Origin of the sequence: Methylobacterium sp. WL8, assembly GCF_008040045.1 — a bacterium.
GTDB lineage: Bacteria > Pseudomonadota > Alphaproteobacteria > Rhizobiales > Beijerinckiaceae > Methylobacterium > Methylobacterium cerastii.
The window spans coordinates 55,988-112,133 of record NZ_VRVF01000006.1; the positions used below are offsets into that span (position 1 = coordinate 55,988).

The 56,146-nt window shown below is 70.5% G+C and carries 49 protein-coding genes and 1 other RNA gene (1 of these 50 only partly in view); 27 read left to right on the forward strand and 23 right to left on the reverse strand.

Annotated elements, in window-relative coordinates; translation table 11 throughout:
• Positions 1 to 693: the 3' portion of a 3-deoxy-7-phosphoheptulonate synthase class II gene (locus tag FV234_RS03955; protein ID WP_147828165.1), read on the forward strand. The gene continues 690 nt to the left of window position 1, outside the view; the window shows 693 of its 1,383 coding nt (coding positions 691-1,383); its start codon lies off the left edge, out of view; the stop codon is at positions 691 to 693.
• A 43-nt stretch (positions 694 to 736) separates the two neighbouring features.
• On the opposite strand, the gene FV234_RS03960 is transcribed toward FV234_RS03955, so the two are convergent.
• On the reverse strand, positions 737 to 3,613 hold the full coding sequence (locus FV234_RS03960; protein ID WP_147828166.1) for an EAL domain-containing protein: 2,877 nt from the start codon (positions 3,611 to 3,613) through the stop codon (positions 737 to 739).
• Positions 3,614 to 3,850: 237 nt separating this feature from the next.
• On the opposite strand from FV234_RS03960, the gene FV234_RS03965 reads away from it, so the two are divergent.
• The gene (locus FV234_RS03965; protein ID WP_147761529.1) at positions 3,851 to 4,207 is read left to right on the forward strand and encodes a plastocyanin; all 357 of its coding nucleotides are present in this window, start codon (positions 3,851 to 3,853) and stop codon (positions 4,205 to 4,207) included.
• A gap of 6 nt (positions 4,208 to 4,213) precedes the next feature.
• Here FV234_RS03965 and FV234_RS03970 read toward each other — a convergent pair whose 3' ends face one another.
• The gene (locus FV234_RS03970; protein ID WP_147828167.1) at positions 4,214 to 5,488 is read right to left on the reverse strand and encodes an efflux RND transporter periplasmic adaptor subunit; all 1,275 of its coding nucleotides are present in this window, start codon (positions 5,486 to 5,488) and stop codon (positions 4,214 to 4,216) included.
• Positions 5,489 to 5,598: 110 nt separating this feature from the next.
• Positions 5,599 to 6,849 (reverse strand): gephyrin-like molybdotransferase Glp, encoded by a 1,251-nt coding sequence (glp, locus tag FV234_RS03975; RefSeq protein ID WP_147828168.1) that lies wholly within the window; start codon positions 6,847 to 6,849, stop codon positions 5,599 to 5,601.
• A gap of 490 nt (positions 6,850 to 7,339) precedes the next feature.
• On the opposite strand from glp, the gene FV234_RS03980 reads away from it, so the two are divergent.
• Positions 7,340 to 8,647: a hypothetical protein gene (locus FV234_RS03980; RefSeq protein WP_246686110.1), complete on the forward strand. Its 1,308-nt coding sequence runs from the start codon at positions 7,340 to 7,342 to the stop codon at positions 8,645 to 8,647.
• Positions 8,648 to 8,668: 21 nt separating this feature from the next.
• Here FV234_RS03980 and FV234_RS03985 read toward each other — a convergent pair whose 3' ends face one another.
• The 3 genes from FV234_RS03985 to FV234_RS03995 all read right to left on the reverse strand — a co-directional run bounded on the left by FV234_RS03985 (position 8,669) and on the right by FV234_RS03995 (position 12,334).
• The gene (locus tag FV234_RS03985; protein ID WP_147828169.1) at positions 8,669 to 9,799 is read right to left on the reverse strand and encodes a GNAT family N-acetyltransferase; all 1,131 of its coding nucleotides are present in this window, start codon (positions 9,797 to 9,799) and stop codon (positions 8,669 to 8,671) included.
• Positions 9,796 to 10,791 (reverse strand): sterol desaturase family protein, encoded by a 996-nt coding sequence (locus FV234_RS03990; RefSeq protein WP_147828170.1) that lies wholly within the window; start codon positions 10,789 to 10,791, stop codon positions 9,796 to 9,798. Before FV234_RS03990 ends, FV234_RS03985 begins: the two co-directional genes overlap by 4 nt.
• Positions 10,792 to 11,155: 364 nt before the next feature.
• Positions 11,156 to 12,334: a glycosyltransferase gene (locus FV234_RS03995; protein WP_238271374.1), complete on the reverse strand. Its 1,179-nt coding sequence runs from the start codon at positions 12,332 to 12,334 to the stop codon at positions 11,156 to 11,158.
• 208 nt (positions 12,335 to 12,542) lie between these two features.
• Here FV234_RS03995 and FV234_RS04000 point away from each other — a divergent pair, with 208 nt between their 5' ends.
• Together FV234_RS04000 and FV234_RS04005 are read left to right on the forward strand one after the other, a co-directional pair.
• Complete coding sequence (locus tag FV234_RS04000; protein ID WP_147828172.1) at positions 12,543 to 13,766, forward strand: DUF1972 domain-containing protein; 1,224 nt, start codon at positions 12,543 to 12,545, stop codon at positions 13,764 to 13,766.
• Between the two features lie 2 nt (positions 13,767 to 13,768).
• A complete protein-coding gene (locus FV234_RS04005; protein ID WP_147828173.1) occupies positions 13,769 to 15,022 on the forward strand; it encodes a cellulase family glycosylhydrolase in 1,254 nt (417 codons plus the stop codon).
• Here FV234_RS04005 and FV234_RS04010 read toward each other — a convergent pair.
• Entirely contained in the window at positions 14,976 to 16,244 is a 1,269-nt protein-coding gene (locus tag FV234_RS04010; RefSeq protein ID WP_147828174.1) for a VpsF family polysaccharide biosynthesis protein, read from the reverse strand. The two genes, FV234_RS04005 and FV234_RS04010, sit on opposite strands and share 47 nt — an antisense overlap.
• 76 nt (positions 16,245 to 16,320) lie before the next feature.
• Entirely contained in the window at positions 16,321 to 18,423 is a 2,103-nt protein-coding gene (locus FV234_RS04015; protein WP_147828175.1) for an exopolysaccharide transport family protein, read from the reverse strand.
• A 309-nt stretch (positions 18,424 to 18,732) separates the two neighbouring features.
• Between FV234_RS04015 and FV234_RS04020 the strand changes: the two genes are divergently transcribed.
• From FV234_RS04020 to FV234_RS04045, 6 genes are all read left to right on the forward strand, one after another.
• Entirely contained in the window at positions 18,733 to 20,244 is a 1,512-nt protein-coding gene (locus tag FV234_RS04020; RefSeq protein WP_147828176.1) for a formyl transferase, read from the forward strand.
• Positions 20,245 to 20,307: 63 nt separating this feature from the next.
• A non-coding RNA gene (ssrS, locus tag FV234_RS04025) (6S RNA) lies at positions 20,308 to 20,464 on the forward strand.
• Entirely contained in the window at positions 20,454 to 21,041 is a 588-nt protein-coding gene (locus FV234_RS04030; protein WP_147828177.1) for a 5-formyltetrahydrofolate cyclo-ligase, read from the forward strand. Before ssrS ends, FV234_RS04030 begins: the two co-directional genes overlap by 11 nt.
• A 2-nt stretch (positions 21,042 to 21,043) precedes the next feature.
• Positions 21,044 to 21,862, forward strand: coding sequence for a TIGR00282 family metallophosphoesterase (locus tag FV234_RS04035; protein WP_147828178.1), 819 nt, complete (start codon positions 21,044 to 21,046; stop codon positions 21,860 to 21,862).
• A gap of 251 nt (positions 21,863 to 22,113) precedes the next feature.
• On the forward strand, positions 22,114 to 23,022 hold the full coding sequence (locus FV234_RS04040) for a MotA/TolQ/ExbB proton channel family protein (RefSeq protein ID WP_238271395.1): 909 nt from the start codon (positions 22,114 to 22,116) through the stop codon (positions 23,020 to 23,022).
• On the forward strand, positions 23,022 to 24,035 hold the full coding sequence (locus FV234_RS04045; RefSeq protein ID WP_147828180.1) for a peptidoglycan -binding protein: 1,014 nt from the start codon (positions 23,022 to 23,024) through the stop codon (positions 24,033 to 24,035). The genes FV234_RS04040 and FV234_RS04045 overlap by 1 nt, the downstream gene beginning before the upstream one ends.
• 7 nt (positions 24,036 to 24,042) lie before the next feature.
• Here the strand turns inward: FV234_RS04045 and FV234_RS04050 are convergent, their stop codons facing one another.
• Positions 24,043 to 25,065 carry a D-cysteine desulfhydrase family protein gene (locus FV234_RS04050; RefSeq protein ID WP_147828181.1) on the reverse strand — a complete coding sequence of 341 codons (1,023 nt, stop codon included), beginning with the start codon at positions 25,063 to 25,065 and terminating at the stop codon, positions 24,043 to 24,045.
• An 84-nt stretch (positions 25,066 to 25,149) separates the two neighbouring features.
• Entirely contained in the window at positions 25,150 to 26,994 is a 1,845-nt protein-coding gene (locus tag FV234_RS04055) for an ABC transporter transmembrane domain-containing protein (RefSeq protein ID WP_147753155.1), read from the reverse strand.
• Positions 26,995 to 27,305: 311 nt separating this feature from the next.
• Here FV234_RS04055 and rpmE point away from each other — a divergent pair, with 311 nt between their 5' ends.
• Complete coding sequence (gene rpmE / locus FV234_RS04060; protein ID WP_147753167.1) at positions 27,306 to 27,551, forward strand: 50S ribosomal protein L31; 246 nt, start codon at positions 27,306 to 27,308, stop codon at positions 27,549 to 27,551.
• A gap of 99 nt (positions 27,552 to 27,650) precedes the next feature.
• Here the strand turns inward: rpmE and FV234_RS04065 are convergent, their stop codons facing one another.
• A complete protein-coding gene (locus tag FV234_RS04065; RefSeq protein WP_147753154.1) occupies positions 27,651 to 28,181 on the reverse strand; it encodes a DUF1465 family protein in 531 nt (176 codons plus the stop codon).
• Positions 28,182 to 28,691: 510 nt separating this feature from the next.
• Here FV234_RS04065 and FV234_RS04070 point away from each other — a divergent pair.
• The 3 genes from FV234_RS04070 to FV234_RS04080 all read left to right on the forward strand — a co-directional run bounded on the left by FV234_RS04070 (position 28,692) and on the right by FV234_RS04080 (position 31,468).
• Complete coding sequence (locus FV234_RS04070) at positions 28,692 to 29,996, forward strand: L,D-transpeptidase family protein (RefSeq protein ID WP_147761545.1); 1,305 nt, start codon at positions 28,692 to 28,694, stop codon at positions 29,994 to 29,996.
• Between the two features lie 201 nt (positions 29,997 to 30,197).
• Positions 30,198 to 30,383, forward strand: a complete 186-nt coding sequence (locus tag FV234_RS04075) for a hypothetical protein (protein WP_147761546.1) — start codon at positions 30,198 to 30,200, stop codon at positions 30,381 to 30,383.
• A 170-nt stretch (positions 30,384 to 30,553) separates the two neighbouring features.
• Positions 30,554 to 31,468: a DMT family transporter gene (locus FV234_RS04080; protein WP_238271377.1), complete on the forward strand. Its 915-nt coding sequence runs from the start codon at positions 30,554 to 30,556 to the stop codon at positions 31,466 to 31,468.
• Between the two features lie 31 nt (positions 31,469 to 31,499).
• Here FV234_RS04080 and FV234_RS04085 read toward each other — a convergent pair whose 3' ends face one another.
• On the reverse strand, positions 31,500 to 31,772 hold the full coding sequence (locus FV234_RS04085) for a hypothetical protein (protein WP_147828183.1): 273 nt from the start codon (positions 31,770 to 31,772) through the stop codon (positions 31,500 to 31,502).
• A 166-nt stretch (positions 31,773 to 31,938) separates the two neighbouring features.
• Positions 31,939 to 32,211, reverse strand: coding sequence for a hypothetical protein (locus tag FV234_RS04090; RefSeq protein ID WP_147761548.1), 273 nt, complete (start codon positions 32,209 to 32,211; stop codon positions 31,939 to 31,941).
• A 395-nt stretch (positions 32,212 to 32,606) separates the two neighbouring features.
• Here FV234_RS04090 and ileS point away from each other — a divergent pair, with 395 nt between their 5' ends.
• The 7 genes from ileS to FV234_RS04125 all read left to right on the forward strand — a co-directional run bounded on the left by ileS (position 32,607) and on the right by FV234_RS04125 (position 41,855).
• On the forward strand, positions 32,607 to 35,582 hold the full coding sequence (ileS, locus tag FV234_RS04095) for an isoleucine--tRNA ligase (RefSeq protein WP_147828184.1): 2,976 nt from the start codon (positions 32,607 to 32,609) through the stop codon (positions 35,580 to 35,582).
• A 70-nt stretch (positions 35,583 to 35,652) separates the two neighbouring features.
• Positions 35,653 to 36,153: a signal peptidase II gene (gene lspA, locus FV234_RS04100; protein ID WP_147828185.1), complete on the forward strand. Its 501-nt coding sequence runs from the start codon at positions 35,653 to 35,655 to the stop codon at positions 36,151 to 36,153.
• Positions 36,154 to 36,360: 207 nt separating this feature from the next.
• On the forward strand, positions 36,361 to 36,981 hold the full coding sequence (locus FV234_RS04105; RefSeq protein ID WP_348643051.1) for a hypothetical protein: 621 nt from the start codon (positions 36,361 to 36,363) through the stop codon (positions 36,979 to 36,981).
• A gap of 154 nt (positions 36,982 to 37,135) precedes the next feature.
• The gene (locus FV234_RS04110; protein ID WP_147828186.1) at positions 37,136 to 38,536 is read left to right on the forward strand and encodes a pitrilysin family protein; all 1,401 of its coding nucleotides are present in this window, start codon (positions 37,136 to 37,138) and stop codon (positions 38,534 to 38,536) included.
• 73 nt (positions 38,537 to 38,609) lie between these two features.
• Complete coding sequence (locus FV234_RS04115; protein ID WP_147828187.1) at positions 38,610 to 39,908, forward strand: pitrilysin family protein; 1,299 nt, start codon at positions 38,610 to 38,612, stop codon at positions 39,906 to 39,908.
• A gap of 103 nt (positions 39,909 to 40,011) precedes the next feature.
• Positions 40,012 to 40,944, forward strand: a complete 933-nt coding sequence (locus tag FV234_RS04120) for a ring-cleaving dioxygenase (protein WP_147828188.1) — start codon at positions 40,012 to 40,014, stop codon at positions 40,942 to 40,944.
• Positions 40,945 to 41,081: 137 nt separating this feature from the next.
• Positions 41,082 to 41,855, forward strand: a complete 774-nt coding sequence (locus FV234_RS04125) for a ferredoxin--NADP reductase (protein WP_147751804.1) — start codon at positions 41,082 to 41,084, stop codon at positions 41,853 to 41,855.
• Positions 41,856 to 41,952: 97 nt separating this feature from the next.
• Here the strand turns inward: FV234_RS04125 and FV234_RS04130 are convergent, their stop codons facing one another.
• Positions 41,953 to 44,883 (reverse strand): response regulator, encoded by a 2,931-nt coding sequence (locus FV234_RS04130; RefSeq protein ID WP_147828189.1) that lies wholly within the window; start codon positions 44,881 to 44,883, stop codon positions 41,953 to 41,955.
• Positions 44,884 to 45,072: 189 nt separating this feature from the next.
• The gene (gene zapE, locus FV234_RS04135; protein WP_238271384.1) at positions 45,073 to 46,302 is read right to left on the reverse strand and encodes a cell division protein ZapE; all 1,230 of its coding nucleotides are present in this window, start codon (positions 46,300 to 46,302) and stop codon (positions 45,073 to 45,075) included.
• Positions 46,303 to 46,590: 288 nt separating this feature from the next.
• Between zapE and FV234_RS04140 the strand changes: the two genes are divergently transcribed.
• On the forward strand, positions 46,591 to 47,181 hold the full coding sequence (locus tag FV234_RS04140) for a GNAT family N-acetyltransferase (protein WP_147751801.1): 591 nt from the start codon (positions 46,591 to 46,593) through the stop codon (positions 47,179 to 47,181).
• A gap of 9 nt (positions 47,182 to 47,190) precedes the next feature.
• Here the strand turns inward: FV234_RS04140 and FV234_RS04145 are convergent, their stop codons facing one another.
• On the reverse strand, positions 47,191 to 47,925 hold the full coding sequence (locus tag FV234_RS04145; RefSeq protein ID WP_246686111.1) for a ComF family protein: 735 nt from the start codon (positions 47,923 to 47,925) through the stop codon (positions 47,191 to 47,193).
• Positions 47,926 to 48,022: 97 nt separating this feature from the next.
• Positions 48,023 to 48,247: a hypothetical protein gene (locus FV234_RS04150; protein ID WP_147751799.1), complete on the reverse strand. Its 225-nt coding sequence runs from the start codon at positions 48,245 to 48,247 to the stop codon at positions 48,023 to 48,025.
• Between the two features lie 166 nt (positions 48,248 to 48,413).
• Between FV234_RS04150 and FV234_RS04155 the strand changes: the two genes are divergently transcribed.
• Together FV234_RS04155 and FV234_RS04160 are read left to right on the forward strand one after the other, a co-directional pair.
• Positions 48,414 to 49,313, forward strand: coding sequence for a methyltransferase domain-containing protein (locus FV234_RS04155; RefSeq protein WP_147828192.1), 900 nt, complete (start codon positions 48,414 to 48,416; stop codon positions 49,311 to 49,313).
• Complete coding sequence (locus tag FV234_RS04160; RefSeq protein WP_147828193.1) at positions 49,310 to 49,669, forward strand: DUF427 domain-containing protein; 360 nt, start codon at positions 49,310 to 49,312, stop codon at positions 49,667 to 49,669. The genes FV234_RS04155 and FV234_RS04160 overlap by 4 nt, the downstream gene beginning before the upstream one ends.
• On the opposite strand, the gene FV234_RS04165 is transcribed toward FV234_RS04160, so the two are convergent.
• From FV234_RS04165 to FV234_RS04175, 3 genes are all read right to left on the reverse strand, one after another.
• Positions 49,666 to 51,177, reverse strand: a complete 1,512-nt coding sequence (locus tag FV234_RS04165; RefSeq protein WP_147828194.1) for a DUF6880 family protein — start codon at positions 51,175 to 51,177, stop codon at positions 49,666 to 49,668. The two genes, FV234_RS04160 and FV234_RS04165, sit on opposite strands and share 4 nt — an antisense overlap.
• Positions 51,178 to 51,210: 33 nt before the next feature.
• Positions 51,211 to 51,450 carry a DUF2188 domain-containing protein gene (locus FV234_RS04170; RefSeq protein WP_147751795.1) on the reverse strand — a complete coding sequence of 80 codons (240 nt, stop codon included), beginning with the start codon at positions 51,448 to 51,450 and terminating at the stop codon, positions 51,211 to 51,213.
• Positions 51,451 to 51,526: 76 nt separating this feature from the next.
• The gene (locus FV234_RS04175; RefSeq protein WP_147828195.1) at positions 51,527 to 51,754 is read right to left on the reverse strand and encodes a hypothetical protein; all 228 of its coding nucleotides are present in this window, start codon (positions 51,752 to 51,754) and stop codon (positions 51,527 to 51,529) included.
• A 68-nt stretch (positions 51,755 to 51,822) separates the two neighbouring features.
• Here FV234_RS04175 and FV234_RS04180 point away from each other — a divergent pair, with 68 nt between their 5' ends.
• Complete coding sequence (locus tag FV234_RS04180) at positions 51,823 to 52,086, forward strand: hypothetical protein (protein WP_147828196.1); 264 nt, start codon at positions 51,823 to 51,825, stop codon at positions 52,084 to 52,086.
• An 89-nt stretch (positions 52,087 to 52,175) separates the two neighbouring features.
• Here the strand turns inward: FV234_RS04180 and fabI are convergent, their stop codons facing one another.
• The 3 genes from fabI to fabA form a co-directional block, all read right to left on the reverse strand.
• Positions 52,176 to 53,006, reverse strand: a complete 831-nt coding sequence (gene fabI / locus FV234_RS04185; RefSeq protein WP_147751792.1) for an enoyl-ACP reductase FabI — start codon at positions 53,004 to 53,006, stop codon at positions 52,176 to 52,178.
• A gap of 418 nt (positions 53,007 to 53,424) precedes the next feature.
• Positions 53,425 to 54,651, reverse strand: coding sequence for a beta-ketoacyl-ACP synthase I (gene fabB, locus FV234_RS04190; protein ID WP_147761561.1), 1,227 nt, complete (start codon positions 54,649 to 54,651; stop codon positions 53,425 to 53,427).
• Between the two features lie 137 nt (positions 54,652 to 54,788).
• A complete protein-coding gene (gene fabA, locus FV234_RS04195) occupies positions 54,789 to 55,316 on the reverse strand; it encodes a 3-hydroxyacyl-[acyl-carrier-protein] dehydratase FabA (protein ID WP_147751790.1) in 528 nt (175 codons plus the stop codon).
• Positions 55,317 to 55,579: 263 nt separating this feature from the next.
• Here fabA and irr point away from each other — a divergent pair, with 263 nt between their 5' ends.
• On the forward strand, positions 55,580 to 56,092 hold the full coding sequence (gene irr / locus FV234_RS04200) for a Fur family transcriptional regulator Irr (RefSeq protein ID WP_147828197.1): 513 nt from the start codon (positions 55,580 to 55,582) through the stop codon (positions 56,090 to 56,092).
• Positions 56,093 to 56,146 lie beyond the last annotated feature (54 nt).

The window sequence follows — 56,146 nt, forward strand, 5'->3', positions numbered from 1 at the left end:
TTCTACACCAGCCACGAGGCGCTGCTGCTCGGCTACGAGGAGGCGATGACCCGCGTCGATTCGACGACCGGCGACTGGTACGCCACCTCGGGCCACATGCTGTGGATCGGCGACCGCACCCGCCAGCCGGACCACGCCCACGTCGAGTACGCCCGCGGCATCCGCAACCCGATCGGCCTCAAGTGCGGCCCGTCGATGGACGCCGACGGCCTGATCCGGCTCGCCGACGCGCTGAACCCGGGCAACGAGGCCGGGCGCCTCAGCCTGATCTGCCGGTTCGGCGCGGACAAGGTCGGCGAGCACCTGCCGCGGCTGGTGCGGGCGATCGAGCGCGAAGGCCGCAGCGTCGTGTGGGTGTGCGATCCGATGCACGGCAACACGATCTCGGCCGGCCGCTACAAGACGCGTCCGTTCGAGCGGGTGATGCAGGAGATCGAGGGGTTCTTCGGCGTGCACTCGGCCGAGGGCACGATCCCGGGCGGCATCCACCTGGAGATGACCGGCAAGGACGTCACCGAATGCACGGGCGGCGCCCGCGCGCTGACGGCGGACGACCTTCAAGACCGCTACCACACCTACTGCGACCCGCGACTCAACGCGGAGCAGGCCTTGGAAGTCGCGTTCCGCACGGCCGAGCTGGTCGGGCGCGGTCGCACCGCGGTGGAGCGTCCGCGCCTCGACGCGGCCGAATAGGCCAGCGAAGGGTCGCGTCGGCGAGGTACGCCGCCGCGGCCGCTCAGGCGATCGCGCGCTTCGCGCCGTTCCAATGGGCGATGAGGTCCGGCAGTTCGGCGGCCGGGACCGGCCGGCTGAACAGGTAGCCCTGGACCTCGTCGCAACCCTCGGCCCGGAGCTTGGCCAGCTGCGCCTCGGTCTCGACGCCCTCGGCGGTGGTGGTCATCCGCAGGCTCGCCCCGAGACCGATCACCGCTCGGACGATGAACTCGGTGCCGTCCTCCGCGCAGAGGTCCCGCACGAAGGACTGGTCGATCTTGATCTTGTCGAAGGGGAAGCTGCGCAGGTAGCTCAGGCTCGAATAGCCGGTGCCGAAATCGTCCATCGAGACGCGCGCGCCGAGCATCTTGAGATTGTGCAGGATCGCCGTCGTCGCACCGGGGTTGGCCACGAGCACGGATTCGGTGATCTCCAGTTCCAGGCGGTGGCCGGCGAGGTTGGTGGCCTGCAGGGCGTCGCGCACCGCCGTCACCAGGCTCGCCGAGGTGAACTGCACCGCAGAGACGTTGACCGCGACCTTGAGGCCGTCGGGCCAGCGGGTCGCCTCTTCGCAGGCGCGGCGCAGCACCCATTCGCCGAGCGGGACGATCAGGCCGAGTTCCTCGGCCACCGGGATGAACTCCACCGGCGACACCCGTCCGCGCACCGGATGGTTCCAGCGCAGCAACGCCTCGAAGCCACAGATCCGCTCGGCGTTGAGGCAGTAGATCGGCTGGTAGTGGACCTCGAAGTCCTCGTTGGCGACGGCCTCGCGCAGGTCGACCTCGAACAGGCGCCGCGCCTGCAGCCGCGCATCCATCTCCGGCTCGAAGAACCGGAACGACCCGCGGGCGTCGACCTTGGAGCGGGCGAGGGCCACGTCGGCGTTCTTCAGGAGCTTCTCGCAGCTCGTGCCGTCATGGGGGGCCAGGGTGATCCCGAGGGTGACGCCCAGCGTGACCGTGTGGCTCGACAGGACGTAGGGCGCGCCGAGCACTTCCACGAGGCGGCGGGCGAGGACGGCGGCGTCCTCGGCGGTGTCGATTCCGCGCTGCAGGATCGCGAACTCGTCGCTGCCGAGGCGAGCGCAGGTGTCGATCTCGCGGATGCAGGCCTCGATCCGGTTGGCGGCGGCCTTCAGCAGCTCGTCGCCGACCACGTGGCCGAGGGTGTCGTTCACCGGCCGGAAGTCGTCGAGGTCGAGGCAGAACACGGCGAAGCCACTGCTGCGCCCGGCCTGCGCGATCGCGGCGTCGACCTGCTCGCTGAACAGGATGCGGTTCGGCAGCCCGGTGAGCGCGTCGTGGTGGGCGAGGAAGGCGATTCGCGCCTCCGCCTTGCGCCGGTCGGTCACGTCGTCGAAGGTCGCGACGAAGCCGCCGTCGGCCGTCGTGCGCTGCTCGATGGCGACGACGCGGCCGTTGGCGAGTTCCTGGAAATAGGTGCGGTCGGGACCGGCCGCGAAGATCGCCTCGGCCTCGCGCACCAGGTCGACGCGGCCGGAGCCGGGATGGTGGCCGGCCCCGAGGCTGCGTTCGAGAACGGACACGACCGACATGCCGGGGACGACAGAGCCCGGCGGCAGGTTGTAGATCTCGCCGTAGCGCCGGTTCACCACCATCAGCCGGTGGTCGGCGTCGTACAGGCACAGGCCCTGGCTCATGTTGTCGAGCGCCGCGTCCAGGCGCAGGTTGGTCTGGGTGAGCCCGGCCTCCTGCTCCTTGAGCACGCTGATGTCGCTGCACACGGCGACGAACCCGCCCTCCTGGGTGGCGCTGCGGCTGACGCGCAGCCAGCGCCCGTCGGCGAGCTGGACCTCGCCGTCCCGCGAAAGGGTGCGGGCGCAATCGACCAGCGCAGCGGGGGCGTCGGCGTGGCCGTTGGCGAGCGCGGTCACCGACGAACCGATCTCGACCGCCGAGCGCAGACCGATGAAGAACTGAAGCGCCTGGGCATTGGCGAGCGCGATCCGCCCGTGGGCGTCGACGACGACGACGCCCTCGCGCGAGCTCTGCAGCGCGTCGGCGAGCAGGGTCTCGGCCGAACGGCGCTGGCTGACCTCGCGCTCCATCATCGCCTGGATGTTGTCGCGCATAGTAGCCATGGCCCGCAGCAGCGCGCCGAGCTCGTCGCGGCCGCCGGTCGGCACGGCGTCGTCGAGGCGTCCGGCCGCGATCCGCGCGGCCACCGAAGAGGCCGCCGCGAGGGGCCCGGTGATCCGGCGGTTCAGCAGGTAGGCGACGAAGCCCGACAGGATCAGCGCGACCGCCATCGCGATCAGGTTGAAGCGCACCTCCTGCGCGACCACCTTCCGGGCAGTCTGGCGGAAGACGAAGCCGTCGCCGGCAGTGTAGTTGACCAGGAGCTCGATCTGCCCGTCGACGATTCCAGCTTGGCGATCGAGGGCGTCCCAGGCGGCGATCTTGGCCGTAGACCCGTCTAGGCCGTGGCGCATCGTCTCCCAAAGCTCGACGCCCTCCTGAACGGCCTTGGCCGAGCGGACCACGCGGTCCGATTGCGAGCGCTCGACGGCGATCCCAAGATCCTCGGTGAGCGTGGAGGCGAGTTCGTTGATCGCGGCATCCAGCTTGGCGGCGGCGGCCGGGTCGCGGGTCACCATGCGACGGGCGAAGGCCGAGCGCATGTTGGCGAAGTCCGCCGCCGCGGCCCGCGCGTAATTGATTGACATCAGGCATTCGTCGTAGGTGCGGTTGACGAGCTCACCCGCCTCCTGAAGCCCCTGGATGGCATAGATCCCGAGGGTACCGGTGATCAGGCTCATCGTCAGGAAGGCGACGAGGATCCGGCCGCGGATCGTCGTCCCGGCATCGGCGATACGCCGCAGCGCGCCGGCCCTCGAGCGTCCGCCGACCTTCGATCCGGTTCGATTCCATCGCATGGAAACGTAGCTTCTTCCTGCCCGCACCGCGTCAAGATAAGCGTGAAATGTTAAGGCGGCATTAGTCGCCGCCACGCGTATCCCCGGCTGGATCGGCGATCGGGCCGAACAGCACCGTCGTAACCATCGCCTCGGATATCGCGCAGGACGGCCGCCAGCGTCAGCCAAATCTTAACGACGACGACCTAACCGTCGAGCATCATCTTCGGAAATGCCATGTCACGGCTTGAGGGATCGATGGTCGGCCGCGTTTTCCGAAGTCCGTTCGCGGCCACAGCGACGGCCCTTGTCGCCGGCCTTCTCGCCGGCGTCGTCTTCGTCGGCCGGCTGGAGGCGAGCGGGCACCTCGTCTCGCAGAAGGGGCGGGCGTTCCAGCCGAACAGCCTCGTCATCACGCGCGGCGACACGATCACCATCGTCAACGACGACAGCGACCTGCTGCACCACATCTACATCGAGTCGGACGCCTTCAACTTCGATTCCGGCGACCAGGTGCCCGGCAGCCGCACGCCGGTGACGTTCGAGAAAAACGGCACCTTCGTCGTGCTCTGCGGCATCCACCCGAAGATGAAGCTCATCGTCCGGGTGAACTGACCGCCTTCAGCGGGCGGCCGCCTGGACCGGCTTGGCCTCGCCCTGGCCGCCGTCGCGGATCACCCGCTGCCCGTCGCGAAGGTCGGCGGGCGGCCCGAGAACGATCCGCTCCTGCCCGGTCAAGCCCTGGTCGATCTCGATCGTCGTGCCGAAGTCGCGCTTCACGTGGATCGCGCGCCACTCGGCCCGGTCGTCGTCGCCGACCACCGCGACCTGCGTGCCGCGCTGGTTGAACACCAGCGCCTCCGCCGGAACGATCACCGCCGGCTCCGGGCGCGGGATCTGCAGCGTGACGTAGACGTAGAGGCCGGCGCGCAGGGCCCCGTCGGGGTTCGGCACGTCGACTTCGGTAGTCAGCGTCCGCGACGCGCTGAGCAGGGCGACGGAGCTGCGCTCGACCCGGCCCGAGAACGTCCGGTCCGGGATTTGCGGCACCTTGATCGAGGCCTCGACGCCCTTCTTCACGCCGATGGCGGCGTTTTGGGGCACGTTCACGCTGATGCGCACGATGTCGTCGCGGTCCATGCCGAGCAGCGGCGTGCCGCTGCCGTCGGCCTTCACCAGGTCGCCGACGTCGACGCTGCGCGTGGTGACCACGCCGTCGAAGGGCGCGACCACGTCCTTGAATCCGGTGAGCGCCTTCAGGCGGTCGACCGTGGCGTCCTGCGCCTTGATGTTGGCTTCGGCGACCTTCACCCCGGCCTCGGCCGCAGCGAGCGTCGCGCCCTGGCTGAGCACGCCGGCTTGCGAGTTGTCGGCGTTCTGGCGCGAGGCCCAGCCCTGGGTCGCCAGCGTCGAGGTGCGGTTGTTGGTGAGGTTGGCGAGGTTGACGTTGGCGCGGGCCTGGTCGACCTGCGCCTTGGCCTGAAGCAGTTGCGCCCGGATCTGCCCAGACTGCGCCTCGGCCTGGGCGAGCTGCTGGTCGAGTTCGGGGGCCGCGATCCGGAGCAGGATGTCGCCGGCCTTGACCCGCGAGCCGATGTCGACCCGGCGCTCGGCGACGTAGCCGGTCGCGCGGGCGAAGATCGCGGCGCGGGCGAAGGCCTGGATGTCGCCGGGCAGCGTCAGGTCGACCGGCTTGTCGCTGCGCTCGACGGCGGCGATGCGCACCCGCGGCACTGCATCGCGCACCTTGCGCTGCGTTTCGGTGGCGGCGGCCGCCTGCTTCCAGTGGCCGTAGCCGCCCCAGCCGAGCAGGCCGGCGGCGACCAGCCCGACGAGGAGGAACGGGCGCTTGCCCGGCGGTGGGGGAACGTCGCTCACCGCGGCGTGGGGCTTCATGACGCTCTCGCCTTCCGTCCGCAGCAACGATGCCGGCACACACCCTACGATACCCCGCCTTGCGGTGCCGGCCTAGCGCTCGCGGCGCCGCATCGCCGACGATCCGGCGATCACCACAGGGTCGGATAGGGGTGGAACGCGAGCGTGTCGCCGGGCTCGATGCGGGTGACGGGCTCGGGCACGTCGGCGAGGCCGTCGCTGCCGGTGAGCGAGGTGATGGTGCCCGAGCCCCCGCGCGGGAATAGGGCGGCCTCGAAGGCGCCGTCGGCGGCGCGCGTCACGCAGACGCGCAGGAACTCGCGCCGGCCGGATTTTCGCGAGAGCGCGAAGGCGGACCGGACCGGCACGCCCAAAGCCGGCTCGTGCACCGCCCCGCCGAGGCGGTCGAGCAGCGGCCTGACCACGAAGGCGAGGGTGACGTAGGCCGCCACCGGGTTTCCCGGAAGTCCGACGAAGGGCGTCCCGGCGACCATTCCCACCGCCACCGGACGCCCAGGCTTGATCGCGAGGCGCCAGAACGCGAGCGACCCCGCGGCGGCGACCGCCCCCTTCACGTGGTCCTCCTCTCCGACCGAGACGCCGCCGGAAGTCAGGATCAGGTCGTGGGATTCGGCCGCCGCGCGCAAGGCCGCCGCAAGCGAAGCGGGCTCGTCGCGCAGGATGCCGAGGTCGGTCGCGTCGGCCCCGAGGCGCCGCAGCAGGGCGATCAGCATCACGCGGTTGCTGTCGTGGATGCCGGAGGCGGCGCGCAGGCCGCCGGGCTCTATCAACTCGTTGCCCGTGGAGAACACCGCAACGCGCAGCGCGCGGCGAACGGACAGGTCGCCGCGGCCGATCGCGGCGGCAAGCGCCAGGTCCTGCGGGCGCAGCCGTCGCCCGGCCGGGATCGCCACGCTACCGCGGGCGATGTCCTCGCCGGCCGGGCGGCGGTTGGCGCCGCGCACGATGCCGGCGGGCAGCGCGACGCCGTCGGCGACGACCGCGACGTCCTCCTGCATGAACACCGTGTCGGCGCCCGCGGGCATCGCCGCTCCGGTGAAGATCCGGTCGGCAGCGGACGCATCGAGGGGCGCGGGCGCGGCGCCGGCGGGCAGGCGCCCACGCACCGGCAGCCGCGTCGGCCCGGCTTCGGACAAATCGGAGAAGCGCACCGCGTAGCCGTCCACCGCCGCGTTGTCGAAGGGCGGGACGTCGATCTCCGCGAGTATATCCGCGGCGGCGATGCGGCCGTCGGCGCGGGACAACGGGACGGACTCGACGCCGGCCACCACCGGAAAGCGCGCCAAGATCGTCGCCGCCGCCTCGGCGACAGACATCACCGGCGCCGAGGGATCGAAGCAATCGTCGCTGAGGCGCGTCATCGCGCGTCGTCTCCGTGCCGCGCGGCCGATGGCGCCGGACCGGTTCGGGCGGGAAAATCGGGTGCTGCGCGAGGCGTCACGGGCGGCCGGTCGAACGATGGAGGCCGGGCTTGCGGCATCGCAGCCGTCCGATCAAGCCCCGTCGAGACCAAAGCGCGTCCCCGACATCGTCGCACGCCCGCCCTTCGGCCTGGCATGCGCCAGACGTCGTAAGCTACGTGCGTAGTTGGCCGAGAGAAACCTTTGCGCCATCCACCCGTATGGTGCGTTGCGCAACAAGCAACAGGGTTCGGTCCGGGTGTCGATGCAGCCAATTCCGGCGCCTGCGATGGGTTGGCGATCGATTCAAACTAAGAGATATCCTAAAGAAAATCTTACTTCATCATGCCGATATCGAGCGTAGATGCGGAAACATTTTGACACATATCGTGGTCGAACTTGCTATTCCTTCGTTGAACGCAATGGTCGGCTTCGTTCGGAGCCGGCCCGCATGAAACGGCCGGACATCGCGCGCTTCGGCCGACGCTTCGCCGTGATCCTGTCCGGCGAGCTGATCCAGAGCCTCTTCCATTTCGTCCTGAACATCGTGCTGGTGCGCGAGCTCGGGGCGCACGGATACGGGCTGTTCGCGATCGTCTTCACGATCGGCGCGGTCGGCGTCACCTATATCCGCGCTTTGGTCGGGGTACCGGCGACCTTGTTCCTGTCGCGCAGCCTCGGGCGCCCGGCCGAGCGCGGGCACGACATGGTGTTCGGCTCCGGCGCGACCGCCGTGGCGCTGCTGATGGCGGGCGCGGTCTCGATCGGGCTCGCGCCGGTGATCGGCGTCACGGCGCTCGCCGGCGGCGCCTTCGTCGGGCTCTACGCGTTTCGCAGCTACCTGCGGATCGTGCTGCTCGCGCGTCAAAAGCCCTGGGTCGCGGGCGCGAGCGACATCGTCTACGCCGCCTGCGGACTGGGCCTGGTCGCGTTCCTTCATTCCAGCGACGAGGCCCTGTTCGAGCACGCCTTCCTCGGCATCGCGGGGGCGCAAGCCATGGGGATCGCCGTGGCGCTGGCGGCTCTCGGGCGTCCCGTCCGGGTCTCGTTCCGCGCCAGCGTGCGGCGGCGCTACGCCGGCATCTGGCGGCCGCTGGCCTGGTCGCTCCTCGGCGTCACCGGCACCACCGTACAGGGGCAGGGGCTGACGCTGCTGTTCGCGGTGCTCGCCGGACCCGCGGCCTATGCGCCGATCGCCGCGACCCTGGTTCTGTTCGCGCCACTGCGCATCCCGACCAACGCCCTCAACAACATGGTCCTGCCGGAGATCTCGGCGCTGCTCGCCGCGGGTCGGCGGCGCGAGGCGCGGCGCCTCGTCCTGCGCAGCACGGCCCTGATCGGGCTCGCCTGCTTCGCCTACGGCGCGGCGATGTGGGCGGCACTGCCGATGATCGAGAGCCACCTCTTCAAGGGGCGCTTTTCCCACGAGCCGATGGCGGGCATCGGCTTCGGAGTCTGGTGCGTGGTGACGATGGCGCTGCTCTACGCGATTCCGCGGGCGTTCCTCGAAGCGTCGGCCGCCTTCCGGGTGATCGCCGCCGGCGCGCTGGTCAGCGCCGTCGTCGGCTTCCTGATCATGGTGCCGCTGCTGCTCACCATGGCGCCGCCCTTCGCGCTGATCGGGCTCGCGGTCTCGGAATGCGTCACGGCCCTGTGGTCGGCGAAAGCCTTCCGCGACCGGTCGCGCCACCCGGACGGACGTGTCCGAACGGCGGCGCACCGTGTCGTCGGGGCCGCCGCGCCGCCGGCCGGCGCTTAAGCGGGCGTTGAAAACGCGGGTTCAGGCCGCTTCGCTGGCCGCGGCGACCTGAGGCGGCGCCGGCTTGACCGTCCGGCGGCGCATGTCGCGGACCACGAGGTTCCAGGAATCGAGCATCATCGCCGCCGCGCCCGGCAGGGTCCTGCGTCCCATGAAGGCGTCGAGGGTGACGCTGGTGGTGGCGAAGCGGCTCTTGAACGCCTCGGCCCCGCACAGGAAGTCGACGGTGTGCAGGCCCTGGTCGATCGACCACTGGATGTAGTCCATCATCAGGACCATGCCGGGCGAGCCGCGCTCGAAGGCCGGATCGTAGGTGGTGACGAACGCCATCATCGTCCCGGCCTGGACGAAGTTGATCGACACGGCGACGACGACGCCGTCGCATTCGAGCACGAAGGCCCGCAGCAGGCCGGTCTCGGCCAGCACCCGGACCAGCGCGGGAAGTGCCAGCGAGCCCTCGTCGTAGAGGTTCGATTCAAGCTGGTTGCCGGCGAGCCACTTGCGCTTCAGGTCGGCCAGCCGAAGCAGCACCGGCTCCATCGGCTCGTCGGGGGGCAGCAGGCGGAAGCGCAGGGTGCCGGATTCGCCGATGAACTTCTGGCCGCGGCGGTAATTCTGACGGGTCTTCTTCGATTGCGAGGCCATCCAGGCCTCGCCGGTCGGCCAGTCGCCGGCGACGCGAAAGCTCACGTCGCTGCGATGGTTCGGACGCAGGCGCACACCTGCTGCGGCGGCCGGCTCGAGCAGCGCGCGCGCCTTCGCGCCGGGAAGCAGGCGGTTGAGGTAGACGAGGTCGAACCCGCCCGCAGACGAGAGGTACGCCCACATCCGCCGGACGAGGCCGGAATCGTCGCCGACGAGAAGGGCGTCGCCGTAATCGGTGTGGTCCTTGGCCGCCCATTCGAGCAAGCGCAGACCTTTACGCCGACAGGTCGCCATCGGCAGGACCGCGACCAGGGTCTCGCCGCGCCAGGCGAGTACGACCTGCAGGGCGCGGCGCTCGCGGTCGGGCACCGTCGCCCACCATGCCGCGATCCAGGCATGGCTTTGGAACACTAGCGCGCCGGATTCGCGCCACAACGCGGCCCAGGCCGGGCCGACGGCGGCGAGCCGCTCGGCGGTGCGGACGATCTCGAAACGTTCGGCGCTCACGGCTGGACCTCTTTATGGGATGAGATCGCGGCCGGGCGGCGCGGCCGCAGGCGCCGCTTGATCACGAGCCACATCTTCTTCAACGGCAGGATGTAGAGGCCCTTCAGCGACTGGTAGTCGCGCACGTCGCGGTCCACGAGGCCGAACTTGAAGCTCTCGTTCGGCTTCGGCACACACAAGGTCCCGAAGACCCGGTCCCAGAACGAGAACAGCAGCCCGAAGTTCTTGTCGTAGTGCCGCGGATTGGTGCTGTGGTGCAGCTGGTGCCAGTGCGGACACAGGATCAGGTTGTTCAGCTTCCCGAACGAGATCTTGAAGTGCGTGTGCCGGACGAAGTCCATCATCAGGATGTTGCGCATGATGTAGACGTTCACGCCGAACACAGTCACCTCCACCGGATTCAGGGCGATCAGCGTCCAGAGCCCGAAGCAGATTCCCGGGATGACGCCGTCCCAGGCGCGATTCATGAGCTCGTCGAGCGGGTGGACGCGATCCTTGGTGATGCCGACCATCACCTCCGCGGAGTGGTGGACCTTGTGCAGCTCCCACAAGAATGGGAAGCGGTGCTGGGCCGTGTGGTAGAGGTAGTACGAGATGTCGTAGGCGAGCAGCATCGTCACGGTGAAGACGATGACAGTTATCGGCCCCGGCGATCCACCCATCAGCGGCGCATCGATTCCGAACAGCGTGCCGACGACCTTGTTGGTGGCGTAGCCGACCGAGACCACGAAGGTGACGCCCGCCGGGATCAGCAGGAAGGGCATGATCGCCTTCCGGGAAATGTAGAAGAGCAGGTCGGCGCGCGCGGACGGGTGCGTGATCACCTCGTGCGGCAGGATGAACTCGAAGAACTCGGCGAAGGATTTCTCCTCCACGGTCCGCCAATACGCGATCACCGCGCAACCGAGGGCGGTCGCCAGTAGAAGGCCGGCTGCTAGGAGGTTCGCGGCGGAGATGCGGTCGAGGATTTCCTCGATGAAGGTGCTGATCATATCCCATCTCTCATGCCCGCGGCGACCGGTCGGCCGCTTGCAGGTCGAAGTACGGAAGACCGGCACGCGCGTGCGCCCCGGCTAGATCGTATGACGTTCGCCACCGCGGGTTGCGGTCTGCGGCGATGAGGGACAGCAATACAACGTGCGGTCGTTCGATGGAACGACGCACGGCAAAACATTCGCAGAAGAATACCTACGAAGGACTTACCGGACAGTGTAAGCTCGACCGTATCCTCAAGCTCTCGTTCCGTTCCCAGTTCCTTGACCGATCAAACGGGCCGGCCGGGAAACCGAAGTTTGGATAACGGATCGTTGCGCCGGCGCCGGTGACGGCAGCTTGCGCAACCGACTTCGCTGGCTGTCAGCCGGCGGATTTCGAGGCGGCGTCGGCGGGGGCGCGGGCGTCGCGCACGCGGGCGGGCTCGCGCTGAAGGGTGAGGCGCAGCATCGCCGCGATGCCCTCGGCCGCGAGCTTCTCGTCGAAGATGCGCTCGTAGCGGGCGCGGGCAGCCGCGGGATAATCGCGCCACAGGTCGGGACGGGTGACGATTTCGGCGAGGGTGCGCGACAGCGCCTCGGCGCTGCCCGGCGGCACGACCCAGCCGGTCGCCCGGTCCTCGACGATCTCGGTCAGCCCGCCGATCCCGGAGACGAGCGGCGGGATGCCGTAGGCCAGGGCCTCGATCGCGACGCGGCCGAGCGACTCGGGCAGTTGCGAGGGCACCGCGACCACGTCCGCCCAGCGGTAGAGCGAATCGGGCTCGGCGACGAAGGGCGAGCAGGCCACCTGGCGCGAAAGCCCGGCCTCCGCCACCTGCGCCGCCAAGGCGGCCTCGCGGGCGTCGTCCTCGAAGGCGCTGCCGACGATCTTCAGCTCGACCCGCGACCGGACCGCCTCCGGCAGCTGCCGAATCGCCTCGACGAGGACCTCCTGGCCCTTGATCCGGCTGATCCGCCCGAGCATCAGCACGCGAAGCGGCCGGTTGCCGTCGTAGCGGGCCGGGTTGGGCACCGCCGGGCCGGCGATCCCGTTATAGACCACGCGCGCGGTCGCATCCTTCGGCATCGCGAAGGCGGCCTGGGTCGCGCGCGAGTTGAAGACGATGTTCGCCCGGCTCCAGCGGATCAGGCTGCGCAGCACCGTCAGGGTCGCGCCCTCCGGGATTTCGTGGACGTGGACCACCGTGCGGCCGGGCAAGAGCCGCGCGGCGAGCAGATAGTCGGCCACCACCGTGGTGTTCACGTAGACGAGATCGCTCGCGCGGATGCGCCGGAGCGCCCGAGCGACCGCGAAGGGAAGAGCCGCCATGCCGAGCGTCGCGAGGCGCAGGAGGTTACGCCGGCGCAGCACCCAGATCGGCTCGATCACGATCCGCGAGGCGGCGCCTTCGAGCGAGGCGACGATCGGGCCGGCCTTCGGCAGCACCACGTCGATCCAGGCCTGCGGATAGGCTTCGCGGATCGTCCGCACCGTCTCGCAGAAGCTGCGATCCGACCCATAGAGCTCGTAGCCCTGATGCACGCAGGTGATGCGCCGCACGGCGCCGCCCCCCTCACGTGCCGAGAGGAACCCGCTAGCCGGAGAAACATTCCCGTCCGTGACGGACAACCCGGTTCGAAGTACTGATTGAAAACGCATAAGTTGAACACACTTCTATTACAACAACTATGGGTTGTAATCGTAAGAGAATTCGTTATTAATTCTGATGACATACCGTAACTCGATTGAAATCGGAAGGGGTATGCGTATGCGGGAACTTGCGCCGGCGATCCTTATTCTTGGAACGCGCGGCATCCCTGCGGCGCATGGCGGCTTCGAGACGTTCGCGGAACGGCTCGCCCTACATCTCGCCGCACGTGGCTGGCGCGTCGGCGTCTACTGCCAGCGGGAGGTCGAGACGGTCGGGCAGCGTGTCTCGACCTCGGTCTGGCGGGGGGTCGACCTGATCACCGTGGAGGTCGCAAGCACCGGCCCGGCGGCGACGCTCGCTTTCGACGCGTTGTGCGCGCACGACGCCGCCGCGCGAGGCGGCGTCTGCCTCGTGCTCGGCTACAACGGGGCTGTGTTCCTGCCTTATCTCCGCCTGCGCGGCGCGAAGGTGCTGACCAACATGGACGGGATCGAGTGGCGCCGCCCGAAATGGTCCGCGGCGGTGCGGGCGTTCTTCTGGATCAGCGAGTGGATCGCGGCCTGGAGCTCGCACCGCCTGATCGCGGACCACCCGGCCATCGCCGACCACCTCGCGACCCGCCGCCCGCGAAACGCGATCACCACGATCCCGTATGGCGGCGACCCGATCCGCGCCACGAGCGAGGCGCCGATCCGGGCGCTCGGGCTCGAATCGGACCGGTTCCTGGTCTCGATCGCCCGGATCGAGCCCGACAACAACATCCTGACCTTCGTCGAGGCGTTCTCACGTGCGCCGCGCTCTGCCAAGCTGGTGGTGCTGGGGACCCTCGATCCCGAGAACGCCTACCATCGGGCGTTGCGGGCCGCGGCAGGGGAGGGCGTGATTTTTCCGGGAGCGATCTACGAGGCCGAGACGGTGCAGGCGCTGCGCCATCACGCCCGCGCCTACCTCCACGGCCACACGGTGGGCGGCACGAACCCCTCTCTGGTCGAGGCGCTGTGGGCCGGCAACGCGGTGATCGCGCACGACAACGCCTTCAACCGCGGCACCGCGGGCGAGGGCCAGCTCTACTTTGCAGACGCGGACGGCTGTGCGCGCGCGATCGAGACGGTGCTCGGCGACGCCGCCGCCCTCGCCGCGGCCCGGGCGGGGGCCCGGCGGCGGGCGGCCGACTTTTCGTGGGGCGACATCCTCGCCGCCTACGAGCGAGAGGTGCGCCGGCTCGGCGGCTACCCGCCATCCTCCGAGCCGGTTTCAGACGGGACGCGCCCCCTCGGCGTCGATGCTCCTGATCCCGTCGAGGGAAGCCCGAGAGTGACGGCGGCGGACGGGGTCGCCTGACGATGGATGCGAACCGCCGTGCGGTCATCGGTGGCGCCGTGGCGCTGACGCTCGCCGGTCCGGCCCGGGCCGCGCCGCCCGAGCCGCTGGCCCTGCGCCGCGGCATCAGCCTGTGGCCCTGGTTCTCGCTGACCCAGGAGTTCCCGGCGCCGCGCACCGACTACGCCTGGCCGCCGTTCCAGCCCGACCGGCCGGTGCCGAATGCCGACGACCTGCGCCGGCTAGCCGAAGCGGGGTTCGACTTCGTGCGCCTGCCGATCGATCCCGGCCCGTTCGCCGCCCTTGCCGGGGCGCAACGCGAGCGGCTGTTCGGCATCCTGTCCGAGGCGGTCGACCTGATCCTCGCGAGCCGGCTCTCCCTGGTGCTGAACGTCCAGGCCAACGCCGCGACGCACCACTACAACCCGGACCGGTTCTACGGCTCGGCGACGGCGCCGCTGTTTTCCGCCTACCGCGACGTGGTCGTCGAGCTGGCGCGGCGCTTCGGCGCCCGGGCGCCCGGCCGCATTGCACTGGAACCGGTCAACGAGCCTCCGCAGGCCTGCGGGGCGGTGGCCTGGAACCGGGTGCAGGAGGCCCTCCTCGGCGCCGCGCGAAAGGCGGCGCCGTCCCTGACGCTGGTTGCGACCGGCGCCTGCGGCGGCATGGGCGCGGGCCTGACCGCACTCGATCCCGCGGCCTTTACCGCGCTGGACCCGGTGCTCTTCACCTTCCACTTCTACGAGCCGTACCTGTTCTCGCACCAGGGCGCGCCGTGGATGAAGGACGAGCCGATCTACCGGGCGCTGAACGACGTGCCCTGGCCGGCCCGCGCCGGGAAACTGGAGGAGACCCTCGCGGCGGTCCGAGCCCGCATGCGCGCCGACGCCCAAACCTCGGAGACGGACAAGGCAGCGGCCTACGCCGTGACCGAGGCGAAGCTGAAGGAGTATTTCGCCGCCGACCCGGACCGCGGCTACCTCGACCGCAGCCTCGTCGACATCCGCACCTGGGCCGACCTCTACGGCATCCCGCCGGGGCGGATCCTGATGGGCGAGTTCGGCGCCCTGAAGAGCGATGCGCGCTACGTCGCCTCGCGTGCGCCCGACCGCGCCCGCTACATCCGCGACGTGCGCGAGGCGGCGGAGGCGGCGGGCTTCGCCTGGGCGTTCTGGAACCTGTTCGACGGGCTCGGCCTGATGGACGACGCCCACCGGATCGATCCCGCGATCATCGCGGCGCTCGGCTTGGCGATGCCGGGGACGCCGAGGCGGTGACCGGTCGGCGCGGGTAGAGCACCAGCAGCATCAGCGCGAACTTGGCGAGCATGGTCGTCTTGCCGCCGATGCTCTCGAACGTGTTGATCAGCACCACGAAGGCGAGGATCGGCAGGAACACGCCGTGCCGGCACTGGCGCGCCACCTCGTAGAGGAACAGCGCGATGGCGACGATGAGCAGCACCGTCATCGCGACGCCGTTGTAGAGCAGGCTGCGCACGACCGGGTTCTCGATGCCCCATTCGAGCCCGTACATCCGGCGCAGGGTGTCGACCACCGACGGGTCAGGCCCAACGAGCAGGTCGCGGAACGGGATCGCGTCGAAGATCGCCAGCATCTCGACCCGGGCGTTGGCGCTGCCGCCGTCCGAGACGAAGCGCTCCAGCAGCGCGTCGAAGAAGCCGCCGACGGCGAGGCCGCCGACCACGATCGGCACCATGGTCAGCCCGAAGGCGGCGATCGCCGCTCCGAGCAGCGGCACCCGCCCGTTGCGCAGGGCGCGGTTCAGGGCGACCACCGCGAAGACGCTGCCGAAGGCCAGCGTCACCACCGTGGCCGAGCGTCCGCCGAAGGTGATCAAGGCCACGAGCTGCAGGACGATGAACCCGGCCCGCGTCGTCGGCCGCAACCGGCCGCCGCCGTTGAACAGCGCCAGGATGTAGCAGGCGGTCAGCGTCGCGTTGGACAGGGGATGCCCCTGCAGCGCGGCCGAGCGCGTGTCGGTGTCGAAGGCTTGCCCGTCCATGCGGAACGGAAAGAAGCGCTGGCCGCTTGCGAACTCGAAGAGGCCGAGCAAGGCGTTCGTGACCATCACCGCGTGCACCGCGATCTCCACGCGTCGCATGGTGATCGCGTCCCGGTCGGCCATCAGGATCACGACGAGGCCGGTGAGGACGTAGGTGTCGATCGAGCCGGCGAGCCCAGTGCCGTTGCGTGAAGCGATGAAGGCGAGCAGACCGAATCCGACGAGGCAGAGCAGCACGCTGGCCGGCCGCCGCTCGCCGGCTGCCGCCACCGCGATCACCGGGTTGCCGGATCGCAGCATCGTCCAGCCGAACAGAAGGACCGCGAGATAGCTCGCCGGGTGGACCTTCTGCGCCGCCGAGCCGGTGATGCCGTCGTAGTTGATGCCCAGCACCCAGAGCATCCCACCCGACAGGCCCCAGGTGACGAGCGCCAGCGCCACCAAGGCCCAGGATTCGAACCCCACGAGCGACGGCAACGGGAACGCTTGCGGCGTCCGGCGCACGGAGCCGGCTGTCGCCGCGGAGCGACAGGCCCGGGTCACGGGTGCCGCCTCAGCTCGCCGCGCGGGCATCGAGCAGGAGCGAGCCCGAGACCGGCCGACCGAGGGCTTCCGACGTGCCGACGAGGTTCAGGAGGTCGCGCTGGCGGGTGGCGCCGTTGCGCACGATCAGCAGCAGGCGGTCCGCCGCGGCCGCGACCGGCCCGATCCGCAGGTTCTCGGAGAGCACGCCGCCATCGAGGATCACCAGCTCGTAGCGCCCCTTCACCCCGGCGAGGAAACGCTCGACGTTGGTGCGCAGGAACGCGTCGCGCACCGGCTTCTGCGCGTCGCCCATGCCGATCCGGCGCGCGCCCGTGGCCGGGTCGAGGCGGGCGACGGCGTTCAGGCTCTGCTCGCCGCGCAAGACGTCGAGGAGGCCGCCGACCTGCGAATCATCGATGCGCATGTCGGCGTCGACGATCAACACGCGCTCGCCGCGGGCGACGGCGACGGAGGCGAGCAGGTCGATCACCGCCTTGCGGTCGGCGTCCTCCGCCTCGCCGGAGGTGACGAGGATGCTGATCGAGCGGCCGCCGTCGGCCGATTCGTGCAGGTGGTCGAGGGTGAAGCCCGCCGCCGACGCGCTGGCGCCGTCGCCCCCCCGGCGCAGGCGCGGCAGGGTCGCGACCACCGGAGCGTTCGAAAGGCGTTCGAGCTGGCGCTGCGACAGCACCGTCGGCTCGGCATATTCCCGCACCAGGGCGAAGCCGGTGCCGAGGCCGAGGCCCGCAAGCGAGGCGGCGAGCACCAGGAACAGCCGCGGCGGCCACGAGGAATCGGCGGGCGGCCGCGCCCAGGTGATGACGCGGGCGTTGGTGGTATCGATCCCGGTCTGCTCCTTCAGCTCGCGCGAGCGCACCAGGAAGTTGTTGTAGACCGAGCGACTCGCTTCCACGTCGCGCTCCAGCTCGCGCAGGCGGATGCTCGACTGCGCGCTGACGGCGGATTGCTTCTGGAGCTTCTCGAGGTCCGCGGTGAGCGTGCGCTCGTTGGCCTGCGCCCGCTGGTATTCGGCTTCCGCGGCTTGCGCGATGCGCCCGAGTTCGCTGTCGATCAGCTGCTTCACGTCCTGCATCTGCGCCCGGGTCGCGGCGATGAAGGGGTGCCGCTCGCCGAGGTTGGTGCGCAGGTCCGCCTCCTTGCTCGCGAGCTCGGCGTACTGGCCGCGCAGGCGGTCGATCACCGAGGATTGGATCGCCTCCGGCGTCGCGCCGGCGGCGAAGGGCCGGCCGCGGGCATCCTTGACGCCCTGCAGGCGGGCGCGGGCCTCGGCCGTGCGGGTGCGGGCCGCGACGACGCGGGCGTTGCTGTCGGTGAGCTGCTGCTCGCCGACGAGGCGCCCGCTCGATGCGATCAGCCCGTTCTTCGCCTTGTAGTCCTCGAGCCGCATGTCGGCCTGGTTGACGGCAGCGCGCAGGTCGTCGAGGCGGCCGCGCAGCTCGCCCGCCGCGCGCTTGGCACCCTCGGCCCGGGCCTCGCTCTGGTCGGAGAGGTAGGATTTGGCGATGGCGTTGACGATCCGGGCCGACTTGTCCGGGTCGGTGGTCGTGACGATGACGTCGACGACGAAGACCTTGTCGGCGCGCTTCACAGCGAGCTTGCGCCGGAGCCGGTCGAGGGACTGGCCGCGGGCGTCGACCAGGCGTTCGGGCTGCGGCCCGGTGACGAGCTCGCGCAGGGAGCGAACGGCGCCCGCGACGGCTCCGCCCTTGGCCGCGCCGAACTCGGGATCCTTGTCGAGCCCGGTCTCGGCGATGGCGCGCGACAGAACGGTGTCGGATTCGATCACGCGGACTTGGCTCTCGACCTGCGTCACGCCGCCGTCGGGCGCGAGCGCGCCGGGGTTGATGTCGTTGGTCACGACCATGCGGTCCCTCGGGTCGATCAGGAGCTGCGCGGTCGCGGTATAGAGAGAGGGCGTCACGACGGCGTAGGCCAGCGCCGCCAGGCCCAGGACGGCGGCCGTGCCGAGGATCATCTTCCAGCGTCGGGCGAGGATGCGCCACAGGTCGCCGAGCTCGGCCGTCGTCTCCGGCTTGGACGGCGCGGCGCGCTCGGGCACCATCGGCTCCATCCAGGCCGAGACGGCGAGGTTTCTGTTCAGCTGTTCCACCGTCGGACACCGTCGTCTCGAATGGGGTCGTTTTTATGGACGTGCGAAGTGACAGTGCAAGTTGCGCGCAAGTGAATGAAAATCCCTCAAGACTGCGTAGGGGCGCAGCTTCTGGGATCGATTCTTGCGGCGAGGGTTAATCTAGATCAGCCGCCCGCTCTGTTTTTCCGGTTATCGTCTCGGTTACAAAATTAGTGATAGATCGCGATGGCGGGTCGCGTCGGGCATCCGGGATTGGCGCTGGACGCCGATCCCGCCCAGCGCCCACGCTGCGTTCGAGGGCATGTCTCAGAAAGATCGGTCGGCGGCATGCGTCTGAGGTTGCGTCTCGATGGTCGGAGGCCGCGGCTTTGGCAGGCGCAGCTGCTCCGCCGGGTCGCCGGCCTGCCCGGCGTCGAGGCGATCGAGATCGATGCCCGTCCCGGGTCGGACGTATGGCCTGCCAACGCCGACCTGCTGTTCTCCCTGGAATCGCTGATCCACCGCCTGCCGCGCTCGGGCGCCTCGGCGCCCGCCGACCTGTCGGCTTGGCCGCAGGCGGGGCGCGCCCGCCCGGACCTGATCCTCGACCTCTGCGGCGACGTCGAATCCGAGGCGGCCGATGCGATCTGGCGGCTGACCTTCGACGGTTGCGCCGGCGAGGCGGGCCTCCTCGCCAGCCTGCTGGACGGGCGGGCACCGGGGATCGCATTTTCGGACGGAAGCCGGGTTGTCGCGTCGGGCCGCACCGGCACCGAGCGTCGCGGCGTGATGTTGACTTCCTTCGACGACGCGCTGTTCCGCACGGTGTCGCTGCTGTCGGCCGCCGTCGCCGGGCGCCGCGAGCCGAGCCCCATCCGAGCCGACGCCGACGCGCCGCCGGCCGAGCTTCCCGCCCGCGAGATCCTGGCGCGGACCGGGCGCATCCTCGCCCACGCGATCGCGCAGCGGCTGTATCACCTTTGCTACCATGCCCCGCACTGGCGGGTCGGCTGGCGCCGGCTCGCCGGCGGGCCGGATGTGATCGACCTGCGCCGCCACCCCGACGCCGGCTGGACCACGCTGCCCGACGACGGCCGGCGCTTCTACGCCGACCCGTTCCCCCTCGACCATCGCGGCGAGACCTGGCTGTTCGTCGAGGACTACGTTCACGCGCTGGCCAAGGGCATCGTCTCGGCGGTTCGGGTCGGGTCCGATGGGCCGATCGGCGTGCCGGTGCCGGTGCTGGAGGAGGCGCATCACCTGTCCTACCCGTTCGTCTTCGTGCGCGACGGCGAGGCCTGGATGGTGCCCGAGACCGGCAGCGCCGGCACGATCGAGCTCTACCGCGCCACCGCCTTCCCCGGCGGTTGGGTGAAGGAGGCGACGCTGGTATCCGGAGTGGTGGCCAGCGACGCGACGCTCGTCGAGCACGACGGCCTGTGGTGGATGTTCGCGACGGTCCGCGACGCGCCGCTCGGGGCGGCGCTCGGCAGCGGCTCCTACTCGGATGCGCTCCACCTCTGGTCGGCCCCGGATTTCCGCGGGCCTTGGACGCCGCACGCACACAACCCGGTGCTGGTGGACGTCGCCTCGGCGCGTCCGGCCGGACGCATCGTCGCGCGCGGCGGCGCGCTGATCCGGCCGATCCAGGATTGCACCGAGGGCTACGGCCGCGCCCTCGCGCTCGCGCGGATCGACCGCCTGGACGCCGACGGCTACGCGCAGACGGTCGAGACCCGGCTCACCGCCGGCCCAGCCTGGCCCGGCACGCGCCTCCACACCCTGAACCGGTCCGCGAGGCTGGAATGCATCGACGGCTCGGCGCGCTCGCCGCGGCTGCGCACGATGCTCGGCCGCTGAAATCGCAGGAGCCGGCGCCGCCGACCCCTGGCGCGACGGGGGTCGCACCGCTACATGGGTTGTGCGGGGCTGCAGAGTCCGTCAGGAGCACTTTCCCCGGGGCCTTATCGACTCCCCCGGGAGCTGTCCCTGGCCTCGTCCCTGGACTTGGTCAACACGGCGCCCACCTACACTGTAGGTTTCCCGGGATCGATCCTCCAACGGCTCACGTGGCTCCGCACTCGACTTCCTCCGACAAGGCCGCCCTGCGCGGTCAAGCCCTCGCCCGGCGCGACGCCCTCGACCCGGATGCCCGGCGCGCCGGATCGCTCGCGATCGCCGAGCACGTTCTGGCGGTCGACGGCCTCGCCGACGCCGCCCTCGTCGGCGCGTTCTGGCCGATCCGCAGCGAGGTCGATCCGCGCCCGCTGATCGAGCGGTTCTTCGCCCGCGGGCAGCGGGTCGCCCTGCCGAAGGTGACGCCGGACGGGCTGGTGTTCCGCGAGTGGCGCGCCGGCGAGGCGTTGGTCGCCGGCCGCTTCGGCCTCAGCGAACCGCGCGACGACCTGCCGGCCCTCGACCCCACCGCCCTGATCTTGCCGCTGGCGGCCTTCGACCGGCGCGGCCAGCGCATCGGCTACGGCCGCGGCTACTACGACCAAGCGATCGCCCGGCTCTCGCGGAACGGGCCGGTGCTCACCGTCGGCATCGCCTTTGCGGTCCAGGAGATCGACCGGGTCCCGGCCGAGCCGCACGACCGCCCCCTCGACCACCTCGTCACCGAGGCCGGCTTCGTTCCCTTGAGCAAAGACCTCTGACGATGCGCCTTCTCTTCCTCGGCGACGTGGTCGGGCGCCCCGGCCGGAAGGCCGTCACCGACCGGCTTCCGTCCCTTCGAGAGCGCTGGCGGCTCGATTGCGTCGTCGTCAACGGCGAGAATGCGGCCGGCGGGTTCGGCATCACCGAATCGATCTGCGACGAAATTCTCGGGGCCGGCGCCGACGCGGTGACGCTCGGCAACCACTCCTTCGACCAGCGCGAGGCCTTGGTCTTCATCGCCCGGCAGCCCAAGCTCGTGCGGCCGGCGAACTACCCGCCCGGCACGCCGGGCCGCGGCGCGACCATCGTCGAGACCCGCGCCGGCGCCCGCATCCTCGTCGTCAACGTGATGGGGCGGCTGTTCATCGACGCGCTCGACGACCCCTTCGCCGCAGTCGAACGCGAGTTGTCCGCCTGCCCGCTCGGCGAGGCCGCCGACGCCGTGATCGTCGACGTGCATGCCGAGGCCACGAGCGAGAAGCAGGCCTTCGGCGTGTTCCTCGACGGCCGCGCCAGCCTCGTCGTCGGCACCCACACCCACGTGCCCACCGGCGACCACCGCATCCTTCCCGGCGGCACGGCCTACCTGACGGATGCCGGGATGTGCGGCGACTACGATTCGGTGCTCGGCATGCAGAAGGAGGAGCCGCTGCGCCGCTTCCTGCAGAAGACGCCGGGCGCCCGCCTGGAGACGGCGCAAGGGGAGGGGACGCTCTGCGGCATCGCCGTGGAGACCAACGCCGCCGGCCTCTCCGTGCGGGTCTCGGCCGTGCGCCTCGGGCCTCACCTTGAGGAAACCTGGCCTCGGGACTGGGATTAGCGGCTTCGAACGCCGGGAACGACAGTCGCGCGGCTTGATCGCACCGGAGGCTGACGCCACAGTGCCGGCCTGTTCGATCGAGGCCGCCGATCATCTTCGGAAGACGGCCTCGCGCCACCTTTCCCCTCGCGTCACCTGCCGAAGAGTCGCGACCGATGGCCGCCCGTTCCGACACCGCGTTTCCCGCCGCCCCAAGGGCGGAGGGGCCGACCACGAGGCCGATCGCGAAGCCGGGCATCTACCTGGTCCGGATGCTGGTCTTCCTGATTCTGGTCGGCTTCCTCGCCTTCATCCTGTTCCGGCAGATCACCCCCGCCTTCCAGGCCAACCCGGGCCTGAACGGACTGATCCTCGGCGTGCTGCTGATCGCGGTGCTGCTCGCCTTCGGGCAGGTGATCCGGCTCTACCGCGAGGCGTCCTACGTCAACGCCGTCGCGTCCGGCGAGGCGGCCAAGCGCCCGCCGAGCCTCGTCGTCCCGCTGGTGCCGGCGATCCAGGCCCGGCGCGAAGGCGCGACGCTTCCCGGCGTCCGCCCGTTCCTCGACACCGTCGCCGCACGCCTCGACGAGGGCCGGGACATCCTGCGCTACATCGCCGGCATCCTGATCCTGCTCGGTTTGCTCGGCACGTTCTGGGGCCTGATCGACACGCTCTCCGCGGTCGGCTCGGTGATCAAGTCGATGCGCGGCGGCGGCGAAGCCAGCGTGATGTTCGACGAGCTGAAGAACGGGCTCGCCGTCCCCTTGAGCGGCATCGGGCTGGCGTTCTCGGCGTCGCTGTTCGGCCTGGCGAGCTCGCTGATCACCGGCTTCCTCGACCTGCAGGCGGGGCAGGCCCACGCCCGCTTCCACAACGAGCTGGAGGATTGGCTGGTCTCGGGCGAGGGGGCGGCCGCACCCGCCCTCGTCCAGGCGCACCAGGAACCAGCGGCGGCCGAGGCGCTGAAGGAAGCGGTCGAGCGGCTCACCGCCGTCGTCTCGGAAGGCGCGAACGGGCGCGCGGCGACCCAGGCGATGACCAACCTCGCCGAGGGCATCCAGGGCCTCGTCCAGCACATGCGCGCGGAGCAGCAGATGATCCGCGACTGGGTCGAGGCCCAGGCCGGCCGCGAGCGCGAGATGAAGCAGGTGCTCGACCGGCTCGGACGCGAGCGGGCCTGATGGCCTCTCGTCTCGTCCGCCGCGACCGCAGCGTCAACGTCTGGCCGGGCTACGTCGACGCGCTGGCGACGCTGCTGCTGTCGGTGGTGTTCCTGCTGACGATCTTCGTCGTCGGCCAGTTCTTCCTGTCGCAGGAACTGACCGGGCGCGACACCGTGCTGGCCAAGCTCAACCGCCAGATCGTCGACCTCACCGACCTCCTGGCGCTGGAGCGCTCGAACCGGCGCGGCCAGGAGGAGACGGCGCAGGCGTTGCGTAACACCCTGCTCGCCGCCGAGGCCGAGCGCGACCGTGCCCGCGCCGACGCCGCTGCATCCGCCGCGCATCGCGGCCAGGCGGGCGACCTCGACAAGCAGCTACAGGCCGAGCGGAGCGCCGCCGGCCGGGCGCAGTCGCAGATCGACATGCTCAACGACCAGATCGGCGCGATGCGGCGCCAGCTCGCAGCCCTGGAGGATGCGCTGGCAGCCTCGGAAAGCCGGGACCGCGAGAGCCAAGCCCGGATCGCCGACCTCGGCAGCCGGCTGAACGTCGCGCTCGCGCAGAAGGTGCAGGAGCTCGCGCGCTACCGCTCGGACTTCTTCGGGCGCCTGCGCCAGATCCTCGGCAACCGCACCGACATCCGCGTCGTCGGCGACCGCTTCGTGCTGCAATCCGAGGTGCTGTTCCCGGCGGGCTCCGCCTCGCTCAAGCCGGAGGCCAGCCCGGAGCTCGATCGGATCGCCGGGGCGATCCTCGACCTCGCCAAGCAGATCCCCTCCGACCTGCCCTGGGTCCTGCGCATCGACGGCCACACCGATGCGCGGCCCATCGCGAGTGCGCAATTCCCCTCGAATTGGTCGCTCTCGGCCGCGCGCGCCATCGCCGTGGTCCAGTACCTCGCCAGCAAGGGGCTGCCGCCGCAGCGGCTGCTCGCCGGCGCCTTCGGCGAGTTCCAGCCGCTCGATGCCGGCACAACCGAGGAAGCTTACGCCAAGAACCGGCGCATCGAGATGAAGCTGACCGAGCGCTGACGGTCGCTCAGCCCTCGGCGAACGCGCTCGGATAGGCGAATAGCCCCGGCACGCCACCGGTCATCAGGAACAGGACCGCATCGCCCGGCCGGTAGTGACCCGCCCGGATGTCGTGCAGCAGCCCGGCGAAGGCCTTGCCGCTGTAGACCGGATCGAGCAGCACGCCTTCGGTGCGTGCGATCAGCCGGACGGCCTCGCGCATCGCGTCGGTCGGGATGCCGTAGCCCGGACCGCGATGGCTGCCATCGACCACGACGTCGGACGGGTCCAGCGTCGCGCCGGGCTTGAGCAGCGCCAGGGTTGCGTTGGCCTTGGCCAGCGTCTCGGCCTCGGCCTGCCCCTGCGTCGCCAGCACAGCATAGGATTTCGCAAGCTTCGGGTCGCGCCCCATCGCGAATAGCCCGGCGGCGAGGCCGGCATGGGTCCCCGCGCTGCCGTTGGCGGTGATGATGTGGGCGAAGGTGACACCCATCGCCTCGGATTGCGCGACGATCTCCTCGGCGCACGCCGCGTAGCCAAGGCTGCCGACCGCGCTCGATCCACCCGACGGGAACACCTGGACGCGCCGGCCCTCTGCCCGCAACGCAGCGGCGCGAGCCTCGGCTGCCGCCAGGGAATCGGCGTCGCCGGCCAACTCGTGGACGCTGGCGCCGAACAGGTCGTCGAGGAAGCGGTTGCCGTTGCCGGTGTAGTCCGGGTCGGTCCGTGGGACGGTGCGCGTGAGGAAAAGCTCGCAGGCGAAGTTTTCACGCGCGGCCGCCGCGGCCGTCAGGCGCGCATGGTTGGATTGCAGAGCGCCGACCGTGATGACGGTGTCGGCGCCATCGGAGCGCGCGGCCCCCAGCAGGAACTCGAGCTTCCTGAGTTTGTTGCCGCCCCCGCCGACATACGCGATGTCGTCGCGCTTCATGAAGAGGCGGACGCCGTTCAGCGCCGCGCCGAGGGCCGACGAGAGCCCGTTGAGCGGCTGGATCGGCGTCGGATGCGGGACCAGCGCAAGGCGCGGGAAGCGGTCGAGGTCGAGGCTCATGCCATCGATCTAGCGCATCGCGTCGCCGCGACGAACCGGGAAAGCCCCCGGGGCGAACGCTCGAAGGGCGCCTCGGCGAAGGCGCTACTCGCCGGCTGAGACGCTCACCCCGCGCACCCGCGGCTCCTTGCCCCGCGCAGTCTCGTCGAGCGCGTCGGTGAACTGAAGCGCGGCGAGCTGCGCGTAGAGCGCGCCCTGGGCGAGCAGGCTCTCGTGGGTGCCTTCCTCGACGATGCGGCCCTCGTCGAGGACGAGGATGCGGTCGGCGGCGCGGATGGTGGCGAGGCGGTGGGCGATGACCAGGGTCGTGCGCCCGCGCATCAGCCCGTCCAGCGCCGACTGCACCGCGCGCTCGCTCTCGGCGTCCAGCGCCGAGGTCGCCTCGTCGAGGAGCAGGATCGGCGCATCCTTGAGGATCGCGCGGGCGATGGCGACGCGCTGGCGCTGGCCACCGGACAGCGTCACGCCGCGCTCGCCCACCGGTGTGCCGTAGCCCTGGGGCAGGGCGCGGATGAAGCCGTCGGCATGCGCCAGCTCGGCGGCGCGCTGCACCTCTGCGTCGCTCGCATGCGGGCGGCCGTAGCGGATGTTCTCGGCGACCGAGCCCGAGAACACCGTGGGGTCCTGCGGCACCAGCGACATGCGGGCGCGCAGGGCCTCCGGGTCGACGCGGGCGATGTCGACGCCATCCACCAGCACCCGACCGGATTGCGGATCGTAGAAGCGCAACAGCAGCTGCAGCACCGTGCTCTTGCCGGCCCCCGAAGGACCGACGATAGCGATGCGCTCGCCCGGCGCCGCAGCGAAGGCGAAGCCGTCGAGGGCCGCGGTGGTGTCGCGGGTCGGGTAGGCGAAGCGCACCGCCTCGAAGGTGACGGCGCCGCGGGCCGGCACCGGCATCGGCACCGGGTCGGCCGGCGGCTTGATCGCCGGCACGGCGGCCAGGATCTCGCCGAGGCGTTCGGCAGCACCCGCGGCTTGGGCGAGCTCGCCGTAGACCTCCGAGAGCTGGCCGAGCGCGCTCGCGCCGAACACCGCGTACAGCACGAACTGCGACAGCTGCCCGGCGCTCATGGTGTGGGCGAGCACCCCTTGGGCCCCGTACCACATCACCCCGACGACGGAGGCCGAGATCAGGAAGATCGCAACGCCCGTGAGCAGCGCGCGGGCGCGGATCGATTCGCCGGCCGCGGAGTAGGCGTTCTCGGAGGCCTGGGCGAAGCGGTCGGCGGTGGCCGCGCCCATCCCGAAGGCCTGCATCGTGCGCACCGCGCCGACGGCCTCGGCGGCGTAGGCCGAGGCGTCGGCGAGGCGGTCCTGGGCGGCGCGCGAGCGGCGGCGTACGCCGCGGCCGGAGACGATCAGCGGGAACACGATCAGCGGGATCGCCACCAGCACCAGCACCGAGAGCCGCGGGCTGGTGATCACCATCATCGCGACGGCGCCGACGAACAGGAACAGGTTGCGCAGCAGGATCGAGATCGAGACGCCGAACACCGCCTTGACCTGCGTCGCGTCGGCGGTGAGCCGCGAGACGATCTCGCCGGACTGCGTCTTGTCGAAGAAGGCCGGGTCGAGGAGCGTCAGCTGCCGGAACACGGCGCTGCGGAGGTTCGCCACCACCCGCTCGCCCAGGGTCACCACGGTGTAGTACCGGGCGGCGCTCGACAGGGCGAGCACCGCGACGACGCCGAGCAGCGCCAGGAAGTAGGCGTTGATCATGCTCTCGCCCTCGGGCGAGAAACCGTGGTCGATCACCCGGCGCATGGCGATCGGCACCGTCAGCGTCGCGCCGGACGCCGCCAGCAGCGACAGGAAGGCGGCGACGATCCGCCCGCGATAGGCCGCCGCGAAGGGGATCAGCGGCCGGAGCGAACTTAACGGCGCCTTGTCGCGACCCTCGGCGGGCGGGTTCTTCTTGCGGGCCATCACGCCTCTGGTGTTTCGTCCCTCGTCCGCGCCACAAGCGTGCTTGTGAGCGGTCGGAGCCTGCGGTATACGCGCGCCTTCTTCCGATTGCGCGTGTGCAATGGCCGCGGGCCGCCAAGACGGGCCGTCGGCATCGCATGAGCGGTTCGCACGAACGTGAGGTTCGTGGCAACGGCCCGATCACAGAGTTTCAACCCACGGATCTTACGGGCGCGCCCTCCGCGCTCCCGGAGTTCGTGCACCGTCGAGGACGACACGTCATGGCAAAGAGCCCGGCCGTAAAGGCCCAAACGAATTCCGCCCCCGCGCCCATCGTCAAAGAGAAGAGGACCGGCGCGACGGTGCACCCCGAGTACCACTTCATCAAGGTCGTGATGACCGACGGCACCGAGTACCGGACGCGCTCGACCTACGGCAAGGACGGCGACACCCTGAACCTCGACATCGATCCGCTGACGCACCCGGCCTGGACCGGCGGCGAGCAGAAGATGCTCGATCGCGGCGGCCGCGTCTCGCGCTTCACCTCGCGCTTCGGCAACCTCGTCGGCCGCAAGTAGTCGGCCGCAAGTAGTCATCGAATGCCCGGCCTCGCGCCGGGCGCAAACGAAAAGGGCGGCACCGCGGTGCCGCCCTTTTTGCGTTCCGGCCCGAGCCGGTCAGGCCTGGAGGCCGGGGAAGGCCGTGCGCAGGCGGTTCTGCTGTGCCGCGACCGGGCTCTCGACCGCGACCGGCGTCGGGCGGTCGTCCGAGATCAGCCCGTCGAGGTGCAGGATGCGGGCGTGCAGGCGGCGCGCGCGCAGGATGAGGTTCTGGAGCCGGACCGGCAGCAGCGTGAAGCTCTCGGCCTTCGGCGCCTCGGTCGCGGCGAGCCGCACCCGGTTCTTCTCCTGCAGGGCCTGGCTTGCGGTCAGCTCGCCCTCGGAGACGGCGCGCTGAACCAGCAACCACGACGCGATCTGCATCAGCAGGGTCGTCAGGCGCATGCTCTCGGAGGCGTAGGACAAGGTCGCGTCCCGCGAGATCAGGCGCGACTCATCGCGGCCTTCGCCATCGAGGTAGGCGGCCGTCTCCTCCACCAGGGCCATGCCGTCGTGGAACAGGGTCCGGAAGGCTTCCGAGGTGACGTAGGTGCGGCCGAAGTCGACCCAGTCCTGCTCGTCCCGGAACGTGACGTCGTACCCGTTCATCCTACCTCCTGCGTCGCTGCCGGAGCCGGTGCCGTCCCATCTCGGAACGCGTCCGGCGTCTCAGCGACCCCTGCCGCAATCCTAGCGCCGATCCGAGAGTCGCGCCGGGACAACCCAACGGTAACGTTAACGGCGCACCCATGCGCCGCCTCACGCCTGCCGAGACCGAAGCGCTCGCGAAGAAGCCTGCGGATGGCCACGGCGATAGATGTCGCCCGACATCAAGGCCGAAGCGCGACGCCGCATGAGACGAGGCTGACGAACCCGATATCCGTCGCCACCGCGTCGACGCGGCCGTCGGGCACGACGCCCATCCGCTCCCCTAAAACGCACCGTTCGCGCTGTGGCGCGTAGGCCGCACGCGCTCGTGATGTGCGCGCTCGCACCGGCGCGCCACAATATAGCCCTGTCGCCATGGAGTCTTAACCGTACCCGGACACCCTGGGCCCAAGGGAACAGGCGGAACACCGCCGGTTCCACTTCGCCCATCCATGGACCAGAGCCACCACGATGCTCATTCAGGCTACCACCCGCGCCACCCTGAGCCTCGCGCTCCTCGGCACCGTCGCCCTCGCGGCCCCGGCCTCGGCGCGTGAGGCCGCCGGAGCCGGCTACGCCCAGGCCGAGTGGGCGCAGGACTACGCCTCGCCCGCCGCGATGCAGGTCCAGCGCTCCTCGACTCCGATCCTGTCGCCGCAGACGGTGGCCACCACCGAGCAGATGGTCGAGCGCTATAAGGAGATCGTCTCCCGCGGCGGCTGGAAGCCGGTGTCCGGCGCCGACCGCCTGCGCATCGGCGCCCGCGGCCCGGTCGTCGGGGCGGTGCGTCAGCGCCTGATCGTGACCGGCGACATCGACCCGGTGGCCGGCAATTCCGGCGTGTACGATTCCTACGTCGCCGCCGGCGTGAAGCGCTTCCAGGCCCGCCACGGCTTGAGCCAGACCGGCACGATGAGCATGGCGACGCAGCAGGCCATGAACGTGCCGGCCGACATCCGCCTGCGCCAGCTCGAGATCAACGCGGTGCGCCTGCGCTCCTATTCGGGCAACCTCGGCAACCGCTTCGTCATCACGAACATCCCGGCGGCGCTGGTTCAGACCGTCGAGAACGGCCAGGTCGTGACGCTGCACGCCGCCGGCGTCGGCAAGATCGACCGCCAGTCGCCGATCATGAACACCAAGGCGACGCAGATCAACTTCAACCCCTTCTGGACGGTCCCGGCTTCTATCGTGAAGAAGGACCTCATCCCCAAGATGCAGAAGGATCCGAACTACCTCACCGACAACAAGATCCGCATCTTCACCGGCGAGGCCGAGATCCAGCCGTCGCAGGTGAACTGGAACTCGGACGAGGGCACGCGCTACCGCTACCGCCAGGATTCGGGCGCCGACTTCAACTCGATGGGCATCGTGCGCATCAACATCCCGAACCCCTACGGCGTGTTCATGCACGACACGAACACCAAGGGCGTGTTCGGCGACGACTTCCGCTTCATCTCCTCGGGTTGCGTGCGCGTGCAGAACGTGCGCGAGTACATCACGTGGCTGCTGAAGGACACGCCCGGCTGGGGCCGCGAGCAGGTCGAGCAGGCGATCGAGAGCGGCAAGCGCGTCGACGCCACGCTGTCGTCGCCGGTGCCGGTCTACTGGACCTACATCACCGCGTGGGCGACGCCGGACGGCCTCGTTCAGTTCCGCGACGACATCTACAAGCGCGACGGCGTGAACGTGCCCTCGACGATCGGCGCGGCCACCCCGGTCGCCAGCGCCGAGACCGCGCCGCAGAGCTTCGAGCCCGGCGACGAGGAGAACTAGGCTCGGTACCATCGGCCCTTCGAGGTTCGCTGAAGCGGCCCGCATCCACCCGGATGCGGGCCGCTCTCGTTCTCACACGCCGCTTCCTCCACACGTGGACGCAGGGACAAATCTTCGGGACGTACAGCCATCGCGCGCGTCCGCATTCTCGCTCAAGTGAGACGACCGAGGCCCCGCGGCCGTGGAGCGAGAGAACGTCGGATGGAACGCACGGCATCGATCCCCGCCTGGGTCGCGCGACGCGGTTGGAGCCGGCGAAACCCGCACTGGGTGCGGGTGTGGCTCGACCGCAAGCCGAAGGCCGGCGGCTCCAAACCGAAACCGTCGGAGACGCAGGCCTCGACCGCGACGATCCTGCCGTTCTCGCGGGACAAGGACTGGGCTTGATCGACGGCGGGCCTCGCGCCACGCGCTGGCGGCACGGCGCGCGTGCGGCCGGGCGGGTGCCGGCCGGCGGCGCCGTCGATTAAGGTTCGCCGATCCCGGCGGCCCGAAGGTCCAAGACGATTTTCCGCGACGAAACGATGCCTGCCGGCCCGACGTCGCCAGCCGACCCGATGCCCGCAGCGAACGTGGCGCCCGGACGCGATCGGCGGCGCCTCGTCGGCATCGCGCTGATGTGCGGGACGCTGGCGTTCTTCGCCTGCCTCGACGCGTCGGCGAAGGTGCTGGCCCGGGCCGGCGTCGACCCGCTGCTCACCACCTTCATGCGCTACTTCGTGAGCGTGGCGCTGATCTCGGTGTTTCTGAACCCGGTGACGACGCCCACGGTGATGCGCAGCCGCCGCCTCGGCCTGCAGGTGGTGCGCTCGCTGCTGCTGTTCGGCTCGACGGCGCTCAACTTCTTCGCGCTTCGCCACCTCCAGCTCGCCGAGACCCTATCGATCCAGTTCGCGGCGCCGCTCACCGTGGCTTTGCTCGCCGGCCCGCTGCTCGGCGAGTGGTCGTCCCGCGGACGCCTGGCTGCGATCGCCGTCGGCTTCCTCGGCGTACTGGTGATCGTGCGTCCCGGGGTCGGCACCGTGCATCCTGCGGTGCTGCTCAGCCTCGGCAACATGCTGTGCTACGCGCTCTACATCCTGGCGACGCGCAAACTCGCGGCCCACGATTCGACTGCGACCACGATGGTCTATTCCGGTCTCGCGGGGATCGGCGTGATGACGCCGCTGCTGCCCTGGATCTGGACCGAGCCGGCCTCGCTCACGGTGTGGGCGCTGCTCGTCGGGATCGGCCTGTTCGGCACGATCGGGCACTGGCTGCTGATTCTGGCCCATGCGAGGGCGCCGGCCAACGTGCTCGCGCCGTTCCTCTACACCCAGCTTCTGTGGTCGCTGACCCTCGGCTTCCTGCTGTTCGGCGACGTCCCGAACCGCTGGACCGTGCTGGGCGCGGCGATCATCGTCGGATCGGGCCTGTATCTCCTCGCCCACGACGCGATCGCGCAACGAAAAGGGCCGGCCACCCGAAGGTGACCGGCCCGTTCGCACGTCGCGCGCTCCGGGCTTAGCGGCCCATGCGCTCGCGGCGGTCCATCCGCTCCTCTCGGCGCTCCTCGCGGTCGCGGCGCGACGGATCGGGATCGACGCCGAGCACGCCGCCGACGGTCCCGGTCGCCGCGCCGAGGGCGCCGCCGACCACGCCGCCAACCGGACCGGCCGCGCGGTTGCCGTCCTCGACGCCGCGCTCGGCGCCGCGAACGGTGCCCTGGGCCTGGGCACCAACCGACAGGGCCAGCGGCGAAAGGATGAGGGTCGTGGCGATGAGCAGTGTCTTCATGGTCTCGAATTCCTTGATCGGGTTGGGTTTCTGTCCCGGCCGCACACCGCGCAGGCCTTGGGCTCGTGAAGTGTCAACGGCCGAAACCGTGAAAGGTCGCATTTTCCTAAGCGAGGATCCGGGCCCGGCGTGAACCGGGGCCAGGCCCGGCGCCGTCGCGCTCGTTTCAGCGGCGGTGGCGGCGGTGATGCCGGACGGCGCGGCGCGAGCGCAGGTCGGTGCGGTAGGCGCGGCGGCCGGGATCGATCCCGAGCGCGCCGTTGACCGTTCCGACAGCCCCGCCGACAGCCCCGCCGACGATGCCGCCCACCGGGCCGCCGACGCGGTCGCCCTCGGCCGCGCCGCGGCGGACGCCGCCGACGAGGCCCTGTGCCTCGACGGGCGCGGCGACGGCGCAGGCGGTGAGGGCGAGCGTGGCGGCGATCAGGAGATGTTTCATGGCGTTACGTCCCATCCTGTTGTGCTCCGCGGCTCGGACCTGCGCCCGCCGGCGCGGACCGATCGCGTGGTCAGGCAACGAACCAGCCGCGATTTGGTGGCAGCATCCCGCAAGGCGTCCCGACGGCGTGGTGAATGCGCAGCCCCGTTCGGACCGCGCGCATCCGCTGGCCTCCGCTCGCGCCCGCTGCTAGAACGCGGCCATGCGCTGCGTCCACGCCCCACACGTCCGTCGAATTATGGGCCCGGCCGCCGCGTGAGGTCCGCGCCCGCGCGGCTGCGCGGAGGCCGGGATCGTCACGGGAGCCGCCGCTTCCATCGCCCCTCGCGCCGTGACATGCGCCGGCCTTCGCAAAGCCCGCACGCGCGCCGCCCGTTTCCAGGACGCCCGACCCCATGACCGACGAGACCCAAGCCGAAGCCCCGGCCGGCCGCGACTATTCCAAGACCCTCTACCTTCCGCAGACCGACTTCCCGATGCGGGCCGGCCTGCCGACGCGCGAGCCGCTGCTGCTGGAGCGCTGGAGCGCCACCGACCTCTACGGGCAGCTACGTGCCAACGCCGCCGGACGCCCGAAATTCGTGCTGCACGACGGGCCGCCCTACGCCAACGGCAACATCCACATCGGCACGGCGCTCAACAAGATCCTCAAGGACGTGATCGTCCGCTCCATGGGCGGACTCGGCTTCGACGCGAACTACGTGCCGGGCTGGGACTGCCACGGCCTGCCGATCGAGTGGAAGATCGAGGAGCAGTATCGCGCCAAGGGCCGCAACAAGGACGACGTGCCGGTCATCGAGTTCCGCCAGGAATGCCGGACCTTCGCCGGCCACTGGCTCGACGTGCAGCGAGCGGAGTTCAAGCGCCTCGGCGTCACCGGCGACTGGGACCATCCCTACGCCACCATGGCCTACCCGGCCGAAGCCGCCATCGCCGCCGAGCTGATCAAGTTCTCGATGAGCGGCCAGCTCTATCGCGGCTCCAAGCCGGTGATGTGGTCGGTGGTCGAGAAGACCGCGCTGGCCGAGGCCGAGGTCGAGTACGAGGAACACGTCAGCGACACCATCTTCGCCGCCTTCCCGATGCGCGCCGGCGCGGCAGCAGACCTCGGCGACGCCCGCGTCGTCATCTGGACGACGACGCCCTGGACCATGCCCGGCAACCGCGCCGTCGCCTATTCCAAGCGCGTGGCCTACGGCCTCTACCGGGTGACGGAGGCCGCGGAGGACAACTGGGCCAAGGTCGGCCAGACCTACCTCCTGGCGGACGGCCTTGCCGCAGGCGTCTTCGAGTCTGCGCGCGTCGCGGCGCATGAGCGCCTGCGCGACGTGACCCCGGCCGAACTCGCCGGCCTCACCCTGTCCCATCCGCTCGCCGGCCGCGGCTACGATTTCGCCGTGCCGATGCTCGACGGCGACCACGTCACCGACGAGGCCGGCACCGGCTTCGTCCACACCGCGCCGGGCCACGGCCGCGAGGATTTCGAGGTCTGGATGGCCAACGGCCGCGCGCTCGCCGAGCGCGGCATCGAGACCCGCATCCCCTACACCGTCGACGCCGACGGCGCGCTCACGAAGGACGCGCCCGGCTTCGAGGGACGGCGCGTCCTCACCGACAAGGGCGAGAAGGGCGACGCCAACAAGGCCGTGATGGCCGCTTTGCAGGAGGCCGGGACGCTGGTGGCGTCGGGGCGGCTCAAGCACAGCTACCCGCATTCCTGGCGCTCCAAGAAGCCGGTGATCTTCCGCAACACGCCGCAATGGTTCATCGCCATGGACAAGGCGGTGGACTCGCTCGGCGACCGCACCCTGCGCGAGGTCGCCCTGCAGGCGATCGAGGACACCCAGTGGGTGCCGCCCCAGGGCAAGAACCGCATCAACGGCATGGTCGGCAACCGGCCCGACTGGGTCGTGTCGCGCCAACGCGCCTGGGGCGTGCCGATCACGGTGTTCGTCAAGAAGGGCACCGGCGAGGTGCTGCGCGACGACCGCGTGAACGCCCGCATCGTCGCCGCCTTCGCGACTGAGGGCGCCGACGCCTGGTTCACCGACGCCGACGGCGCGCGCTTCCTCGCCCCCGACCACGACCCGGCAGCCTACGAGAAGGTCACCGACGTCCTCGACGTGTGGTTCGATTCCGGCTCGACGCACGCCTTCGTCCTCGACGACCCGGCGGCGTTCCCCGGCCTCGCCAACGTCGTGCGCCGCCGCGACGGCGGGCGGGACACGGTGATGTACCTCGAAGGGTCGGACCAGCACCGCGGCTGGTTCCAGTCGTCGCTGCTCGAATCCGCCGGCACGCGGGGCCGCGCGCCCTACGACACGGTGCTCACCCACGGCTTCGTCCTCGACGCCAAGGGGCTCAAGATGTCGAAGTCGAAGGGCAACGTCGTCGCGCCCCAGAGCATCATCAAGGATTCGGGGGCCGACATCCTGCGCCTGTGGGTCGCCGCCTCCGACTACACCGACGACCTGCGCATCGGCCCGGAGATCATCAAGACCTTCGCCGAGACCTACCGCAAGCTGCGCAACTCGCTCCGCTGGATGCTCGGCTCCCTCGCTCACCGCGTGGCGGGCGACGACGTGCCGTTCGCGGAGATGCCGGAACTCGAGCGCTTCGTGCTCCACCGTCTGCTCGAGCTCGACGGCGAGATCCGCGAGGCCTACCGCACCTTCGACACCAAGCGCGTGGTCGCGCTGCTGAACGGCTTCATGACCGGCGACCTGTCGTCGTTCTACTTCGACGTGCGCAAGGACGCGCTGTATTGCGACCCGGCCTCCTCGGTCACCCGCCGGGCCGCGCTGCAGGTGATCGACGAGGCGTTCCGCCGGGTCGTGATCTGGCTCGCGCCCGTGCTCGCCTTCACCGCCGAGGAGGCCTGGCTCGACCGGTTCCCATCGGAGACCGGCTCGGTCCACCTGCAGACCCTGCCGGAGACGCCGGCCTCCTGGCGCGACGACGCCCTCGCCGCGCGTTGGCAGAAGATCCGGCGGGTTCGCCGGGTCGTGACCGGCGCCCTGGAGATCGAGCGCGCGGCCAAGCGCATCGGCGCGAGCCTGGAGGCGGCGCCCACCGTCTCGATCGCCGAGCCGGAGCTGTTGACGGCCCTCGACGGCGTCGACTTCGCCGACGTCTGCATCACCTCCGCGATCCGGATCGAGGCCGGGGAGGGCCCCGCCGACGCGTTCCGCCTCGACGACGTCAAGGGCGTCGCCGTGGTCCCGGTGCGCGCCGAGGGCCGCAAGTGCGCCCGCTCCTGGCGCGTCACGCCGGAAGTCGGCAGCGACCCGGACTACCCGGACGTCACACCCCGCGACGCCCTGGCGCTTCGGGAATGGGATGCGGCGCATCCGGCGGCGAGCGCGGCGTGAGCGGGACGCGACCGCTTCGTTCCTCTTCCCTCCGTCGGGGAAGGGGAGAGGCTGCGGCGGGAGCCGCACGATGAAGCCCGTTCATCTCGGCCTCTTCGCCCTCGTCGCGACCCTGGTCCTCGACCAGCTCTCGAAGCTGTCGCTCTACTTCGGCACCGATCTCGTGCTGACCCAGCCCTGGCGCCTCGGACCCTATGCCGAGTTCGTCGTCGTCTGGAACAGGGGCGTGTCCTACGGACTGTTCCAGCAGGAGGGCGGCGTCGGCCGGTGGTTGCTGGTGGCGTTGTCGCTCGCTGCCGCCGTGGGCTTGAGCGTGTGGATGACCCGTACGGGGTCGCGCCTGCTGGCGACGGCGCTCGGCCTGATCGCCGGCGGCGCGCTCGGCAACGCGGTCGACCGGGCGGCCTACGGCGCGGTGTTCGATTTCGTGCACCTGCATGCCGGCGCGTGGTCCTGGTACGTGTTCAACGTCGCCGACGCGGCGATCGTCGCGGGCGTCGTCGGGTTGATCCTCGACAGCGTGCTGCCGGAACGGCGCGACGGCCTGTCCAGCGAGTCCCCGCCGGCGTGACCGGCCGGCGACGGCGGTGGATGCAGGTCGCTTATGGCTGGCCCCGAGCGGTCAAGGCGCCATACGATCGCCGGAAACCGGCTTCAGACCCGAAGCGCCGGATCAGGCCGTCATCCGTGCGGCCGCTTCGATGAACCCCGGAACGGGGATCGGGCGTCGGTGGGCAAGTTGCGGGGCATCATGATCGGGTACCGGGAGCTCATTCTCATGGCGGCGGCGATCGTCCTGCCGTCAGCGGTCCAGGCGCAGGAGCGGGGCGAGCTGCTGCGCAACACGCTGAGCGGCATCGGCCTCCTCGAGAAGCCGCAGGCGCCGATCGAATATCGCGAGCGCGCACCTCTGGTGATGCCGCCGCACCTCGACGGAAAGGCCCTGCCGGCACCGCGCGCCGGCGCATCCTCGTCGCAATGGCCGAAGGAGCCCGAGGTGGTCGAGCGCGAGCGCGCCGCCGCCGAGCGCCGCGTGCCGAAGGGCAACCAGGCGCAGGGGCGCTACGAGGACAACAACGCGACGCTCTCGGTCGACGAGATGCGTTCCGGCCGCCGTGCCGACGCCAACGTGACCCGCGAGATCGAGCGCAAGCCCGGCGACAACACCCGGGAGGATTCCTGGGTCAACCCGCTCGACCTGATCCGCGGGATCGGCAACGAGAAGACCGAGCCGTCGGCGGTCGAGCCATCGCGCGACGTGCTCACCGATCCGCCCAAGGGCTACCGCCAGCCGCCCAAGAAGATCGTTCGCAACACCACCGACCCGATCAACAACGCCAGCCGCGAGCGCGAAGAATCCGATCCCGGCGCCTACCTGCGCGAGCAGCGTGCGCGCTGAGGCGCGGATGTGACACACGGTCGGTCGCCGTTCGGGACGGGACCGGCGCCGGCGCTTCCGGTACGGGAATTGCCGGACGAGACGATGCCGGCGCGCTGCCCCGCATCGAACCAGAAACGGACGGTCCCTTAAGGGCCGCACGAGGGAAGACGGTATGCATCTGTTCAGGAAGGCGACGCCCACCCTGTTCCCGGCCGGCGGCCGCTTCGCCAGCGCGGGGCGCGTCGAGGCGGCGCCGTTCGGGCGCTCCGAGGCCGGTGGGCCGGAGGTGTCGTCCTTCACCCTCGACAACGGGCTCGACGTGGTGGTGGTGCCGGATCACCGCGCGCCCGTCGTGACTCACATGATCTGGTACCGCAACGGTTCGGCCGACGACCCGCTCGGCCGGTCCGGCATCGCCCACTTCCTCGAGCACCTGATGTTCAAGGGCACCGAGAAGCACCCGGTCGGCGCCTTCTCGAAGGCCGTCTCCGGTCTCGGCGGCCAGGAGAACGCCTTCACCTCCTACGACTACACCGCCTACTTCCAGCGCGTCGCCCGCGACAACCTCGACACCATGATGGCGTTCGAGGCCGACCGCATGACCGGCCTCGTCCTCGAAGACGCGGTGGTCGCGCCCGAGCGCGACGTGGTGCTGGAGGAGCGCCGCATGCGGGTCGAGACCGATCCCTCCGCCCAGCTCTCCGAGGCGATGGCGGCCTCGCTCTTCGTGCACCACCCCTACGGCATCCCGATCATCGGCTGGATGCACGAGATCGAGGAGCTGAACCGCAACCACGCCCTCGACTACTACAAGCGCTTCTACACGCCCGAGAATGCGATCCTCGTGGTCGCCGGCGACGTGACGCCCGACGAGGTCCGGCGCCTGGCCGAGGCGACCTACGGGCGCGTCGCACCGCAGGGCGCCCGCCCGGTGCGGGTCCGCCCGCGGGAGCCCGAGCCGAAAGCGCTGCGCCGTCTCGCGGTGGCCGACCCGAAGGTCGAGCAGCCGACCTTGCAGCGGCTTTACCTCACGCCGTCCTGCATCACCGCCCGCGACGGAGGCTGCCACGATCTCGAACTGCTCGCCGAAGTGCTCGGCGGCGGCTCGACCTCCTACCTCTACCGAAAGCTCGTCATGGAGAGCGGCCTCGCGGTGAACGCGGGCGCCTGGTACATGGGCTCGGCGATCGACGACACCCGCTTCTCGGTCTACGCGATCCCCGCCGAGGGCGTCAGCCTGGAGAAGCTCGAGGCCGAGGTCGACCGCGTGCTCCGGCGCGCACCTTCCGAGGCGCTGAACGCCGAGGCGATCGAGCGGGCCAAGACCCGGCTGGTCGCCGAGACGGTTTACTCCTCCGATAGCCAGTCGTCGCTCGCGCGCATCTACGGCTCGGCGCTCGCCATCGGCGAGACCATCGAGGAGGTGCGCCGCTGGCCCGCCGACATCGAGGGCGTGACCCGCGAGCGTCTGGCGACGGCGAGCGAGCGCTGGCTGACGCCGTCCCGCTCGGTGACCGGCTACCTCGTCAAGGCGAGCGACCCGGACGCGCCCATGGCGATCGCCGCGGAATAGCGCCTTCGGCCTGCGGCGCCCGGCGCCGCACGCAGAGGCCGCATCCAAGAGAACGAGAACAACGAGGTCGTCCATGAACTTCGCTGACACCGACCTGGCCGAGACGCCGGTCCGCACCAAGGCGAGCCCGGCCAAGGCGCTACCGATCCAGACCGCCGCCGGGATCGAGGCGTGGCACGTCGAATCGCCGGTGGTGCCGATGATCGCGCTCGCCTTCACCTTCGAGGGCGGGGCGGCGCAGGACCCGGAGGGCAAGTCGGGCTGCGCCCAGATGTTGGCGCGTCTCCTCGACGAGGGTGCCGGCGACCTCGGCTCCGACGCCTTCCAGGAACGGCTCGCGGCACGCGCGATCGAGCTCTCGTTCCATGCCGGCCCCGACGCGATCGGCGGCTCGTTGAAGATGCTCGTCAAGCACGCCGACGAGGCGATCGACCTCCTGGCCCTGGCGCTCGCCAAGCCCCGCTTCGACGCCGACGCGATCGAGCGGGTCCGCGGCCAGGTGATCGCCGGCCTGCGCTACCAGCAGAACGACCCGGGCGTGATGGCCTCGCGCCGCTTCTTCGCCGAGGCCTTCGCCGGGCACGCCTACGGCCGGCCCTCGTCGGGCACGATCGAGGCGGTGTCGGCGATCACCCGCGACGACCTCGTGGCGATGCACGCCCAGCTCCTCGGCCGCGGCGCGGTGAAGATCGCCGCCGTCGGCGCGATCGGCGCCGAGCAGCTCGCCAAGAGCCTCGACCGCGCCTTCGGCGCGTTGTCGGAGGCCGGCGGCCTGCGCGCGATCGAGCGGACCACGGTGGGCGACCTCGGCAAGCGCGTGGTCGTCGACCTCGATGTGCCGCAATCGGTGATCCGCTTCGGCATGGCCGGCGTCGCCTGGCGCGACCCCGACTTCATCCCAGCCTACGTTCTCAACCACATCCTGGGCGGCGGCGCCTTCACCTCGCGGCTGTTCCAGGAAGTGCGCGAGAAGCGCGGTCTGGCGTACTCCGTCGGAACCTCGCTTGTCAGCCACCGCTCGGCGGCGATGACCTGGGGCTATACCGCGACCAAGAACGAGCGCGTCGGCGAGGCGGTGTCGGTCATCAGCGACGAGATCAACCGCCTGATCGCCGACGGACCGGACGACGAGGAGCTGCAGAAGGCCAAGGACTACCTCACCGGCTCCTACGCGCTGGGCTTCGACACCTCGACCAAGATCGCCCACCAGCTGGTGCAGATCGCGTTCGAAGGCCTCGGCATGGACTACATCGAGCGCCGCAACGCGCTGGTCTCGTCGGTCACGCAGGAGGACATCCGCCGGGCCGGCGCGCGGACCTTCGCCGACGGCCGGATGCTGGTCGTCGCCGCCGGGCGGCCGATCGGCCTCTAGAATCGACCCCATGATCCCTGGATCATGGGGAACGTCCCATCCCTTTGCCGGGCCGCGTTTTTCGCCGAACCGGCAACCCCTTCGACGGAAAACGCCCTCGCCGATGCAGCTCACCGGGATCCACCACCTGACCGCGATCACCGCGCGGGCTGCGGACAACCACGCCTTCTACACCCGCGTGCTCGGGCTGCGCCTGGTGAAGAAGACGGTGAACCAGGACGACGTCTCGGCCTACCACCTGTTCTACGCCGACGGGTTGGCCTCGCCCGGCACCGACGTCACCTTCTTCGACTGGCCGGCGCCACCTGAGCGGCGCGGGACGAACAGCATCACCCGCACACACCTGCGCGTGGCGGGGCCGACGGCGATCGAGGCTTGGCGCGAGCGCTTGGCGCGGGAGGGCGTGACCCATTCCGCGCCGGTGGAGCGCGACGGTCGCCTGACCCTCGACTTCGAGGATTCGGAAGGCCAGCGCCTGAGCCTCGTCGACGACGGCGGCGCGGGCGACGCGCATCCGTGGGCCGGCAGCCCGGTGGCGCCCGATCATCAGATCCGCGGCCTCGGACCGATCCGGCTGTCGGTGGCGCAGCCGGAGCCAACCGGCCGCGTCCTCGTCGACGTGCTGGGCATGGTGCACGCCCGCAGCTTCGAGACGCCGGAAGGTTCCGTCCACGTCTTCGCCATGGGGAAGGGCGGCCCGGCGGCAGAGGTGCAGCTTCTGGGCGACGCCTCCGCCCCTGCGCGGCAGGGAGCAGGCGCCGTCCACCATGTCGCCTTCCGTATCCCCGATGCGGATTACGCAGCCTGGGCCGACCGCCTGAACACGCGCCGGATGCCGTCGAGCGGCCCGGTCGACCGCTTCTACTTCCGAAGCCTGTACTTCCGCGAGCCGAACGGCATCCTGTTCGAGATCGCCACCGACGGTCCAGGCTTCACTGCAGACGAACCGCTCGACCGGCTCGGGCAGGGCTTGGCGCTGCCGCCGTTCCTCGAGCCGCGCCGGGCCGAGATCGAGGCCGGGTTGAAGCCGCTCTAGGCCGTATCGCCGCGGGTATTAAGAGCGATTCCAATCAGTTGCGGTTGCATGGCTGTGTGTCGTCGGCGCGTCTTGACCTGCGTTCCGCACCTGCGAAAAGACCGCCAACCCCATCGGGATTCGGGACACCTCAGTCGATGAGCAAGTTCTATGAGGAGCGCGTTCTGTCGGTCCACCACTGGACCGACACGCTCTTCTCCTTCCGCACGACGCGCGATCCGGCCTTCCGCTTCCGGAACGGCGAGTTCACGATGATCGGCATCGAGGTCGAGGGGCGACCGCTCCTGCGCGCCTACAGCGTCGTCTCGGCCAACTACGAGGAGGAGCTGGAGTTCTTCTCGATCAAGGTCGAGGCCGGCCCGCTCACCTCGAAGCTGCAGCACCTCAAGGTCGGCGACCCGATCATCGTCGGCAAGAAGCCCACCGGCACGCTGGTGCTCGACAACCTGCTGCCGGGCAAGAACCTCTACCTCCTCGGCACCGGCACCGGGCTCGCGCCCTTCCTGTCGATCATCAAGGACCCGGAGACCTACGAGCGCTTCGAGAAGGTCGTCCTCGTCCACGGCTGCCGGCAGGTTCAGGAACTCGCCTACGGCGAGACCATCACCGAAAGCCTGCCGAAGCACGAGTTCCTCGGCGAGATGATCAGCGCACAGCTGATCTACTACCCGACCGTGACCCGCGAGCCGTTCCGCAACCGAGGCCGGATCACCGACCTGATGACCTCGGGCAAGCTGTTCGAGGATATCGACCTGCCGAACATGTCGGTCGAGAACGACCGCTTCATGCTGTGCGGCAGCCCCGACATGATCCGCGACACCCGCGAGCTGCTGACCAACGGCGGCTACGAAGAGGGCAACCACGGCGAAGCCGGCCATTACGTGATCGAGAAGGCCTTCGTCGAGAAATAGGTTTTCCCGACTTCCGAGCCTTGAGACGTACCCTCGAGCGCACCTGCTGAAGAAGTGTGGCCCCCTTTCCCGAACGGGAGAGGGGGCCGCGTCGTTTCTACGCCGGACCACCGACCAACCCGCGCACCTCCTGCGCAAGGTCCGACAGGCTCATCGAGCCCTTGCTGATCACACGGTCGGCCTGCCCCGCGAGGCGGCGACGATCCTCCGCGGTGATGTCCTTGGCGGTGAGCACCACCACGGGGATGTCGCGCCACTCCGCGCGGGTGCGCAGCGCCCGGAGGAAGCCGAAGCCGTCCATCTCCGGCATCATCAGGTCGAGAAGCACGAGGGCCGGCTTCTCCCGCGCCACCGCCTCCAGCGCGAGCTTGCCGTGCTCGGCCGAGCAGACCGGGAAACCCTCGCGCTCCAGGAAGGTCGTCACCCGCTCGCGGGCGTCGGGGTCGTCCTCGACCACGAGGATCGGCCCCTCGGCGTTGCCGGGACGGAACCGGTCGGTGACGGCCTTGAGGTGCCCCCACTCGATCGGCTTGTGCAGATAGTCGGTGGCGCCGAGGGAGAAGGCGAGGTTCTGCTCGTCGAGCACCGTCACCATGACGATCGGCGTCGCACCCAGCTCCGGGTCGGCTCGGAGCGCGCGCAGCACCGACCAGCCGTCCATCCGCGGCATGGTCACGTCCAGAAGGATCGCGCGCGGGCGTAGCGCCCGCGCCCGCTCCAGCCCCTGGCGTCCGTCCTCGGCGGTGGAGACGGCGAATCCCTCCTTCTCGAGAAAGCGGGCGAGCAGGTCGCGCGTCGCCGGGTCGTCGTCGATGACGAGGATACGGTTTCCGACCGCCCCGTCCTCGCCCTGCGCGGGGGCGGCATCGGGGCCGGCGAACTGCGCCGGCAGCGTCAGGGTGAAGGTGCTGCCCGCGCCTTCGACGCTCGCGACCTCGACGGTGCCGCCCAGAAGGCCGGCGAAGGCGCGGGTGATCGAGAGCCCGAGCCCGGTTCCGCCGAAGCGCCGGGTGGTGGAGGCGTCGGCCTGGGTGAAGCGCTCGAAAAGCCGGCCGACCTGCTCTTCGTTCATGCCGATGCCGGTGTCGCTTACCGCGAAGCGCAGGACGGCGTCGGCGTCGCGCGTGACGGTGAGGCCGACGCGGCCGTTCTCGGTGAACTTCGCCGCGTTGCTCAGAAGGTTGATCAGGCACTGGCGCAGCTTGGTCACGTCGGTATGCGCCGTGCCGACGTCGTCGGCGATCGTCAGGTCGAGGGCGTTGCCCTTCTTGGCGACCAAACCCTCGACGGTGGCGGCGACCTCGGCCACCACGTCGGCGACGGAGAAGTCCTCGGCGTAGATCTCGACCCGCTCGGCCTCGATCTTCGACAGATCGAGCACGTCGTTGATCAGCCCGAGGAGGTGGCGGGCGTTGGACTCGATCTTCTTCATGTCGGCGATCAGCGCCGGCTCGCCGAGGTCTTCCAGCTCCTCCTGCAGCATCTCGGAATAGCCGATCACCGCCGAGAGCGGGGTGCGCAGCTCGTGGCTCATGTTGGCCAGGAACTGGCTCTTGGCGCGGTTGGCGTCTTCGGCGGCCTGACGCGCCGCCTCGACCGCGGCTTCGGCCGCCTTGCGCTCGCTGATGTCGGTGTGGGTGCCGACCCATTCGCGCAGGCTGCCGTCCTCGGCGAGGATCGGCACGGCGCGTACCGCCATGTGCCGGAATTCGCCGTCGGCCCGGAGCAGGCGGTGCTCGGTCTCGTAGGGCTGCAGCGTCGAGACTGCCGCCTGCCAGGCCTTTGCGGTGTGCGCGCGGTCCTCGACGTGAATCACGTCGAGGAAGCCCTCGCCGGCATAGGCCGCGTCGTCCTGGCCGGTGAAGCGCGTCCAAGACGCCTGGCGCGGATGCAGGCTGCCCTCCGCGGTCGCCGTCCAGACGATCGACGCGCTCGCCTCGATGAGCGAGCGGAAGCGCTCCTCGCTGCGGCGCATGCGCTCCTCGACGATCCAGCGCAGGGTCTCGTCGAGGACGACGATGCCGACGCCCTCGATCGCCGGCTCTGGGTCCGACGAGGTGCCGCGCAACGGGTAGAAGCTCATCGAGAACCGGCGCACGCCACCGGGGGCCGAGGGCGTCGGCACCGCCACGGGAACGTCCGGCGTCACCAGCCCCTCGTTGAGGGCGGCGGCGAGCTTCGGGCCGAGGGCGTCCGCGAGGTTGGGCAGCATCGCCCAGATCGGCGCGCCGAGGTCGGCGCCGAAGCCGCGCTCGCTCATCACCGCGAGCGCCCGGTTCATGTGGCGGATCTTGAGGTCGCGATCGAGGAAGCCGAGGCCGACCGGGGCGTTCGCGAGGACGCCGTCGAGGAGCCCGGACATCCGCATCGCCTCGCGCCGGCGAACCAGGGCGAGGCGGGCGAGGAGGACGATCGCGACGACGGCACAGATCGCCGCCAGCACCGACAGCAGCAGGGAGCGGGCGACGTCCCGGCTGCGGTCGGCCTCCAGCCGTTCCGCGGTCGCCGCCTGCAGCCCCGCGGTCTCGGCGCGAATGGCGTCCATCAGCTGCTTGCCGACGCCGGTTCGGACGATCTCCGTCGCCGCGTCGAAGCTCACGTCCCGGCGGGCGGCGACGACGCGGGCCGCGAAGTCGCGCTTGTCCGCGATCAGGGCGGCGAGCGAGGCGCCGCCCTGGCGCACGGGCGCCTGCGCCACGCGGCCGAGCGCCGTCAGGCCCGTATCGATCGCGCCGAGCGCCTTCTGGTAGGGCTCGAGGTACATGTCGCCGCCGACGAGGACGTAGCCGCGCTCGCCGGTCTCGAGGTCCTTCACCGCCGAGAGCAGACGCTCGAGCTGCGAGATCCGCGCGGTCCCGGCCGCGACCGCAGCGCGGCTCGCCTCGCCGCCGACGTAGTTCCAGGCGCCGGCGACGAGGGCGACGAGCAGCAACCCGAAGGCGACCGGCGAGCCGAGCAGGCCCGCGAAAGGCCGCGCGCTGCGCCAGTTGGCCCGGCGCAGGAACGAGATCGACCGGGGATTGATCACGCGACGGCCATCCCGATCCGGGTCCGCGTCGCAGCACCACCCGCCGCGGGCGGATGTTTCGGATGGGTGATCATGTCGGGCGCCCCGGATCGGCCCGGCGACGTGCCGGGGCGATCCGCGCAGACATAACCGGGCGCGCGCGGTTGTCGAAGCTTTACCCGTCGGCGCGGCAGGCGCCGCGAAGCCGCATCAGGTCTCGACGAGGCCGGTCGTCGAGCCGGAAGCCTCGGAATCGGCCCGGCCGTGCGGCAGGGCGAGGTATTCCACCGAGCGCATCTCGATCAGCCGGGACACCGTCCGATCGAACTCGAAGGCCTCGCGGCCTTCCCGCACCGAGTAGAGCGCCTGCGCCTCGGCGGCGGCCGAGGCGACGAGCTTCACGTGGCGGTCGTACAGGGTGTCGATCAGGGTGATGAAGCGCTTGCACTCGTTGCGGTTCTGCTCGCCCATCACCGGAATCTCTTCGACGATCACCGTGTGGAAGGCGCGGGCGATCGCCATGTAGTCGGAGGCGCCGAGGGGCTGGGCGCAGAGGTCGTCGAAGCTGAACCGGGCGACGCCCGCAGCCTCCTGTGGCACCGGCACCTGACGGCCGTGCACGGTGAGCGTCGCAGACCGGCCCTTGGCCTTGCCGGTCAGGCCGCGGAAGGCGGCATCGAGCGCCGAGCGCGCGGCCGCGTCGGCGGGCACGTGGTAGACCGGCGCGCCGCCGAGTTTCTCGAGGCGGAAGTCGGTGCGCGAATCCAAGCGCAACACCTCGACCCGCTCCTTCAGCTCCTCGACGAAGGGCAGGAACAGGGCCCGGTTGAGGCCGCCCTCGTAGAGCCGGTCCGGCTCCACGTTCGAGGTCGCCACCACCGTCACGCCGCGCTTGAACAGCGCTCCGAACAGCCGGCCGAGGATCATCGCGTCGGCGATGTCGGTGACGGTGAACTCGTCGAAGCACAGCAGCGTCGAGTCGTCGGCCAAGGCGTCGGCGACCGGGCCGATCGGGTCGTCACCCTTGACCTCGCCGCGCTTCAGCGCCTGGCGGTAGGCGTGGATACGCTCGTGCGCGTCGGCGAGGAAACCGTGGAAGTGGACGCGGCGCTTCGGGCCGGGGGCGGCCTCGTGGAACAGGTCCATCAGCATGGTCTTGCCACGCCCGACCGAGCCCCAGATGTACAGCCCCTTCGTCGGCCCGACGGTGTCCTTGCGCGAGAACAGCCAGCCGAGGGCGCTGCCCTTCTTGGCGCGTCGGCGCCGCTCCAGGTCGAGGGCGAGCCGGTCGAGAGCGCGCACCAGCCGCGCCTGCGCCGGGTCGCGCTCGATCGCGCCCGACGCGATCAACGCCTCGTAGCGATCGTGGACCGGCCCGGGGGAGAGCGCGCCGCTGCGCGCGTCTGCGGAGGGCGCCTGGCTCGGCGAGGTAGGGCTCACGACATCCGGCTCACGACCACGGGATCCTGCTCGGCCTCGGCCCTGTTGCGGCGCGAAGGACGGATCACACGTCTGCCGCGCGCGCGCAGGGCGATCAACCCGCCGCCCGGCAAGATACGAGGAAACGGGTTCCATCCGCCCGGCGCATGTCAGCCCACGCCGCAAACTGCAAGGACGAATTGTTGCATTGCACAATCGGCTTGGCGGTGCGAGACCGGCGCTACCTTCGAGGGAGGGCACGCCCGGATGCGCGCAGACGTCAGCGCCGCGTAATCGGAGACTGGAACCATGGCACTGCCCGAGCCGAAGCCGGCGGGACACACGATCCGCCGCCTGCGTGCGAGCGACCGCGCCGAGATCCTCGCCTACTTCCTGCGCCTCGATCCGGAGACCCGTGCGAACCGCTTCATGGGCGCCGTCGGCGAGGCCGGGATCCGCGCCTACGCCGAGCGCGCCGTGACGGCGGAGGGCCTGATCTTCGGCGCGTTCGTCTCCGGCGTCCTGCGCGGCGTCGCCGAGTTGCGCCCGTCGCGCGCCGGCGCGACGGCGTTCGACCTCGGCGCCGAGGCGGAGGCGGCCTTCGCCGTCGAGCGCGCGTATCGCCGCCGCGGCCTCGGCGGCGCCCTGTTCGCGCGGATCACGGAAGCCGCCCGCAACCGAAGAGTCGGCGACCTGCACGTGCGGTGTCTCGCCCGGAACGGGCCGATGCGCCGTCTCGCGCTGCGCTATGGCGCCGACCTGCAGGCCAGCGGCATGGAGGCCGAGGCGGCCCTGCATCTCGAACGGCCGACGCCGTTCTCGCTCTGGCACGAGGGCATCGCCGAGGCCTTCGACCTGACGATCGCCGCCCTGCGGCCGCGCGGGCTGCCGCCGGCGTGAGACGACCGTTCAGCCGATCGGGTCGGCCACCAGCGCGAAGGTGAGGAGGTCGACGGAGGCCGCCCCGCCGCGCAACAGTGCGCGGGCGGCGGCGTTGGCGGTCGCGCCGGTGGTGGTGACGTCGTCGACGAGGAGGACGCGTCGGCCCTGAAGGGCGGCCCGGTGCGCCGGCGGCACGCGGAAGGCGCCCTGGAGATTCTCGGCGCGCCCGGCGCGGCTCAAGCCCACCTGCGAGCGCGTCGCCTTCACCCGCGCGAGCGCCTGCGGCAGGAACGGCACCCGCCCGGCGCGGGCGAGGGGGCGGGCGAGCAAAGCCGCCTGGTTGAACCGCCGTCGCCACAGCCGCCAGCGATGCAACGGCACCGGCACGACGCAATCGGCCTCCGCGATCAGGGCGGCGCCGGAGGCGGCCATCATCGCCGCCATCGCCTTGGCGAGGTCGAGGCGGTCCTCGTATTTCAAGCGGTGCACGAGCCCGCGAGCGGTGTCGTCGTAGAGCACCACCGCTCGCGCCCGCTCGAAGACCGGCGGATCGCTGATCGCGCGCGGCGACAGCAGCGGGCCGATCCCGAGGTCGAGGGCGAACGGCGTCCCGTAGCGCGGGCAGCGCGGCTCCTCGATGAAGCGCAGGCCGGACCAGCAGGCGGGACAGAGCGCGCCGGGATCGGCCGTGGCTGCGCCGCATCCCGCGCAAGAGGGCGGGTAGACGAGGCCGACGAGCGCCCGAGCGGCGCGGCCGAAAATGGCGGAAGGCCGCGCACCTTTCGATGCACGGGCTTCCTCGCTGTCGATGTTTTCAGGCGCAGGCACGACCCACGCCCTGACGCGGCGCGCAGCCGGCTCAGCGCGTCGCGGGCGGGGTCTGGTCGTTGCGGCGGGCCTCGGCGTTGGCGCGGTGGCGACCGATCGCGCAGCCTGCGGCGGCGCCGACCAACCCGTGATGCCCGGCATAGTGGCCTGCGATCCCGCCGACGATGGCGCCCTTGATACAGCCCTTGGCCTCGGCGGTCGAGCCGAAGGCGACGATCGTGAGGGCCAGGGCGGCCCCGGACAGAAAGCGGATCATGGGATGCGACTCCGATATGCGGCTCAGCAGCCGATGGAACTGACCAGGAACGGCGATCGTCCAGACCCGTTCCACCCTCGCAAAACTGTGATGGTCGGCTCACCACCTTCGCCGAGCGCCGCCGCAGCTGGCAACCGGACGGGTCGAGCGCCATGTGTGGCTGTGCATGACAGCGCCTTCGCATCTGTTCGACACCGGGCTCGCCCGCCGCCGCCTCGCCCGCGCGCGACGCACGGGCTTCGCCGACTTCCTCGTCGCCCGCATGGCGGCGGACCTCGACGACCGCCTCGGCGCGGTGCTGCGAACCTTCACCACCTGCCTCGACCTCGCGACGCCAACGACCGCGGCGGCGCGCGTGCTCGCCGCCCGCTATCCCGACGCGGCGGTGCTGCGGCTCGCGCCGCTCGCCGAGGCAGCAGAGCTAGGCGTCGCGCAGGCGGTCGCCGACCCGGAGGCGCTTCCGGCCGCCCCAGGCCATTTCGATTGCGCCGTCTCGCTCCTCGCGCTCCAGGGCGTCAACGACCTGCCCGGCACGCTTGTGCAGCTCCGCCGCGCCCTGCGCCCGGACGGGCTGTTCCTTGGATGCTTGTTCGGGGGCGCCACGCTGATCGAGTTGCGCACGAGCTTCGCCCAAGCCGAGAGCGAGGTCGAAGGCGGCATCAGTCCGCGGGTCGCACCGTTCGCCGAGGTGCGCGAGGCCGGCGCGTTGTTGCAGCGGGCGGGCTTCGCCCTGCCGGTCGCCGACACCGAGACCGTGACGGTGCGCTACGCCGACCCGTTCGCGCTGATGCGCGACCTGCGCGCCATGGGCCTGACCAACACGCTGGTCGAGCGCCGCCGCACGCCCCTGCGGCGCACCACGCTGATCCGCATGGCCGAGATCTATGCCTCCCGCTTCGCCGACGCGGACGGCCGGCTTCGCGCGACTTTCGAGGTGCTTTGGCTGACCGGATGGGCGCCGCATGCGAGCCAGCAGGTGCCGCTGAAGCCAGGAACCGCGAAGGCCCGGCTCGCCGACGCGCTCGGCACCATAGAGCTGAACCCCAACGAGCGGATTCCACGATGAGACAGCCCGGCCCCGACCACCCGATCACCGTCACGCCGCATCCGGGTCGCATCCGGGTGATGCTGAACGGCGTCGCCGTCGCCGACAGCCGCAACGTGCTGTCGTTGAAGGAGGCGTCGTATCCGCCGGTGCTCTATATCCCGCGCACCGACGTCGACCTCTCGCACTTCACGCCTTCGGTGCGGACGAGCCATTGCCCATATAAGGGCGACGCCAGCTACTTCAGCCTCAAGGTGGGCGACGCGTCGCAACCGGACGCGGTGTGGAGCTACGAGGCGCCGTTCCCGGCCGTGGCCGAGATCGCCGGGCATGTGGCCTTCTACCGCGACCGGGTCGACGGCATCGAAACCACTTAATCCTGGACCAGCGGCCAGAACCCGTACTTGCGCCCGTGCGCCGCGCGTAGGCCGGCGCGATACGCTTCCGGCGCCGGCTCGATCGCGCCGGCCAGAAGCCGCGGAGCCATCGCGTCCAGGGCCTTGAGGTAGCGCGCCGCATGCGGGTAGGCGCTACTCCGGCCCTCGCCGAGGATGTCGTCGATCATGCGACGCAGCAGGATTGCGGCCGCCGCAGGATGGGCGGGCTCCAGCGCCTCCGCCGCCAGTTCCAGCAAGCGGTAGGCGGCGCCGCGCCACTCCGAAGCGCGAGCGAGGACGAGGCGCGCGGCCCGGTCGAGGCTCGGCCACGCCACGAGGAAAGCGAGCGCGCGGTGGGCGTCGTCGTGCCGGCTCACGTGTTCGAGGGCACGCTCCCACACTTCTTCGTCCTCGAAGTCGGGCAGCTTCGCGAGGTGCGCCCGCAGCATGTCGGCGTCGAGCAGGGTCTCGAACCCGCGCCAGCGCAGCGCCTGGGCTTCCTCCCGTCGATCGAGCGCATCGAGGATGCGGATTTCCAGGGCGATCCGCTCCCGCGCTCGGCCGTCGATCGCCGCGTCGCCGACGGCGAGCGACGCGCGGGTGACGACGCGGCCCTGCGAGGATGCCGGGCGCCGAATCCAGTCCAGCGCCTCCGCGGCGCGGCCGGCGTCGAGCAGGCGCCGGGCGATTTCGATGACGTCCGGCCGGCCGGGCATGATCGCCTGCTCGAGCGCGACGTAGGCGTCTACGTCTCCGCGGCTGTCGGCGATGTCCTGGCGAATGCGCAGGAGGTTCCCGTGGGTCAGGCCGGCTCGGATTGCGGGCGTCGCGCTCGTGCCGTCGGCAGGCTTGGCCCCGGCGCAGACGGCTTCGGCAAGCGCGTCGTCGAGGGATTGCAGCGCGGTGGCCGGCAGGCGCGGAACGAGATCGCGGATCAGTAGGCCGAACGGTCCGTAGGGGTCGGCGACGACGCGCGGGATCAGTGTCAAGGCGAACAAGCCAGCGGCGTCCGGATCGAGGGCCGCCGCAATGGCGACGACAGCCTCGGAGGCGCGCTCGTAGATGGCCTGGATCGCGCCCGAGCCGTCGTCGACTCGGTTCAGCACCGCGTCGGCCCCACCGAGGAAGCGTACTAGACGTTCCAGGGCGGCCGCGCGGTCGAGGGTCGCCAGCTCCGTGAGGATCACGGTGACCGTCGCACCGAGGTCGGTGGTGAAGGCTCGGCGCTTCTGCCAATCGATGAAGCCGCGGGCGCCTTCAAGGGCGGTGAGCCGGCGATCCACGATCGCGGCGACAGCCTCCGGGCCCTGCAGGGAGGCAAGGGCCGCGCTCACGAGCTTTCTGAACGCGGCGTTGCGCGCCGCCTCGCCGAGGATCAGGCCGATCAGGCGATCCGGGCTCAGCGCCGCCAGCGTCTCGGGGGAGGGCGTGGTGCGGCGGGTGCCCTTCGGCGGCTTGACCGCCGACGGAACGGATTTAAGAGGCGCCGTGGCCGATTTGCGAGGCATCGATCGTCCAGACCCCGCCCGTCACGGCCTCGATCAATCCTCGACTTTCGCCACCGGCCGATCGTCGCCGCGGGCGGTCTCGTCGTGCCAGGCGCCCGAGCCGTCCTGGTAGCGGATCCCCTCGGTCGAGCCCGGAACCTGCTGCTCGGCGGCGGCAGCTTGCGCCGCCTGCAGGGCCTCGTCGTGACTCGGGAAGGTCTCGGAGAACACGTCGCCGACCTTGTAGGCGTAGCCGCCGTCGTGCTCGACGACGTGATAGGTGACTTCGGACATCGCAATCTCCCGACCTGGAACGAAACCTGTCCAGCGCGAACACGTCGGCGGCGCGGTGGTTCCGCAGGCCGCCCGCTCAGTGCCGGGTCGGGGCGGCCCAGGGCAGGCGTTCGATCGCCGCCTCGCAGCCGGCGATCAGCGAGCCGCGCGGGTCGTCGGAGTCGTATCCGGCCCCGTCGGCGAAGGCGACGACGTGGACCGCGCCGTCGTCGAGCCTGCGGATGAGGGCGACCCAGCCCTCGGGCGCACGCTCGAAGGCGACCTCGTACTGCGTGCCGTCGCGCTCGATTCGATGCGGTTCCATGCCGTCGTCCAATCCCGCTCGCGCCGCCGCGGCCCTATCTGGATGGGGCCACACACCAAAGGATGTCGATGCCCTATCGTACGTTGCTCGCCGCCGCGATCCTCGCGGCCGGATCGCTCCCCGCCCTATCACAGGGCCGGGGCTATGCCGGAAGCACGTTCGGGCCGACCGGCTCCGCCGTGCCCCCGAACCCGTTCGCGTCGAACTATCCCTCCGCGCCGCCGCCGCGGGCGGTCATCGAGCGGCGCGGGCGCCGTGCCGTGCGGCGGCCGTCGCGCGAGCCCGGGCTGCTGCCCCCGGGGCGTATTCCGGCGGGTTCGACCCAGGAATGAGTGCGTGGCTCGCCGCCGGTGGTGGCGTCCACCTGATCCTGCTCGCCGCGAGCCTGGTGATCGGGCTGATCGCGGTGACGCGTTGAGGGTCAGGCGTCGCCGACGACGCCGGCCTCGTCCTGCGCCTGGAGCACGTCGGGGCGCGGCATCGAGATGATGTTGTAGCCGGAATCGACGAAGTGGATCTCGCCGGTCACCCCGCACGAGAGGTCCGACAGCAGGTAGAGCGCCGAGCCGCCGACGTCGTCGAGGGTCACGGTCCGGCGCAGCGGCGCATGCGCCTTCTGGTGGTTGAACATCAGCCGCGCGTCGGCGATGCCGGCGCCCGCGAGGGTCCGCATCGGCCCGGCCGAGAGGGCGTTCACGCGGATGTTGTCCGGGCCGAGATCGGTGGCGAGGTAGCGCACCGACGCCTCCAACGCCGCCTTGGCCACGCCCATCACGTTGTAGTTCGGCATGACGCGAGTGGAGCCGCCATAGGTCAGCGTCAGCAGGGATCCGCCCGCGCGCATGCGCTTGGCCGCCCGCTGCGCGATCTCAGTGAAGGAGAAGCACGAGATCGTCATGGTGCGCGAGAAGTTCTCGCGGGTGGTCACGTCGACGTAGCGGCCCTTGAGCTGCGCCTTGTCCGAGAAACCGATCGCGTGGACCACGAAGTCGAGGGTGCCGTCGAAGCGCTCGTCAAGGGCGGCGAAGGTCGCGTCCACGGAGGCGAGGTTCTCCACGTCGCAGGGGAGGACGATGTCGGAATCAAGCCGCGCGGCCAACGGCGCGACGCGCTTGCCGAGCGCGTCGCCCTGATAGGTGAAGGCGAGCTGCGCGCCGTGCTTGTGCAGGGTCCTGGCGATGCCCCAGCCGATCGAGTGGTCGTTGGCCACGCCCATGATCAGGCCGCGCTTGCCCGCCATCAAACCCGTCATTCGATCCCTAACTCCCGAGCGCTGCGCCGCATCGGACGCACGTCAACTCGGATCGAGGCTTAGGCGCGGGGGAGGGCGCTGTCCAATCTCCGACCTAAAAAAAGGCGTCCCCTTGAAACACGAAAGCCCCGCCGCGAGGCAGGGCTTCAAGGCGGTCAAACGCGGAAGCTGCTTCAGAAGTAGCCACGCGTCTGCGACTTGGCGTCGTCGATCAGTGCCTGCTTGGCGTAGATGCCGGCCGATCCGAGGACGACCGCCGTGAGCGCCAGGACGATGAGAAAGAAGGTCATGCGCGCTCCACTCCCTGGCACAGCCTCAAGGCAGAACTTGAGTGGAGAGTTTGGGTTCCGATGGTTAACGGAGCGTGCCCCGAACCGCCGATTTCCTTGACGACGGTCCGGCCGTCGTGCCGGACGCGTCAGGCGTCGACGTTCTTCAGCACCAGGGTCGCGTTGGTGCCGCCGAAGCCGAACGAGTTCGACAGCACGTGGCCGAGCTTGGCCCCGTCCCGGCGCGTGCGCAGGATCGGCATGTCGGCGAAGGCGGGGTCGATCTCATCGATGTGCGCGCTGGCGCTGATGAAGTCGTTGTTCATCATCAGGAGCCCGTAGATGGCCTCCTGCACCCCGGTGGCGCCGAGCGAGTGCCCGGTGAGGGACTTGGTCGCCGCGATCGGCGGGCAGGCGTCGCCGCGGCCGAACACCTCGCGGATCGCTTCGATCTCCTTCTCGTCGCCCACGGGCGTCGAGGTGGCGTGCGGGTTGATGTAGTCGATCGGCGCGCCCTTCAGGCCTTCCATCGCCTGGCGCATGCAGCGCACCGCTCCCTCGCCTGAAGGCGCCACCATGTCGTAGCCGTCGGAGGTCGCGCCGTAGCCGGCGATCTCGCCGTAGATCCGCGCGCCGCGGGCCTTGGCGTGCTCCAACTCCTCGAGGACGAGGACGCCGGCACCCCCGGCGATGACGAAGCCGTCCCGGTTGGCGTCGTAGGCGCGCGAGGCCCTCTCGGGTGTCGCGTTGTACTTCGAGGACATCGCGCCCATCGCGTCGAACAGCACCGACAGTGTCCAGTCCAAATCCTCGCAGCCGCCGGCGAAGATGATGTCCTGGCGACCGCCCTGGATGATCTCGGCGGCGTTGCCGATGCAATGGTTCGAAGTCGCGCAGGCCGAGGCAATCGAATAGTTGACGCCCTTGATCTTGAACCAGGTCGCCAGGGTCGCCGAGGCGGTCGAGGACATCGCCTTCGGCACCGCGAACGGACCGACACGCTTAGGACCCTTCTCGCGGGCGATCGCGGCCGATTCAACGATCACACGTGTCGAGGGACCGCCCGAACCCATGATGATGCCGGTGCGCTCGTTCGAGATGTCGCCGGCCTCGAGTCCTGAGTCGCGGATCGCCTGATCCATCGCCACGTGGTTCCAGGCACTGCCCCCGCCGTGGAAGCGCATGGCGCGGCGATCGACGACTCCCTCGGGGTCCAGGGTGGGCCGGCCCGAGACCTGGCTGCGGAAGCCATGCTCGGCATGCGAGCCGTCACGGGTGATGCCGGACCGCCCTTCGCGGAGCGAGGCGAGCACTTCCTCGGTGTTGTTTCCGATGGATGAGACGATGCCCATCCCGGTGACGACGACACGGCGCATGAACGAACTCGTCTCCCCGGCGACGCGCCCGGTGGGTGAGCGTCACGCTACTTCGTCAGCTAGGATGTCGCCGGCCTGTTCTCAACCGGCGAGGACGCGCCCCGTTGCCGGGAACGCATCGAAATCAGGTGTGGCGCTCAGCTCTGGAAAAGGGCGACGCGCAGGTCCTTGGCCTCGTAGATGCGCTTTCCGTCGGCTTCCAGCCACCCGTCGGCGATGCCGAGGACAAGCTTGCCGGTCCGCACTCGCCGCAGGTCGACGCCGTAGACCACCTGCTTGACGGTCGGCAGGACCTGATCCGTGAACTTGACCTCGCCGACGCCGAGCGCCCGCCCGCGGCCCGGCGCGCCGAGCCAACCGAGATGGAAGCCGACGAGCTGCCACAGGGCGTCGAGCCCGAGGCAGCCCGGCATCACCGGGTCGCCCTTGAAGTGGCAGGAGAAGAACCAGAGGTCTGGCCGGATGTCGAACTCGGCGCGGACCAGACCCTTGCCGTGGGCGCCGCCCTCGGCGGCGATCTCGGTGATGCGATCGAACATCAGCATCGGCGGCAGCGGCAGCTGGGCGTTGCCCGCGCCAAAGAGTTCGCCGCGCCCGCAGGCGAGCAGGTCCTCGTAGGAATACTGCGAGGCGCGGGGGGCGGTCTGTTCGGTGTCGGACGTCATGAAGGCGGGTCGGTCCTCGTGTCGCGAGCTTCGGTCGGCGGGCCCGGGCCGGCTTCGGCGCCGGCGCTCATCCCGTACGCGGGGCGAACCGCGCACTCGGCGGCCTCGTTAGCATAGGCGCGGAGCCGGTTCCAAGCAGGCGCGAACGAAGCGGCCTTCGCGCGAGCGGGGGAGGGGCCACCTGCGCGTGTTGCGAGCCGGCGACCGTTCCCATATACACGAGGGCGAAATCCTTCACCCCTCGCGAGCGTTCAGTCCCGCCGATGTCCGAACTGCTGTCCCTTCAGGCCGCGCTGAACGCCCGGATCCCGGCCCTTTCGGGGGATGCGTCCGGCGCGGCGCGCCGCGGCTGCCCGCTCTCGGACCTGCGCGACCGCCTGCGCCGCGCGGGCCTGCGCCCGACGCGCCAGCGCCTGTCGCTCGGCTGGTTGCTGTTCGGGCGCGGCGACCGCCACCTGACGGCGGAAATGCTCTACGACGAGGCGATGCGCGCCAAGGTTCCGGTGTCGCTGGCCACCGTCTACAACACCCTGCACCAGTTCACCGAGGTCGGCCTTCTACGCCAGCTCGCGCTCGACGGGTCGAAGGCGTACTTCGACACCAACCCCTCCGAGCACCACCACTTCTTCCTTGAGGACGAAGGTCAGGTGATGGACATGCCCGATTGCGGCATCTCCGTCGAATCGCTTCCCGACGCGCCGGAAGGCATGGAGATCGCCGGCGTCGAGGTGATCGTCCGCCTCCGCCGCCGGGCCGGCGCCCGCCGCCAGAGCTGAGCGGCCGTCAACGTCTCCGAATCGAAGAAGGCCCGGTGCGAACCGGGCCTTTTT

What these genes read in the sequence shown, in the direction of transcription:
- FV234_RS03960 (WP_147828166.1), bottom strand. Translation starts at nt 3,613, where the DNA reads ATGCGATGGAATCGAACCGGATCGAAGGTCGGCGGACGCTCGAGGGCC.
- FV234_RS03965 (WP_147761529.1), top strand. Translation starts at nt 3,851, where the DNA reads ATGGTCGGCCGCGTTTTCCGAAGTCCGTTCGCGGCCACAGCGACGGCC.
- FV234_RS03970 (WP_147828167.1), bottom strand. Translation starts at nt 5,488, where the DNA reads ATGAAGCCCCACGCCGCGGTGAGCGACGTTCCCCCACCGCCGGGCAAG.
- glp (WP_147828168.1), bottom strand. Translation starts at nt 6,849, where the DNA reads ATGACGCGCCTCAGCGACGATTGCTTCGATCCCTCGGCGCCGGTGATG.
- FV234_RS03980 (WP_246686110.1), top strand. Translation starts at nt 7,340, where the DNA reads ATGAAACGGCCGGACATCGCGCGCTTCGGCCGACGCTTCGCCGTGATC.
- FV234_RS03990 (WP_147828170.1), bottom strand. Translation starts at nt 10,791, where the DNA reads ATGATCAGCACCTTCATCGAGGAAATCCTCGACCGCATCTCCGCCGCG.
- FV234_RS04000 (WP_147828172.1), top strand. Translation starts at nt 12,543, where the DNA reads ATGCGGGAACTTGCGCCGGCGATCCTTATTCTTGGAACGCGCGGCATC.
- FV234_RS04005 (WP_147828173.1), top strand. Translation starts at nt 13,769, where the DNA reads ATGGATGCGAACCGCCGTGCGGTCATCGGTGGCGCCGTGGCGCTGACG.
- FV234_RS04020 (WP_147828176.1), top strand. Translation starts at nt 18,733, where the DNA reads ATGCGTCTGAGGTTGCGTCTCGATGGTCGGAGGCCGCGGCTTTGGCAG.
- FV234_RS04035 (WP_147828178.1), top strand. Translation starts at nt 21,044, where the DNA reads ATGCGCCTTCTCTTCCTCGGCGACGTGGTCGGGCGCCCCGGCCGGAAG.
- FV234_RS04040 (WP_238271395.1), top strand. Translation starts at nt 22,114, where the DNA reads ATGCTGGTCTTCCTGATTCTGGTCGGCTTCCTCGCCTTCATCCTGTTC.
- FV234_RS04045 (WP_147828180.1), top strand. Translation starts at nt 23,022, where the DNA reads ATGGCCTCTCGTCTCGTCCGCCGCGACCGCAGCGTCAACGTCTGGCCG.
- FV234_RS04050 (WP_147828181.1), bottom strand. Translation starts at nt 25,065, where the DNA reads ATGAGCCTCGACCTCGACCGCTTCCCGCGCCTTGCGCTGGTCCCGCAT.
- FV234_RS04055 (WP_147753155.1), bottom strand. Translation starts at nt 26,994, where the DNA reads ATGGCCCGCAAGAAGAACCCGCCCGCCGAGGGTCGCGACAAGGCGCCG.
- FV234_RS04065 (WP_147753154.1), bottom strand. Translation starts at nt 28,181, where the DNA reads ATGAACGGGTACGACGTCACGTTCCGGGACGAGCAGGACTGGGTCGAC.
- FV234_RS04070 (WP_147761545.1), top strand. Translation starts at nt 28,692, where the DNA reads ATGCTCATTCAGGCTACCACCCGCGCCACCCTGAGCCTCGCGCTCCTC.
- FV234_RS04075 (WP_147761546.1), top strand. Translation starts at nt 30,198, where the DNA reads ATGGAACGCACGGCATCGATCCCCGCCTGGGTCGCGCGACGCGGTTGG.
- FV234_RS04080 (WP_238271377.1), top strand. Translation starts at nt 30,554, where the DNA reads ATGCCCGCAGCGAACGTGGCGCCCGGACGCGATCGGCGGCGCCTCGTC.
- FV234_RS04085 (WP_147828183.1), bottom strand. Translation starts at nt 31,772, where the DNA reads ATGAAGACACTGCTCATCGCCACGACCCTCATCCTTTCGCCGCTGGCC.
- FV234_RS04090 (WP_147761548.1), bottom strand. Translation starts at nt 32,211, where the DNA reads ATGAAACATCTCCTGATCGCCGCCACGCTCGCCCTCACCGCCTGCGCC.
- ileS (WP_147828184.1), top strand. Translation starts at nt 32,607, where the DNA reads ATGACCGACGAGACCCAAGCCGAAGCCCCGGCCGGCCGCGACTATTCC.
- lspA (WP_147828185.1), top strand. Translation starts at nt 35,653, where the DNA reads ATGAAGCCCGTTCATCTCGGCCTCTTCGCCCTCGTCGCGACCCTGGTC.
- FV234_RS04105 (WP_348643051.1), top strand. Translation starts at nt 36,361, where the DNA reads ATGGCGGCGGCGATCGTCCTGCCGTCAGCGGTCCAGGCGCAGGAGCGG.
- FV234_RS04110 (WP_147828186.1), top strand. Translation starts at nt 37,136, where the DNA reads ATGCATCTGTTCAGGAAGGCGACGCCCACCCTGTTCCCGGCCGGCGGC.
- FV234_RS04115 (WP_147828187.1), top strand. Translation starts at nt 38,610, where the DNA reads ATGAACTTCGCTGACACCGACCTGGCCGAGACGCCGGTCCGCACCAAG.
- FV234_RS04120 (WP_147828188.1), top strand. Translation starts at nt 40,012, where the DNA reads ATGCAGCTCACCGGGATCCACCACCTGACCGCGATCACCGCGCGGGCT.
- FV234_RS04125 (WP_147751804.1), top strand. Translation starts at nt 41,082, where the DNA reads ATGAGCAAGTTCTATGAGGAGCGCGTTCTGTCGGTCCACCACTGGACC.
- FV234_RS04140 (WP_147751801.1), top strand. Translation starts at nt 46,591, where the DNA reads ATGGCACTGCCCGAGCCGAAGCCGGCGGGACACACGATCCGCCGCCTG.
- FV234_RS04150 (WP_147751799.1), bottom strand. Translation starts at nt 48,247, where the DNA reads ATGATCCGCTTTCTGTCCGGGGCCGCCCTGGCCCTCACGATCGTCGCC.
- FV234_RS04155 (WP_147828192.1), top strand. Translation starts at nt 48,414, where the DNA reads ATGACAGCGCCTTCGCATCTGTTCGACACCGGGCTCGCCCGCCGCCGC.
- FV234_RS04160 (WP_147828193.1), top strand. Translation starts at nt 49,310, where the DNA reads ATGAGACAGCCCGGCCCCGACCACCCGATCACCGTCACGCCGCATCCG.
- FV234_RS04165 (WP_147828194.1), bottom strand. Translation starts at nt 51,177, where the DNA reads ATGCCTCGCAAATCGGCCACGGCGCCTCTTAAATCCGTTCCGTCGGCG.
- FV234_RS04170 (WP_147751795.1), bottom strand. Translation starts at nt 51,450, where the DNA reads ATGTCCGAAGTCACCTATCACGTCGTCGAGCACGACGGCGGCTACGCC.
- FV234_RS04175 (WP_147828195.1), bottom strand. Translation starts at nt 51,754, where the DNA reads ATGGAACCGCATCGAATCGAGCGCGACGGCACGCAGTACGAGGTCGCC.
- FV234_RS04180 (WP_147828196.1), top strand. Translation starts at nt 51,823, where the DNA reads ATGCCCTATCGTACGTTGCTCGCCGCCGCGATCCTCGCGGCCGGATCG.
- fabI (WP_147751792.1), bottom strand. Translation starts at nt 53,006, where the DNA reads ATGACGGGTTTGATGGCGGGCAAGCGCGGCCTGATCATGGGCGTGGCC.
- fabB (WP_147761561.1), bottom strand. Translation starts at nt 54,651, where the DNA reads ATGCGCCGTGTCGTCGTCACCGGGATGGGCATCGTCTCATCCATCGGA.
- fabA (WP_147751790.1), bottom strand. Translation starts at nt 55,316, where the DNA reads ATGACGTCCGACACCGAACAGACCGCCCCCCGCGCCTCGCAGTATTCC.
- irr (WP_147828197.1), top strand. Translation starts at nt 55,580, where the DNA reads ATGTCCGAACTGCTGTCCCTTCAGGCCGCGCTGAACGCCCGGATCCCG.